Annotated in this window: 46 protein-coding genes and 1 pseudogene (1 of these 47 running past the window's edge); 23 read left to right on the top strand and 24 right to left on the bottom strand. The window is 47.2% G+C overall.

All coding sequences use genetic code 11. The annotated features are described in order from the left end of the window. Positions 1–311: 311 nt before the first annotated feature. Both V6668_RS05855 and V6668_RS05860 read right to left on the bottom strand, forming a co-directional pair. Positions 312–1,367: a Gfo/Idh/MocA family oxidoreductase gene (locus tag V6668_RS05855; RefSeq protein ID WP_338707931.1), complete on the bottom strand. Its 1,056-nt coding sequence runs from the start codon at positions 1,365–1,367 to the stop codon at positions 312–314. Between the two features lie 49 nt (positions 1,368–1,416). Next, on the bottom strand, positions 1,417–2,304 hold the full coding sequence (locus V6668_RS05860) for a sugar phosphate isomerase/epimerase family protein (protein ID WP_289391380.1): 888 nt from the start codon (positions 2,302–2,304) through the stop codon (positions 1,417–1,419). Between the two features lie 129 nt (positions 2,305–2,433). Here V6668_RS05860 and V6668_RS05865 point away from each other — a divergent pair, with 129 nt between their 5' ends. From V6668_RS05865 to sigJ, 3 genes are read left to right on the top strand one after another with little or no spacing between them, the layout of a single operon-like run. Further along, positions 2,434–3,330, top strand: coding sequence for a helix-turn-helix transcriptional regulator (locus V6668_RS05865; RefSeq protein ID WP_338707932.1), 897 nt, complete (start codon positions 2,434–2,436; stop codon positions 3,328–3,330). 58 nt (positions 3,331–3,388) lie between these two features. Next, entirely contained in the window at positions 3,389–4,708 is a 1,320-nt protein-coding gene (locus V6668_RS05870) for a phytoene desaturase family protein (RefSeq protein WP_338707933.1), read from the top strand. After that, positions 4,698–5,609, top strand: coding sequence for an RNA polymerase sigma factor SigJ (gene sigJ / locus V6668_RS05875; protein WP_338707934.1), 912 nt, complete (start codon positions 4,698–4,700; stop codon positions 5,607–5,609). The genes V6668_RS05870 and sigJ overlap by 11 nt, the downstream gene beginning before the upstream one ends. Before the next feature lie 20 nt (positions 5,610–5,629). Here sigJ and V6668_RS05880 read toward each other — a convergent pair whose 3' ends face one another. After that, positions 5,630–6,313, bottom strand: coding sequence for a serine/threonine protein kinase (locus V6668_RS05880; protein ID WP_338707935.1), 684 nt, complete (start codon positions 6,311–6,313; stop codon positions 5,630–5,632). Positions 6,314–6,827: 514 nt separating this feature from the next. On the opposite strand from V6668_RS05880, the gene V6668_RS05885 reads away from it, so the two are divergent. Next, complete coding sequence (locus V6668_RS05885; RefSeq protein ID WP_076329468.1) at positions 6,828–7,745, top strand: PD-(D/E)XK nuclease family protein; 918 nt, start codon at positions 6,828–6,830, stop codon at positions 7,743–7,745. A 168-nt stretch (positions 7,746–7,913) separates the two neighbouring features. Here V6668_RS05885 and ald read toward each other — a convergent pair whose 3' ends face one another. Further along, complete coding sequence (gene ald / locus V6668_RS05890) at positions 7,914–9,047, bottom strand: alanine dehydrogenase (protein WP_338707936.1); 1,134 nt, start codon at positions 9,045–9,047, stop codon at positions 7,914–7,916. Positions 9,048–9,236: 189 nt separating this feature from the next. On the opposite strand from ald, the gene V6668_RS05895 reads away from it, so the two are divergent. Continuing rightward, positions 9,237–10,907, top strand: a complete 1,671-nt coding sequence (locus V6668_RS05895) for a PucR family transcriptional regulator (RefSeq protein WP_338707937.1) — start codon at positions 9,237–9,239, stop codon at positions 10,905–10,907. 59 nt (positions 10,908–10,966) lie between these two features. Here V6668_RS05895 and V6668_RS05900 read toward each other — a convergent pair whose 3' ends face one another. Further along, positions 10,967–11,257 (bottom strand): hypothetical protein, encoded by a 291-nt coding sequence (locus tag V6668_RS05900; RefSeq protein ID WP_338707938.1) that lies wholly within the window; start codon positions 11,255–11,257, stop codon positions 10,967–10,969. Between the two features lie 440 nt (positions 11,258–11,697). Here V6668_RS05900 and V6668_RS05905 point away from each other — a divergent pair, with 440 nt between their 5' ends. Beyond that, entirely contained in the window at positions 11,698–13,767 is a 2,070-nt protein-coding gene (locus V6668_RS05905) for a hypothetical protein (protein ID WP_338707939.1), read from the top strand. A 47-nt stretch (positions 13,768–13,814) separates the two neighbouring features. Here the strand turns inward: V6668_RS05905 and V6668_RS05910 are convergent, their stop codons facing one another. Continuing rightward, the gene (locus V6668_RS05910; RefSeq protein WP_338707941.1) at positions 13,815–15,500 is read right to left on the bottom strand and encodes a sigma-54 interaction domain-containing protein; all 1,686 of its coding nucleotides are present in this window, start codon (positions 15,498–15,500) and stop codon (positions 13,815–13,817) included. 419 nt (positions 15,501–15,919) lie between these two features. On the opposite strand from V6668_RS05910, the gene V6668_RS05915 reads away from it, so the two are divergent. Further along, positions 15,920–17,257: a collagen-like protein gene (locus V6668_RS05915; RefSeq protein WP_338707942.1), complete on the top strand. Its 1,338-nt coding sequence runs from the start codon at positions 15,920–15,922 to the stop codon at positions 17,255–17,257. A gap of 368 nt (positions 17,258–17,625) precedes the next feature. On the opposite strand, the gene V6668_RS05920 is transcribed toward V6668_RS05915, so the two are convergent. From V6668_RS05920 to V6668_RS05935, 4 genes are all read right to left on the bottom strand, one after another. Continuing rightward, positions 17,626–18,501: an SDR family oxidoreductase gene (locus V6668_RS05920; RefSeq protein WP_036612068.1), complete on the bottom strand. Its 876-nt coding sequence runs from the start codon at positions 18,499–18,501 to the stop codon at positions 17,626–17,628. A 29-nt stretch (positions 18,502–18,530) separates the two neighbouring features. Next, entirely contained in the window at positions 18,531–19,010 is a 480-nt protein-coding gene (locus tag V6668_RS05925; protein ID WP_036612071.1) for a hypothetical protein, read from the bottom strand. 127 nt (positions 19,011–19,137) lie between these two features. Continuing rightward, entirely contained in the window at positions 19,138–19,695 is a 558-nt protein-coding gene (locus V6668_RS05930) for a MarR family winged helix-turn-helix transcriptional regulator (protein ID WP_047841886.1), read from the bottom strand. A 171-nt stretch (positions 19,696–19,866) separates the two neighbouring features. Continuing rightward, a complete protein-coding gene (locus tag V6668_RS05935; RefSeq protein ID WP_036672382.1) occupies positions 19,867–20,790 on the bottom strand; it encodes a proline dehydrogenase family protein in 924 nt (307 codons plus the stop codon). Between the two features lie 320 nt (positions 20,791–21,110). Here V6668_RS05935 and pruA point away from each other — a divergent pair, with 320 nt between their 5' ends. Beyond that, positions 21,111–22,658: an L-glutamate gamma-semialdehyde dehydrogenase gene (gene pruA / locus V6668_RS05940; RefSeq protein WP_036672380.1), complete on the top strand. Its 1,548-nt coding sequence runs from the start codon at positions 21,111–21,113 to the stop codon at positions 22,656–22,658. A 128-nt stretch (positions 22,659–22,786) separates the two neighbouring features. After that, the gene (rpoN, locus tag V6668_RS05945; RefSeq protein ID WP_036672376.1) at positions 22,787–24,091 is read left to right on the top strand and encodes an RNA polymerase factor sigma-54; all 1,305 of its coding nucleotides are present in this window, start codon (positions 22,787–22,789) and stop codon (positions 24,089–24,091) included. A gap of 120 nt (positions 24,092–24,211) precedes the next feature. Here rpoN and V6668_RS05950 read toward each other — a convergent pair whose 3' ends face one another. Next, positions 24,212–25,645 (bottom strand): aspartate ammonia-lyase, encoded by a 1,434-nt coding sequence (locus V6668_RS05950; RefSeq protein ID WP_036672373.1) that lies wholly within the window; start codon positions 25,643–25,645, stop codon positions 24,212–24,214. A gap of 336 nt (positions 25,646–25,981) precedes the next feature. On the opposite strand from V6668_RS05950, the gene V6668_RS05955 reads away from it, so the two are divergent. The 3 genes from V6668_RS05955 to V6668_RS05965 all read left to right on the top strand — a co-directional run bounded on the left by V6668_RS05955 (position 25,982) and on the right by V6668_RS05965 (position 29,279). Further along, complete coding sequence (locus tag V6668_RS05955) at positions 25,982–27,259, top strand: methyl-accepting chemotaxis protein (RefSeq protein WP_036672371.1); 1,278 nt, start codon at positions 25,982–25,984, stop codon at positions 27,257–27,259. A gap of 198 nt (positions 27,260–27,457) precedes the next feature. Next, positions 27,458–28,303: a hypothetical protein gene (locus V6668_RS05960; RefSeq protein ID WP_051449833.1), complete on the top strand. Its 846-nt coding sequence runs from the start codon at positions 27,458–27,460 to the stop codon at positions 28,301–28,303. A gap of 268 nt (positions 28,304–28,571) precedes the next feature. Beyond that, on the top strand, positions 28,572–29,279 hold the full coding sequence (locus V6668_RS05965; RefSeq protein WP_036672368.1) for a stalk domain-containing protein: 708 nt from the start codon (positions 28,572–28,574) through the stop codon (positions 29,277–29,279). A gap of 150 nt (positions 29,280–29,429) precedes the next feature. Here the strand turns inward: V6668_RS05965 and V6668_RS05970 are convergent, their stop codons facing one another. Further along, positions 29,430–30,404, bottom strand: coding sequence for a ring-cleaving dioxygenase (locus tag V6668_RS05970; RefSeq protein WP_338707943.1), 975 nt, complete (start codon positions 30,402–30,404; stop codon positions 29,430–29,432). 262 nt (positions 30,405–30,666) lie between these two features. Here V6668_RS05970 and V6668_RS05975 point away from each other — a divergent pair, with 262 nt between their 5' ends. Next, positions 30,667–31,428: a TIGR02206 family membrane protein gene (locus V6668_RS05975; RefSeq protein WP_036672363.1), complete on the top strand. Its 762-nt coding sequence runs from the start codon at positions 30,667–30,669 to the stop codon at positions 31,426–31,428. A 139-nt stretch (positions 31,429–31,567) separates the two neighbouring features. On the opposite strand, the gene V6668_RS05980 is transcribed toward V6668_RS05975, so the two are convergent. From V6668_RS05980 to V6668_RS05990, 3 genes are all read right to left on the bottom strand, one after another. Beyond that, positions 31,568–32,362: an SDR family oxidoreductase gene (locus tag V6668_RS05980; protein WP_036612094.1), complete on the bottom strand. Its 795-nt coding sequence runs from the start codon at positions 32,360–32,362 to the stop codon at positions 31,568–31,570. Between the two features lie 206 nt (positions 32,363–32,568). Next, positions 32,569–32,832, bottom strand: coding sequence for a YqkE family protein (locus tag V6668_RS05985; protein WP_036612099.1), 264 nt, complete (start codon positions 32,830–32,832; stop codon positions 32,569–32,571). A gap of 493 nt (positions 32,833–33,325) precedes the next feature. Then, on the bottom strand, positions 33,326–33,976 hold the full coding sequence (locus tag V6668_RS05990; RefSeq protein ID WP_036672360.1) for a peptidylprolyl isomerase: 651 nt from the start codon (positions 33,974–33,976) through the stop codon (positions 33,326–33,328). 256 nt (positions 33,977–34,232) lie between these two features. Between V6668_RS05990 and V6668_RS32205 the strand changes: the two are divergent. Further along, positions 34,233–35,449: pseudogene (locus V6668_RS32205) on the top strand (MFS transporter). Positions 35,450–35,551: 102 nt separating this feature from the next. Here V6668_RS32205 and V6668_RS06005 read toward each other — a convergent pair. From V6668_RS06005 to V6668_RS06015, 3 genes are all read right to left on the bottom strand, one after another. Beyond that, positions 35,552–35,743: a hypothetical protein gene (locus V6668_RS06005; RefSeq protein ID WP_036611535.1), complete on the bottom strand. Its 192-nt coding sequence runs from the start codon at positions 35,741–35,743 to the stop codon at positions 35,552–35,554. 39 nt (positions 35,744–35,782) lie between these two features. Next, entirely contained in the window at positions 35,783–36,154 is a 372-nt protein-coding gene (locus tag V6668_RS06010) for a hypothetical protein (protein ID WP_036611534.1), read from the bottom strand. Positions 36,155–36,275: 121 nt separating this feature from the next. After that, positions 36,276–36,437, bottom strand: coding sequence for a hypothetical protein (locus tag V6668_RS06015; protein ID WP_017690239.1), 162 nt, complete (start codon positions 36,435–36,437; stop codon positions 36,276–36,278). 144 nt (positions 36,438–36,581) lie between these two features. On the opposite strand from V6668_RS06015, the gene V6668_RS06020 reads away from it, so the two are divergent. Continuing rightward, positions 36,582–36,863 (top strand): hypothetical protein, encoded by a 282-nt coding sequence (locus V6668_RS06020; protein ID WP_036611533.1) that lies wholly within the window; start codon positions 36,582–36,584, stop codon positions 36,861–36,863. Positions 36,864–37,016: 153 nt separating this feature from the next. Then, positions 37,017–38,915 (top strand): HAMP domain-containing sensor histidine kinase, encoded by a 1,899-nt coding sequence (locus V6668_RS06025; RefSeq protein WP_338707944.1) that lies wholly within the window; start codon positions 37,017–37,019, stop codon positions 38,913–38,915. Positions 38,916–38,992: 77 nt separating this feature from the next. Here the strand turns inward: V6668_RS06025 and V6668_RS06030 are convergent, their stop codons facing one another. Then, a complete protein-coding gene (locus tag V6668_RS06030; protein ID WP_253506127.1) occupies positions 38,993–39,253 on the bottom strand; it encodes an NHLP leader peptide family RiPP precursor in 261 nt (86 codons plus the stop codon). 36 nt (positions 39,254–39,289) lie between these two features. Continuing rightward, positions 39,290–40,237, bottom strand: coding sequence for a hypothetical protein (locus tag V6668_RS06035; protein ID WP_253506129.1), 948 nt, complete (start codon positions 40,235–40,237; stop codon positions 39,290–39,292). Between the two features lie 445 nt (positions 40,238–40,682). Between V6668_RS06035 and V6668_RS06040 the strand changes: the two genes are divergently transcribed. Next, a complete protein-coding gene (locus V6668_RS06040) occupies positions 40,683–41,420 on the top strand; it encodes a hypothetical protein (RefSeq protein ID WP_338707945.1) in 738 nt (245 codons plus the stop codon). A 37-nt stretch (positions 41,421–41,457) separates the two neighbouring features. Here the strand turns inward: V6668_RS06040 and V6668_RS06045 are convergent, their stop codons facing one another. Both V6668_RS06045 and V6668_RS06050 read right to left on the bottom strand, forming a co-directional pair. Then, positions 41,458–42,711 carry an acyltransferase gene (locus tag V6668_RS06045; protein ID WP_338707946.1) on the bottom strand — a complete coding sequence of 418 codons (1,254 nt, stop codon included), beginning with the start codon at positions 42,709–42,711 and terminating at the stop codon, positions 41,458–41,460. A gap of 139 nt (positions 42,712–42,850) precedes the next feature. Further along, positions 42,851–43,846 (bottom strand): LCP family protein, encoded by a 996-nt coding sequence (locus V6668_RS06050; RefSeq protein ID WP_253506135.1) that lies wholly within the window; start codon positions 43,844–43,846, stop codon positions 42,851–42,853. 184 nt (positions 43,847–44,030) lie between these two features. Here V6668_RS06050 and V6668_RS06055 point away from each other — a divergent pair, with 184 nt between their 5' ends. From V6668_RS06055 to V6668_RS06075, 5 genes are all read left to right on the top strand, one after another. Beyond that, complete coding sequence (locus tag V6668_RS06055) at positions 44,031–44,582, top strand: undecaprenyl-diphosphatase (RefSeq protein ID WP_338707947.1); 552 nt, start codon at positions 44,031–44,033, stop codon at positions 44,580–44,582. A gap of 207 nt (positions 44,583–44,789) precedes the next feature. After that, on the top strand, positions 44,790–46,526 hold the full coding sequence (locus V6668_RS06060; protein ID WP_338707948.1) for a methyl-accepting chemotaxis protein: 1,737 nt from the start codon (positions 44,790–44,792) through the stop codon (positions 46,524–46,526). A 341-nt stretch (positions 46,527–46,867) separates the two neighbouring features. Continuing rightward, a complete protein-coding gene (locus V6668_RS06065; protein WP_338708901.1) occupies positions 46,868–49,861 on the top strand; it encodes a glycoside hydrolase family 9 protein in 2,994 nt (997 codons plus the stop codon). Between the two features lie 88 nt (positions 49,862–49,949). Next, positions 49,950–53,225, top strand: coding sequence for a glycoside hydrolase family 48 protein (locus V6668_RS06070; RefSeq protein ID WP_338707949.1), 3,276 nt, complete (start codon positions 49,950–49,952; stop codon positions 53,223–53,225). 527 nt (positions 53,226–53,752) lie between these two features. Next, complete coding sequence (locus V6668_RS06075; RefSeq protein WP_338707950.1) at positions 53,753–54,547, top strand: SH3 domain-containing C40 family peptidase; 795 nt, start codon at positions 53,753–53,755, stop codon at positions 54,545–54,547. A gap of 120 nt (positions 54,548–54,667) precedes the next feature. On the opposite strand, the gene V6668_RS06080 is transcribed toward V6668_RS06075, so the two are convergent. Beyond that, positions 54,668–55,573: an ArsR/SmtB family transcription factor gene (locus V6668_RS06080; RefSeq protein WP_047844139.1), complete on the bottom strand. Its 906-nt coding sequence runs from the start codon at positions 55,571–55,573 to the stop codon at positions 54,668–54,670. Positions 55,574–55,755: 182 nt separating this feature from the next. On the opposite strand from V6668_RS06080, the gene V6668_RS06085 reads away from it, so the two are divergent. Then, the gene (locus V6668_RS06085; protein WP_100526926.1) at positions 55,756–57,261 is read left to right on the top strand and encodes an alpha-N-arabinofuranosidase; all 1,506 of its coding nucleotides are present in this window, start codon (positions 55,756–55,758) and stop codon (positions 57,259–57,261) included. Between the two features lie 150 nt (positions 57,262–57,411). On the opposite strand, the gene V6668_RS06090 is transcribed toward V6668_RS06085, so the two are convergent. Beyond that, positions 57,412–57,671, bottom strand: the end of a protein-coding gene (locus tag V6668_RS06090; protein WP_338707951.1) for an MBL fold metallo-hydrolase. It continues 493 nt past the right edge of the window; only the last 260 of its 753 coding nucleotides appear in the window; the start codon falls outside the window, past its right edge — the gene reads right to left on this strand; it ends in the stop codon at positions 57,412–57,414.

Consider the following 57,671-nt stretch of genomic DNA (forward strand, 5'->3'; position numbering starts at 1 on the left):
CGAAGCAGCCGTTCCGGTTACGAATCGTTCTTTTGATCGCTGTTATCCCCGGATTTCCTGATCGACTTTTTTAAGTCGAAATCCGGTGATAAGCGTATGCTTCCGATGCAGCTTTCTTTCAGAAAGCTTTTGGGCGAACGCTTTGCTTCTTCAGAATCGATTTCGTCCCCTGCACTACTTTCACTATCGAGCGCGACTGTTTTTGAACGATATCATTTTTAGAATAGGTGAGTAGGTAAAAAAACAAGAAAGCCCAAACTGCTAAACTTTGCAGTTGGGCTTTGTTTGTGATGAGATACATAGGCGCTTTGCTATGTGTTTTTCAGCAGATCGGCGATGAACACTTTCTGGCCTGTGCGGGCACTTTCCAGAGAAGCGAGAACCATGGCCATGCTGAACTGGTTATCACTGCAATCGGTCTCAGGTAATCGTCCGGATTCCAGTGCAGCGAACATGTCTTCGAGACAGCCGTGATGACCTGTTTTGTCCATGACAGGCAGTTCCGCTTCAATCCGCTCACTTGGCTGGAAAAAGGATGGTTTGCCGTCAGCATCCAGGCTTTGCGCAGCAACTACTTCAGCATAGATGTCATCATGACCATCCCAGATGGCGGTTCCTTTTTCACCGATTACGCGCCAGCTTGCTTCCCATGATGTGGGTACACCTTCTGCGCACCAAGATCCGCGATAGTTGAATACGGACCCGTCAGACATCTCAAATATACATAACGCCATCGCATTGCCCTGATACCAGGAACCTGGAGGATTGAACTCATGGCAGTATGCCGATACCGGGTTGGCTCCGAGAATATACCGTGCCTGATCAAACGTATGTATTGCCATATCGAGCAGCAGCGGGCTATCCATCAGATCCCGGAATCCGCCGAAGTGTGGCCCGATGAAGAAGTCAGCCCCGGCATAACCTACCTGTCCTATAGCTCCGCCGGAAATGAGGTGCTGGTATGCGCGGATACGCGGATCAAAACGGCGATTCTGCATGACGGCTTGAATATGTCCTGTGCTGCGAGCGGTTTGCACAATATCTGTGCAGTCGGAGAAGGACTCTGCCAGTGGTTTCTCGCCAAATACGTGACATCCTTCCTTCAGCGCCGTCATGGCAATGCCGTAATGACTCGCCGGAATCGTGACATCAAATACGATATTTGCACCAGTCGTTTGAATGGCTTCACGGATATCGGTGAACGTGGGGCAGGTGAGGCCATGTCTTGTAGCAAAAGCAAGGGCTGTCTGTTCATACAGATCGACCAGTCCGACGATTACTGTATCTGGCCTTTGCAAGGCATAGTCCGCCCACGTGTTTGCCATGGCACCACAGCCGGCGATAATTACCCGATAAGGATGAGTCATGTTCTCATCTCCTTTGCATGGATTGTGTTATACAGCCTCGCATGGTTTCCTATACCGGATTGGGCACAAAATCGCCGCCGCGGCATTGTTTCAAATATCGCAATGCATGCACCTGTCCGGTCATTTCGAGTTCGTCTTTGTAGACGGGATCATGCCAGCCTTCAATATCAATCGTGCCCTGATAACCGTTTTGACGCAGAATGGTGATAATGTCTGCCCAGTTGTTATCACCGAAGCCGGGTGTGCGGTGCCAGACAAATTCACGTGGGCCATGCACACCGTATTCCTTGACAATATCCCAGGCAATCGTGGCATCTTTACCATGTACGTGAAAGACTTTATGAGCCCATTTGCGTAGCTGTGGAATTGGATCAATCAGGCTGGACATTTGATGGCAAGGCTCCCACTCCAAGCCGACATTTTCATCCGGAACAGCATCAAACATCATCTCCCAGGCCGTTGGGTTATGTGCGATGTTCCAGTCGCCTGTCTGCCAGGTGCCACCCATATCACAGTTTTCAAAAGCAATCCGTACACCTCGGTCTGCTGCCCGACGTGCCAGTTCACCAAATACTTCCTTGAACCGGGGGATGGACTCGTTAATGGGTTGATCGGTCAGACGTCCGGTGAACCCGGAGACGATATCTGCACCGAAGAGCTGTGCATTATCGATAACCCGCTCCCAGCTTGCCAGTGTATCGGCGTTGTCTCCGGCTCCAGTTAGCGGATTACCAAATACACTCACCGCGGAGATGACAATACCTTGTTCGTCCACGATTTCACGGACACGTTTGGCTGTCTCAGCCAAGTCCAGGTCGCCAGTCGTTTGCCAGAAGGTCAGGTTAAATGATTCAAAGCCGTGTTGCATGATCTGCGGGATAACGCGGACGGCGTCCTGCCCGCCTACAAGGGTACCGATGCGTAATGATTTATTCATGGTTGTATTTCACTCCAATATTGGCTTATAGTACTTCGTGACACACTCATTATAGCCGTGGATTAACGGGATGGCTCTAAACAATCTTGTGTAATAATAGTCGGATCTTGTGAAGAGGGGGAAGAAGTCGTGCTGGATCTGAAAGCGCTTCACGAAAATACCCGAATTGACCATAAATCACATCCATTTCAGCTGTTCCAAAATCGGTGTTCAGATATGAAAGTTGAAGAATGCATTCTGTATTTGCATTGGCATGAACATTTTGAACTGATTATTATGCGTAAGGGCAGTGCGCTGTTTCATATTGATAGCAAACCTTATGTGGTTCGAGCAGGTGAGGTCATCATCATTCCTGGAGGTACATTGCATGTCGGATATGCTCTGGATGAGGGGGATGTGCATTATGATTCCGTTGTGGTCAACCGTGCACTGTTCCATGATTTCACTCATGATCCTGTGCATGAGCAATATGTCGCGCCGTATCTGGAAGGAAGAGTGAGATTTCCGGTCAAACCGGCAGAGGAAAACACAACCTGCACAGGCTATTATTCTTTGCTGAATGAAGCTGTGGAGGAAATGGCGTTACAGCCCCCGGCTTATCAGCTTGTGGTGAAGTCCAAACTGCATGCTTTGTTCACCCTGCTTGCGCGAACCTTTATGCCGCAGCAGCTACCGGATAGATCGGTCGGATCGTATTTTCCAAACCGCGAACGTTTCAAACAGTTGATTGCACAGATTGAAGCGGACCCCACAGGTAAGATGTCTGTTACGGAAGCGGCAAGTCATGTGGGATTAAATGCGTATCACTTCTGCAAAATGTTCAAAAAGCTGACCGGACGTACCTTTGTGGAATACGTGAACGGTTGCAGGATGAGTGAGGCAGAGCAACTATTGCAAGGCAGTAGTCTGACCATTACGGAGATCGCCGCCAGAGTTGGCTGCGACAATGCGAACTATTTTACGAAGTTATACAAACAGTACAAGGGAGTAACTCCTTCTGGGGGGCGAATGAAGAAGCAAGTCTGAGTCACAAAAGTCCGCTGCTCATCGTCATGTATGCATTAAGCGGAGGGGATTGATGTACATGACAGAGCATCATAATGAGCCAGTATGGGATGTTATCATCATTGGAGCAGGCATTGCCGGTTTAACCGCCTCGATTTATCTGGCCCGTGCAGGAAAGACTGTACTGTTGCTCGACAAAGGGGTAAAGCTCGGAGGACGCGCTATCTCAAATGAGATTGCGGGAGCACGCGTGAACTTGGGGGCTCATGCTCTCAGTAAAGCAGCGTTGCCCATTCTCCATGAGGTAGGCGTCACACCTATCGGATCAGTACCGAAACCGCCAGATACATTGGTGTTTGAAGGAACAAACGGCGGGAATAAGACAATTTCCCTAGCACAGCTCTTGCTCGGATCGTTTTTGAAATGGAGAGAGAAGTGCCAGCTTCTTCGGTTCTACAGTTCTCTCCGAAAGGTAGATACATCCGTTTTGCATAACGTTAGTTTGCGTGATTACCTGGAACCCCTGGTATCCAGTCTACGTGTACGTAGTGTCGTATTTGCGCTCGTTCGTTTGAGCACCTATTGCGATGCTCCTGATCAGGTAAGTGCTGGCGCCGTCATTGAACAACTCAAACAGGACCAGGTATTGTATATAGATGGAGGTTGGCAATTCCTCGTTGGTCGGCTCACAGAACAAGCTCAGCAGGCGGGTGTATCCATCCGCACAAGCTCGGTCGTACGAGAAATTGCCGGAAGTTATCCTCAGATGATGGTTTCCTTAAAAGATGGTTCACAGTTGACGACTCGCCACGTCTTATCAACGGCTGGCCCATTGGATACTTTAGCTCTGCTTAATCCTGCTCTTTCACCCATTGAAGCCAAACTGTATCACAAGTTAACTCCTGTTCGAGCCGCATGTCTGGATCTCGTCGTGTCCGGGATGCCTCAACCGAAAACAAAATTTGTTTTAGGCGTAAATCATCCTTGGTACTACTCCAACCATTCCGCCGCGGCCTCCTTATCAGAGAACCCTGTATATGAAGTTGTGCATGTGATGAAGTATTTGTCGGAATCATCAAAATCGGATCCAAGGCAGGATGAAGACGAACTAAAGGGCTTTCTCGATTTGATTCAGCCGGGGTGGCGCGAGCATATCATTAAGCAGCGGTTTCTTCCACGAATGCTTGTCTCACATGGCAGTGTCACAGCTGAGAACGGAGGTCTCTCGGGTAGACCTGGATCTGAGATCACAGGAAGACCGGGGCTCTATGTTGCTGGCGATTGGGTAGGGGATGAAGGGATGCTGATTAATGCCTCTCTGGCGAGCGCAAAACGGGCTGCTCAAATGATAATAGAAGGTAGAGGAAAAGATAAGGAAGGAATACATTATGGAGATTGAATTGGTATACAGGACATATAGACCCCTTCTTCTTTCTATCGCATATCGTATGCTGGGATCTGTCATTCATGCTGAGGATGTGGTTCAGGACGCATTTGTAACAGTACAGCAGCAGGGTATTCATAAAGAGGGTAGCTCTGTTCGGAACCTGAAAGCATACTTATGCAAAATGGTAACTAACCGTTGTCTCGATTACTTGAAATCAACACGTAAAAAAAGGGAACTATACGTCGGGACATGGCTGCCGGAACCTCTGGTGCAAAATTATAAGGCTGCTCGAGAATCAGTATCAGCCGTGGAACATGATCCACTTCAAACGATTGAACTGGAAGATACGATTTCGTACGCCTTCCTGGTCATGCTTGATCGGCTAACCCCAATTGAGCGCGCGGTATTTATTCTGCGAGAAGCTTTTGAATTTGATTATGGCGATATAGCAGACTTCTTGAACAAGACGGAGGTCGGCTGCCGGAAAATATACAGTCGTCTTAAACGTAAAATCCAGGACGAGCCGGAAGTCGAGTTGACTCCCAGCGTTCAGTCCGAGCAGCTTGCGCTTCGTTTCCTCCAAGCCACATCGAGTGGAGACATGGGAGGACTATTAAAAATGCTTTCCCACGATGTCGCCTTGTACAGTGATGGTGGTGGTAAAGTTGTGGCAGCAATTAAACCCGTTACATCAAGCCAGCGGGTGCTAGCGTTCATTCAAGGGCTCTTATCCAAAGGGGACAGCGCTGGTATTGTACGTCTCGTCAAAGTCAATGGACAACTAGGATTTGTATTAAGCAGCCCCTCTGAGGCATTCCCGACTGTGGTCAGCCTAGCTTTTAGAAACGATTGTGTTGAGCGGATCTATATCTTGCGTAATCCGGATAAGCTGCAACATCTGAATTTAGGTTAAAGTGAAGTGAATTTGGATACTCATTTCATAAATCTGGAGAACAGACGATTGGCTTTCTTGGCGAGGTCGTCCATTTTGACGTTGGCATGATCGAACTGATTGTATCCCCATTTGATCGTTTGCAGCATGCGTGGAGATATGGGCGTTCCTTTGATCCGTGGATAGATGTTGTGATAAGCCCAGACAAGATGCTCCCAGCGATTGTCATTGCCGTCCTGGATATACTCGGATACGTCAATCACTTTCCCGCGTCCATCCTGAAGAATTACATTTTTCAGATGAATGTCGCGAGGGTTCAGCCCGCGGCTGCGAACGGCTTCTCGCGCTGCTTCCACATCGAGCATCACCTGCTCGGGGACGGGGATTCCTTTTTCCAAACATTCAAGGAGTGTATCCCCGGGTTCAAAACTGATCACGAGTACATTCCGGCCGCTGCCGTAATAGGTAGGGAAGTATGGCAGGCCTTTGAGCTGCTCGTATACCTGTTTTTCATTTTCGAGTTTGTCCAAGGCATGATCCGAGTACATCTTGAAGGCATACTGCGGCAAGCCGTCATACGTAAATACAGCCGCATCCGTACCTGTGCCAATGCAATTTAATCCTTCTACATCGCCGATGATGTTCACGAGCTCATTCCGGTCGCTTCCGATGACTTGGATCTGTTGTAATGCTTCTTCCGCCTGGAACCAATCCGGTCGATTCATGGGTGGTGCCTCCTTTTAGGATATGCCTGTACAATTTTTTTTCATATAATCATTTTCTAACAAACCGAGTAAGTCTTATTTCACGTAAATCGGCAGATCTGAAAATGTAACGAATCAGAGACACGCTATTGGCTCATTTGCTCGCAGTAAACACGTTCTACAACCGAAATAAGACTAATTAGCTTGTCTGGGGTTCGTTAGATTCCGTAAAACCTCGTGATCCACGTGATAAGGTGTGTGTGATTCGTTAGCGCCGGGCCCGCACTGGACCCACGCTAGATCCGAACTAGCCTCCCGGTTCCAGATTCGCTGCCCTCTATAGAGTATATTATGCGTTCTGCTCCGCAATTTCATCTTTTGGTGATGTTACTATATAAACGATACGGATCGAATCGGAAACGGTTGCGTCAGAAGAAAATAACGGAAGCACGCTTGCGGCAAGGTTGCCCGGGCTTTATACTGTGAGCATTAAGGGATCTCATGCAGATCCGGCATACAGAAAGGCAGATTACTTATGGCACAATACCCGCAGTGGTCTTATTCGCAGTCGCGGGCGAGTATGTTCGATGAGTGCCTGCGCAAATATTATTATCATTATTACGGTGCCCATAACGGTTGGAAGACAGACTCTGCTGATGAGATGCAGGTTCGTCTGTACCGTCTGAAGCAGCTCAGCAATCTGTATCTTGTCTTTGGGGATCTCGCGCATCGGATGTGTGAGTCGGCGGTACGCAGCAGGGAAGAGGGCAAAGATAAACCGCGTGAACACTTCCTGGAACAGACGATACGCAAGCTGCTGAATCAGGCGTATGTGGAATCCATGGACGCGGATCAGTGGCGGCTGAACCCCAAGAATCGCACGATGCTGTCCGAGATCTATTACGGGGATGACACGTTGAATGACCGGATCGCCACGATTAAGGAACGGGCTTCGGCCTGTGTCGGTAACCTGTACCAGACGCTTACGTGGGAGGACTTGTCCCGAGCAAGTACGGACATTCTGGAGATCGAGAAATGGGATACCATGATGCTGCACGATACACGTGTGTATGTGAAGATGGATTTATTGTATCGACGCAGTAACGGCAATATTGTTATTGTGGACTGGAAGACGGGCAAAGAAGATGACTTCTCGGATCAGCTAATGCTGTACGCGTCCTATGTAAGGGAGCACTACCGAATTCCTTTGGAGCAGATTGAGCTTCGTGTGGAGTACTTGTTAACCGGAAAACACCGAGAGTTTACAGCCACAGAAGAGGATATCCGGAAGGTGGAGGAGAACGTGGGTCGTTACATTGAGGAGATGCGATCCTGCGTGGAGGATGAGTATTATAACCGTCCCAAGGACGTCACCTACTTCACAGCGATGCCATCGCACCGGTCCTGCCGGGATTGCAACTTCCGCGAAGTATGCAGTGAGCGAGCAGTCTGAAGCCCCAAAACCGGAGGAGCCAAAAGGCCTTATACCAACCAGTGAGCTATTTCATATGTGAAAAAAAACAAGAAGCTCAAGCCGGGAACATCATCTGCCCGACTTGCGCTTCTATTTGCGTCCCACAGGCCTGGCGACAAGGCGCCGGGTGGAACGATCATATCAAGATTACTGGACAGCGGCGGTATTCTCCAGCGCCTGACCCGCAGGAACATAGGCATGCCCGAGATCCCGGGCAACCGCCTCATACGTGATGTGTCCATTCAGCACGTTGACCGCGCTGCGAATGGACGAACTGCCGCGAATCGCGGCGGCTGCACCGTGGTTGGCCAGCTGCAGCGCATAAGGCATGGTGGCGTTGGTCAGCGCCACCGTGGAAGTACGCGGCACGGCGCCCGGCATGTTCGCCACCGCGTAGTGCACGACGCCATGTTTCACATAGGTCGGTTCATCGTGGGTTGTGATATGATCAATGGTCTCAACGATCCCGCCCTGATCAATCGCCACATCCACAATGACCGAGCCCGGTGCCATCGTCTTAACCACTTGCTCGCTGACAAGTGTTGGCGCCTTGGCGCCCGGAATCAGCACCGCACAGATCAACAGATCTGCCGCCGCAACAGCTGTTGCGATGTTGGACGGGCTGGATACTAGCGTGTGGATCTGATTGCCAAAGATATCATCCAACTGCCGCAGACGATTCAGATTCAGGTCAAGGATGGTCACATCGGCGCCAAGACCAATAGCAATTTTGGCTGCATTTGTTCCCACCGTTCCGCCACCAATAATGACCACTTTCCCCCGACTGACACCGGGTACACCTGACAACAGAATGCCCTTGCCACCTTCTGTTTTCTCCAGTAGCTGTGCTCCGATCTGGGAGGCCATGCGGCCTGCAACTTCACTCATAGGGGTGAGCAGGGGTAGGGCACTGTTGACCTCCAACGTCTCATACGCAATAGCCGTTACCCGACTTTTAATAAGGGCTTTGGCAAGCTCCGGTTCCGCTGCGAGGTGCAGGTATGTGAACAGAATCAGTCCCGGACGAAAATATCCATATTCACTGGCAAGCGGTTCTTTCACCTTGATGATCATATCGGCTTCGGTCCACACGGACTTGGCATCCATCCGAATCTCGGCGCCCGCAGCTTGATATTCATGATCCGTGAATCCACTGCCGTTCCCCGCGCCTTGTTCAATCAGTACCTGGTGACCGGCTCTGATGAAATCAGCAGCCCCGGCCGGAGTCATTGCTACACGATTCTCATTGTTCTTGATTTCTTTGGGAATTCCGATTCTCATCACCATGCACCTCGTCCATTTATTGGTTGTTAGCTTATACTACAAGTTTATGACTTGAATAATCGTTTTGCACCTTACTTGATGTCTAATTTTTAGGGATCGAACTCAACATATTGTCGAAAAAGACTGTTCAGGACATTTGTCCATGGATTATAATGTAAGAAAAAATAACACGAAGAGGGATCGCCATTGCGAAATGACCGTGTGTTTACGATCAAAGATATCCTTGCACGTCCGGTATTTGGCCGAGCACGACTAGCGGCAGGGAAGGATGGAGTGAACCGTCAGGTTGGCTGGGTTCATGTATTGGAGATTACCAATGTATCTCCATTCGTAAGCCCCCATGATCTTATTTTATCCACTGGACTGTGGCTTCAATCGGAAGAAGGGCGCGAAGAGTATCTGCTTCAGCTCATTGGCAGTGAGGCAGCCGGGCTGTGTGTGGAGTTTGGTACCAGCATATACGGGATCCCGGAAGAACTGATTGAACTGGCGGACAGACACCAGTTTCCGCTGATCGTATTTGAACAACCGGTTCGTTTTGTCGAGATTACGCAGGATATTCACTCTCTGCTCATTAATCATCAGCACCAACTACTGAAAAGTCTGGAAGCCTACTCCCGCCAGCTTCAGCAGCGTACATTACAGAGTACGGACATGTCTGCTGTGCTGAACCTGTTGCATGAATACGCTGCAAAACCGGTGGTGTACATCTCGTCTATGGAGCCGGGTAGTTTTGTGCCCGAACTTGCTCCGGAGATGGAGCAAGCAATCTATACCTGGTATGAACAGGAGGTAGAACATCTGGATCTGAACGATTCGGATACTGAATTATGGTTCCATATGGATGAAGAGAAAGTTCTGCTTTGCCATCCGGTCGTCTGTTTCGGACAGGTGTTCTCTGCTGTAGGCATGATTGTGCATCCGTCCGCTCCGGTGGAGTATCTCAAGCTGTTACTCGACTATACGGCGAAGGCGGCGGCAGCTCTCACGCTTCGTTCCCAGTTTCTTGAAGAGAAGATGGTCCGCAATCAGAATGAACTGATCCAGGATCTGATGAATGGCAACATCCATCAGGAGGAACAGGCTCAGACTAGAATGGGGCTTCGTTTGCTGGTGAAGGGACAGTACTGGTTTGCAGGAGGGGTCATCGAGATTGAGCATCGATTGAAGGGTACAGGCCGGGAGAGGATGGAAGCCAATCATCAGGATGTTATTGTCCTGCTGCGTTCCCTGCTCAAGAAGAACAATCTGCCTAGCCTGATTATGCTGAAGAACAACCAGGTATATCTGTGCTGTGCGAAGGAAGCGGTAACGGCCGCTGCACGTCATCAACTGCTGCGATTGCTGGAAGGAATCGCCCAGGACGTGAAACGGTTTGCCAATCGTAATTTGAAACAGGTTATGATTCATGTGGGATTTGGCAAGTTACGCAGCCGTTTGACCAGCCTGCCGGAGAGCCTTCAGGAGGCCTATCAGGTGATCGAAGTTTCGAGATCGGTAGATTCGATGGAACATGTTCACTTTTACGAACGTATGGGTATATATCAAATGTTAAAAGCATTACCCCAATCCTTCCTGCAACCCTTTGTCCAGGATCACCTGGGTATGTTGATTGAACATGACCAAACGCATCACCTGCGATTGGTAGAGACGTTGGATGCTTACCTGCAGAACTTTGGTTCCAAACGGGATGCGGCCGCCCAGTTATTTATTCATCGGCAAACGTTGTACAACAGACTGGAGAAGCTGGAAGAACTGATGGGTCCAGGTTACATGGATCAAGGGAGAAGAATCTGTCTGGAGATGGCGCTGCTCGCGCACGCGATGATTGAGAATGGGCAGTGGCACTCCTCTTGATGAGGTGAAAGGGATGCAAGACAGACTGTGCACCCATCTTACACTACCTTGAGCACAGTCTAGCAGTTTCTACTAATCCGCCGGGTATGTTGTAATGAAGCAGGCAGGCGTTGCAGAGTGGAAGTGGAGCGTCGGCCCCGATAAAGCTTCATTTGACCGGAGGATGGTGCCAGTGATAAGGAAGAAGGCGCAGCCAGCCGATACGGGGGGGATGACCGGTCAGGGAGTCCTTCCGGTTCTGCGACGTTGTCCTCCATTGAAATGCCACTTTGGTGCAGCCATTCATTAAGTCGTTTAGGATTGATTCCAAGTTGTCCGCTCAGATTACAGATATCGAGGTTTATTCTCACACAAATCCGCCTTTCCTGGAATATCGGGCTGGTAGTAGGGTATGAAAGGGAAGCATGAATTCGAGATCGGTAAATGCTCATGTACATGTTGGCTGTGCTTGATTGGCGGAATGATCCATTATGTTAAGAAGTAGCGCGGAGGGGTCTATGTATACCTTGTAAAAACGTTTCCATGTCCGCTGTTTTGAATATTTACTATAAATTGGCTTTTAACAAGATTCTATCACTTCACATGCAATTGCGCGTCTCAATATAGTCTCAATTTTGTGAGAGAATAGAATCAATTTCATAATACCTTCAGCTGCTTCAATCAAAGGTAGATATAGATCAAAACGATTCAATTTGTCTATATCTAGTTACAAAATTGATAGTTTACTGAGTTATGAAATGGATTCAATAAAGTATATTAAAAGTACCAGTATCTAGTACGGAGGACATATATGGGAAACAGTAGTGAGGCTCAATACGACAAATATGTTGAGGATGGTAAACGGTTCATTGGTCGAACCAAGGAACTGACGACACTGGAGTGGTGGTTCAATCATCCGGAAGCCCCATTAACCATATTTTCAATTACGGGCATGGGAGGAATTGGTAAATCTTCCTTACTTTCAGAGATGTTATCTGTCTCTCGGGATCGAGGAGCGAGGGCAATCTGGATGGATGGTCGATCATGTGGGGCGACTCCTTCCGTTTTTATGGATTATTTGTCCTCTACATTAGGCTTGGAAACAATGGATAGTGAAGGATACCCGCGACCATTGAGTCTGCTGAGAGACACATCGATCGAGAAGAGAATGGTCCTGGCCGTGGATAATTATGAAGAGCTTGCTCTGTTAGAAAGCTGGTTCATGGAAGTCTTTGTATCCAAACTTCCGTTAAGAGGGATACTTGTCATTCTTGCATCACGCCCGGAACTGGCGTCCACCTGGCGGACACATCCCCGATTACATCAGAGATTTATACAGATGCGGCTTCAACATTTCACAGTTGATGAGATTACGGAATACATCACGGTGGCAGGCTTTCTGAATCAGGGGATGGCAGGTACCATTACGCGAATGACCGATGGACATCCGCTGGGGCTGGCGCTTGCTGTAGAAGCTGCAGATCAGAGGAGGAATCTCCCACAGTCCGAATGGGCTGAACTGTCCCATATGATCAGTGCTCGATTATTATTGGAACTTACGACACCCCGTCTGCATCCTGTAGTGGAGGTACTAACACTGCTTGAGACAGCCAATCAGGAACTATTATCATCAGTACTGGATATGACCGTGACAAAAGAAGAGTACCACATGCTGAGACAGATGTCGTTTATCCGTTCCGGCCCGGATGGTCTTGCCCTGCATGATATGGCCAGAGTACATCTACTACGAGATTTTCGCCAGCGTGAGCCTCAGCGGTTGCAGACCATGCGTATCAAGATCGTGAAGCTGCTGAAACCACTGCATGAGCAGGCGGGTCCACATGAGCGTCGCCAGATCGCCCGGAAGATGCTGTTGCTGTGTCAGGAATCCATGCTTCAATACCGCAAGTACGCGGATGTGTCCCGTGATTCCTTGTTCTCACCTCTCGAAACGATGAGAAGCGAGGATCTGCCCGTTCTGCACAGCCTGTTACAGCAATGGTGCGAGTACAGCGTGGAACCATGGCAGACGGTATCCTATGGTCCCTTCCTGGATGAACTGGCGCACCGTTATCCCGAAGGAATCGTATTAATGCGTGACAAGCTTGGGGAGACAATCGCCATGTTCATTACCATTCTTGTACATAGGGAGAGTAGTGAGTTGTTATTAAAATATTTTCCAAATGAGATGTATGAATGTTTCACACCACAGGAACTTGAAAACGACCCGGATCAGAGTGATACGCACTTTGCCTTGCTGGCTGCGGCAAGAGATGATGTGCCTGGTTATACACGAGAAGAACTGGTGGGATACATGGCACTGGATCGACTATCTCTACTGGGTGATGGTGCACGAGCGATACTCGTTGCAACGAATCCTCACCTGAAACTATTTTTGCAGAGCATTGGATTCCAGATGCGAAGAACCCGCACCCGTGTCTGTGACAGATTCGAGGACCAGGCGGACATACTTGATTTGGATTTGCGTAGCGGGCAATTCGGAGAGTGGGTCATGTCTCTGCTTGATCCGGAATCAACAGAGGATCGTATACAGCCGGAAACAACGGAAGTGGATGGTGTAATCTGGACTGAACAGGATGTTCGCAAGATGTTGGGGGATCTTCGTTCCCCGGGAGAATTACATGAATATGCTGGCAGGGTTAGAGGAGTAAAGGATGGAATCCAGTTACAGCTGTATGTCATGGATCTGTTAGAAGACAGAGTACATGGCCTATCTCCACAGGATCAGATGCTGTTATACGCGGCCTACTGGACGCATGCTGGCAATCCAACTGCCGCAGCCCAGACGTGTTCCATGAGTCGGGCGACATTCTATCGCCATCTCAGAACAGCGCTGACTCGCTTGGCGCGGATTTTGTAGGGTTCTATTCGTTCATCATACCGATAATGACGATAAGAAGAGGCTGGTCATAGACCAAGCCTCTTCATGCGGTTATAGAGCGTTGCCCTGGAGATGCCAAGTTGCTTGGCGAGGGTTCGTTTGTTACCACTTGCTGCTTTCAGATATTGAATTAGAAGTTGCGCCTCATAGGTGTCCAATTTTTGCTGGTAGGTAACACCGGAGACAAGTTCGGAATCATCCGAGGGATCTGATTCGTCCACATTTGCAACTGTTTGAGGTTGTTGTTCTGCTCCTGCCGAATCCTGACGTTGCTGATATTCGTTGTTGGCATGTGAATGAATTCCGGACGTCAGTTGAACTTCGGATTGTTCTTGCATGGTGAGAGAAGTGAGGGTATCAGGCAGGTATTCCTGCTTCACCTCACCATCTGTCGTCAGAATGGTCAGGCGTTCGATCACATTTCGTAATTCACGTACATTGCCTGGCCAATCATATTGGAACAGCAATTTGAATACTTCAGGTGGAACCAACTCTATATGACGGTTATAGAGCAATGAGAATTCTTGAAGGAACGTTTGGGTTAACTCATAGAGATCTTCCTTGCGCACACGCAGAGGAGGGATGACAAGGTTAATGACATTCAGCCGATAGTAGAGATCTTCTCGGAATTGATTGCGTGCAATCATACTCCGTAGATTCTGATTGGTCGCAGCGATAATCCGGCAGTCGGCCTGTTTCATTCGCGTTCCCCCCACAGGAAAGTAACTCTTCTCCTGCAACACCCGAAGCAGTTTCACTTGCAATTCCAATGGCATCTCACCGATCTCATCCAGAAAAAGAGTACCCCCTTCGGCAAGTTCAATCTTGCCCTTTTTGCCTTTGGGATCCGCTCCGGAGAAGGCGCCTTTTTCATAGCCGAATAATTCACTTTCGAACAAGGAAGCGGGAATTGCCCCGCAGTTAATCGCTATGAACGGTGCCGTCTGCAATTCACGAAGATCATGAATGGCTTTGGCGAATAACTCCTTGCCTGTGCCACTCTCTCCGAGGATAAGTACGGTTGCTGAGGTGGTGCTGATCTTGCGAATGGTATCCATGCACTGCTTGATGACCAAGCTGCTGCCCTTGATTCTGGCAAATGGATCTAATTCGGGACGTAGCCGAGCAACGGCTTTTTCCAGATGTTGAACTTTGGATGTCATATGTAATAGTTCCTGATGTAATCGGATTTCGGTTGTTATATCCACTTCGGCAGCAACTGCACCCACAATATGTCCATCCAGTTGGACAGGACGAGCATTAATCAGCGCGAAGAGGTCGGGCCGTGGCTGATGCTGTTTGCGATAGACCGTTTCACCGGTATACAACGTTTTGAGAGACTGTAGCCGATCTGGAGGAAAAAAGTCCGCCGCGGGTTGTCCGATAATATCATTTTTGCTGATCGAAAAAACATGCTCCGCGCCAGTTGTCCAGTAGGCCACTTTGGCATCTTCATTAATTAATGTCAGAGCTGAACCCGCTGTCTCCAGTGTGGTCTCAAAATAAGCTTCTATTAGGCGATGCGCATGCATCATGGCATGCAAAACATCGGATACGACGATATATCCCAATAGAGGGCCATCATCCTGAATGAATAAATAAGAAGATGTGTCGAATAAGCAGAAGGCATCTACCAACGATGTTGAGGACGGAATGGTAAGTGTGGGGAGGTCTGTATCCAGAACATCCATATCCGTACGCAATAAAGACATTAATTCTGGAAGTAAATGTTTCATCGATATCACCTCAGTTAGGGCATAACTTTCAGAACTGTACCTGTTACAAGGAACTTTTATGATCGGAGTAAATGGAAATATTTGAGTGAGATAGTTATCCATATTATAGCTTTCAAAGTGAAGTGTGTATAGATTTTTTGACATGAATCATACATAAGACAATCGGAAATAGTGGTTAATTTTGTTTTGTACAACTAGAATACGCTCTCAATCTGAAGCGAAAGTGAAGCATTCATGAACATGACAGTATCAGTTCGTTAATCTCAACACATTCACTGGGCAGGTTAAGTGATTCTATATGTTGACTCTCAATTTGTCCACACCATTAAGTATCGTCTGAATAATACTATACCAAGGACTGAAATGAATGAATTCAATCGAAGGAGGGTGATGATATGGCGATTCTATCAACTGGGCCCATTGAGAATAATATTTCAGGAATAACGGGGATCCGACCAACTCAATCCGTTACGGTCAAAATCGATAACCGGAATGCGACAGATGTGTTCACAGTGCTTCTTCGGGGCTATTACCTTAATGGAGTCAGAACATTATATGTAGAAGAACTGCTCAATGTATCACCTAATCAGGTCATAACCAAAGTTTATAATGGGAATTTTGATGCTTTTGAGTTTGTATTTTCAACCTCAGACACGGCTGCTCCAGAAGCACAAATATCCGTATGGGGTAAAAATGCCGCAGGCGAATTAGTCGCGGCTCACCGATTGGTATCCCAGGAGTTATTGGGAGAAACGCTGAGCACAACGGGTGTAACTGGAGCCACTGGAGCCACGGGTATTACGGGAGTAACAGGAGGCACCGGAGCCACTGGAGCCACGGGTATTACGGGAGTAACAGGAAGTACCGGGGCTACCGGAGTGACAGGAGCCACTGGTGTTACGGGAGCAACGGGAAGCACAGGGGCTACTGGAGTGACAGGAGCCACTGGTGTTACGGGAGCAACGGGAAGCACCGGGGCTACTGGAGTGACAGGAGCAACGGGCGTTACAGGGGCCACCGGAATAACAGGAGCCACGGGTATTACGGGAGTAACGGGAAGCACTGGAGCTACTGGAGCTACTGGAGTGACAGGAGCGACTGGTGTTACAGGAGCAACGGGAAGTATCGGGGCTACCGGAGTGACAGGAGCCACGGGCATTTCTGGAGTAACGGGAAGCACTGGAGCTACTGGAGTGACAGGAGCAACGGGAAGTACCGGGGCTACCGGAGTAACAGGAGCCACGGGTATTACGGGAGTAACAGGAAGCACTGGGGTTATCGGAACAACAGGTGTCACTGGAGCAACCGGTACAGCAGGGCAAGGGTTGTCCTCTTATGCCTATATTTTTAATACTTCAGCTCAAACTGTAGCTATTGAAGCGGATGTAATCTTCGACAGCAACCAAAATCTTACGAATATTACGCATACACCCAATACCGATGCGATTATTATTGGTAATGCCGGGGACTATGCGGTGTTTTTCAACGTTGCAGGTGTACAGGCGAACCAATTCACCCTTTATCAAAACGGAGCCCCTGTAGGTGGCAGTGTCTATGGTTCAGGAGCTGGGACTCAACCGAATCCAGGCATGGTCATTATTACGGCTGCTCCCGGTGATGTGCTGACATTACGGAATCATTCCAGCGGATCAGCTGTTGGTCTGCAAACACTAGCAGGTGGAACACAGACCAATGCTAATGCTTCTATTCTTATTCAACAGTTAAGTGGTTAACTTTTAAATAATAAATGGGTGTGTCCAGAAAAATAGACATTTAAAATTGTGGTCCTATCTCATAATTAGTGGTTGACAGTCTTCGGTCGCAAATCATGGGAAGTTCTCACTTTAATAATTTTCGCATTAAAAGAGTCATAATATAAAGTCTAGCCGCTCTTTTTGAGTGGCTAGACTTTAGCTTAATTAATAGTTAAGTTCTCTCATTAAAAACATTATTACCGGCTAGGATTCCTGTAGAGCTCATAACCATCCTCTAGAACGCTGAAGTTCGTTAAACTTAGCATTTTTGTTTATCGCTTTAATATGCGGTGGGGTCGTTAGCGCTTGGAGCGAGAGAGCCCCTTTTCGTTATTGTATAACTTGGTTTACAGCCTTGGTTTAAATGCATCTCGATGTTCTCTCAGGAATGCATCAAGTGAACGCGGCGCTCTGCCAAGCAAGCGTTGGACCGTATCCGTCGGCTTCTCTGGCACAACGGAAGACATCGTCTGAATTTCCACAACGTGGTCTGCAAGCCAAGGAGGCATCTGTCCATGTTCGATCAGATCCGTTCGAAGCTCCTCGGGTTTGAGGTTGAAGAATCCGATCGGACGATTGAACAGGGTGGACATTTTATCTGCAATCTGTGCATAAGTGAATGCTTCGGAACCGGTAAGCGTATAGATGCGGTTCACTGGTTTGTCTCTAGTCAGCACTTCTGTGGCAATATCTGCGATGTCTCGGCAATCGATGAAGTTGCACGGGGAATCTCCAATGCAGCCGAAGAATACATCTTGAGTTGTAATGGTTGGTGCGAGTCGGAGCAGATTTTGCATAAAAGCATAGGGCCGCAGCATTGTATATGTCATCCCGGATTTCACTAGAGCTTGCTCGATTTGTTCATGCCAGCCTGCTACAGTTACTGGTGAACGTTCGTCATATGCTGGGCTGGATATTTTGACGACATGCTTGACTCCCTCTTGCGCAGCCATCTGAATAATGGATGTCTCTAGTTCCACTTGTTTAGGGTTGTTGGATAACGCTAGAAATAGTTGACTGGTACCCGCCAAAGCTCTGCGCATGGATTCGGAATCATTTGCATCGGCAGCACAGATTTCAATCCCGGACAACGCCAAGTCCGCCATTTGTTGACGAAGCTTATCCGGCTTTCTACTTACTGCCCGAACGGGAATACCTCTTTCCATCAAACGTCTCAAAAGTACATTTCCAATCATGCCTGTTGCTCCAATAATAGTAATCATGTTTCAATCTCTCCTTATAATGAACTTGTTTATTTGATAATGTAAGCTCGCCAGCGCCATGTCATGATCGTACAAGCTATTGCACCGGACAATGGAAAATCGAACCCAATATGATCCAACCAAGCCCATGAAGAACTCGGGTTTACGATCTGCAATACATTAGAAATCCCCCACGCCGCCACCAAGCCAAACCCTGCGCCTGCAAGTGCCAAGCAGCCCACGACAATGATTCGGGGGGCTTTTGCCACCCACCGTGTGCGGTTCTTACGGTTACGAAGCCAGAGTCCGGCCCATAGAGCCATAAGCAGAGACGCCCCTCCAATCGTTGTTAAAGCTCGTAACTGAAGGACTTCATCAGCGGTAACGATTCCCCCGATGCTTGCCATGATGGCAGGAGACAAGTAGGCCGGGATTAATTCACGCCACAGCACAAAAGGTTTTGGGGGAGGATTAGCAGCTCGGTTTGGATAAGCTTCCTCGGAATGAATGGGGTCATTAAGGTTAACCATATCACTACTCCTTTTTTGTTTAGAAATCACTGATTTGCTTTCATCTATAAGTAATTAGGAGCCTAACTATATGGTGATGAAAATGGGCTAGTTGAACTAGCCCAGTTCACCTTTCTTCGTTATGCTCCTAGGATTTTGGTTCGGAGAAGTCGTGTGACTCATCTGTAAGTGCAGCAATACCTTGTGTTACACGCCCCAGCAGGTTGAGAAACACACTCCTTTCCTCGATCGTAAGTAATCCAACCATCGCTTCCAGTCTGGCAAAATGTTCCGCAGCCATATCCGTTAGTTTCTTCGCACCTTTGGCGGTCAAAATGACTGACTTCTGACGACCATCAACGGAACTCGTCCGACGAGCAACCAGTCCGTCGCGTTCTAAAATCTCGATTAGACCAGTTACGGTAGCACGGGTTACACCCAGATTTTCCGCCAGTTGGGAGGGCAGTTCTTCTCCTTCGTGATCTTCAAGATCTGCCAACAGACGATATCGTCCTGTCGATAAACCAAATCTGGAGAAATGGATTTCTGCAGCATGCCCAAGTTTGGCTCCTGCTACCATCAGTCTGGATGCGACAAGCACGGCTTGTGCATCCACGTCTAATTGATAGCGATCAACCTGACGCTTCGTTTGTACTAACGAAGGGATGAGGTACATATCAGTTGTTGATTTGTTTTGATTGTCCATACATATAGTATGGTGCCTAACTATATAGTTGTCAACTTTTGTTTAGACCATTCGTCAAGTTGGATGCTCTGCTAAAGTGTTCGTACAGAAAAAACCATGTGCCCAGAAAAAAAGAGGCAACATGGTTTTCTTTTGTCTTTTTTCATATATATTGATCCAGTTGGAGAATAACTATCGGAACATATTCTTAACGACCATCCAGAGATTAGCCGGTTTTTCGGCCAAACGGCGGGTATAGTACGGATACCACATGGTGCCATAAGGTACGTAACAGCGAATGCGATAGCCTTCTTTGGCGAGACGTTCCTGTTCGCTCATCCGCAGACCATATAACATCTGGAATTCAAAGGCATCCGGCGAGATTCCCCGATCCTTGGCGTATTGTTTCGTCCAGTTAATGATGTGATCATCATGCGAGGCAACCGCAGTGTACACACCCTGATCGAGGTGATTACGAATCATCGTTTTGAATTGATGAATGACTTCAGAAGTATTCTGATAGGCGACTGATCCGGGTTCTTTGTAAGCACCTTTAACCAGCCGAAGCCGAATACCTTCCCGAATCATATCACGTGTATCTTCTTCGGTGCGATGCAGGTAGGCTTGCAATACTGTGCCTGTATTATGCAGTCCTTCCGAGTGCAGTCTTCGGACAATATCCAGCGTCGCTTGAGTAAATGGACTATCCTCCATATCAATTCGAACAAATAGATCATGTGATTTGGCTTGTGCGGCAACGGTACGGATATTTTGGTAACCCTCTTCCGGGTCAAGTGCGAGGCCCATCTGGGTTGGTTTTAGCGAGACGTTGGAGTCTACGCCTTCACGTGCAATGCCTTCTACCAGGCGTACATACTCATCCCTGTACAATGCCGCTTCGCTCAGGCGGGTGATGCCTTCACCCAGATGATCGAGCGTAGCCATAATGCCTTTGTTATTGAGTATGCGGATCTCTTCGAGAGCTTCTTCCAAGGTGTTTCCTGCAATAAATTTGCCTGCCAGCTTCTTACCATATCTAATGGACAGGTTCTCTACAGCTTTGTTGCCTGCCACGGTTAATAAGGTTTTGCGATATATTTCCGTTCCCACACTCATTTTCGTTTCCTCCTTCAGCATTGTGCATCCTTAATTCAAGCAAGAAACGTGCCAGATTTGGCGATGGTCTACTATTTTTCATGGAAATTTTAACTTTATAAAAAGGAATCAAAAAAATCTGGGGATAACAGCGATCGGAAGGTTATTCTGTCATCGGAGTGGCCCGTGTGAATTTTCTTTAGTTAAATTTAACGAGAAAAATATTTCAATCTCAACCGGAGTTGGCACGGATTTTGCTACATATATTTGGTGATGAGTAACATGCAAAATAATTCAGGCGAGCAGCCAGCGAATCTTACATCCTGAAGGAGGAATCATTGATGAATATCCCTTTTGTTAACGAACCATTCACACCCTTTGCAGTCCAGGCGAACCAGGAAGCATTTGAAGACGCACTTCGTCAGGTAGAAGCTGAACTTGGGCAGGAATACCCGATTATTATTGGTGGGAAAAAAATAACAAGCAGCCGCACGTTAACTTCCGTGAACCCCGCAGCCAAGAATCAAGTTGTCGGAACGATCCATCAGGCAGATCGAGAATTGGCCGAAAAGGCCATTCAGAAAGCGGCGGAGACATTCCACACATGGAAACATACTGACCCGAATGAACGGGCCCGTTATCTATACAAAGCAGCTGCCATTATGCGCCGTCGCAAGCATGAATTCTCCGCATGGATGGTCTATGAAGCCGGCAAGACTTGGCCTGAAGCGGATGCGGACACAGCGGAAGCCATTGATTTTATGGAATTCTATGCACGGGATATGCAGCGACTGAGTGAACCGCAGCCCCTCGTGCGGATTGCAGGGGAAGATAATGAACTGAGTTATATACCGCTGGGCGTTGGTGTTGTTATTCCACCTTGGAACTTCCCACTGGCGATTATGGCAGGTATGACCTCTGCTGCACTGGTATCCGGCAACACGGTAGTATTAAAGCCCGCCAGCACAACTCCGGTGATTGCCGCGAAGTTTATGGAGCTGCTCGCAGAAGTTGGTCTGCCGGATGGTGTCGTGAACTTTTTACCTGGACCAGGCAGTGAAGTGGGTGATTATCTTGTGGATCATGCGCTCACCCGGTTTATCAGTTTCACCGGTTCCCGAGATGTAGGACTGCGAATTAATGAACGTGCAGCACGTACTGCTCCAGGTCAGAAGTGGATTAAACGGGTTATTGCAGAAATGGGCGGCAAGGATTCTATCGTTGTAGACAGTGACAGTGATCTGGAACTCGCGGCAGAGTCCATTACCGCTTCGGCATTTGGTTTCTCAGGACAGAAATGTTCGGCGTGTTCCCGTGCCATTATTCATAAGGATGTATATGATGAAGTGTTGCAAAAAGTGATTGAACGGACACAGAAACTGACGATGGGCAGTCCACTTGAAGTTGGCAGTCAGGTTGGACCAGTTATCGATGACAAGGCATATGCAAAGATCACGGAATATATTGAAATTGGCAAGGGCGAGGGACGTCTTGTGCACGGTGGCGGTACCGGGAACGTTGAAGGTTATTTCATTGAACCAACCATAATTGCCGATGTGGATCCCAAAGCCCGGATTGCTCAGGATGAGATTTTTGGTCCTGTGCTTGCGTTCATCAAAGCAGAATCATTCCAGGATGCATTGGATATCGCCAATAATACAGACTATGGTCTGACCGGCGCGGTGATCTCACGTAATCGTGAACATCTGGAGCAGGCAAGACGTGAGTACTTTGCGGGTAATCTGTATTTCAACCGGAAATGTACCGGAGCACTGGTAGGCACACATCCATTTGGCGGATTTAACATGTCAGGCACGGATTCCAAGGCAGGTGGAAGAGACTATCTGCTGTTGTTTACCCAGGCGAAGCTGGTATCGGAGAAATACTAGACAGAAACCCATGATCCGACTAAAAACTTCTTACATTTGCTTGAATAGTATGCTATTATCCCTGCAAATCCTTTTGTTCGTATAAGAAACACAGATGCTTATTGCCGAAGGTATAAGGAGGGTAACGGATGTTGGGTGTTCAGTTGGTACAGGAACAACGTATTCGGCTGTCCATCACGCCGGAGATGAAACAATCCTTTCATTTGCTAACCATGTCTGGCCAGGATCTGACCCGTTACTTGCTGGATGCGGCGGAGGAAAATCCAGTACTCGAACTGGAAGAACAAGCCGCGCCCCTCGCCCGGATTCCGCGGCGAATGGATCAGCGCAGGTATGGTTCCTATGATCCGCTGCTTCAGGCCAAAGGTGCCGAACCTACTCTGGAACAATTGCTGATTGCGCAAATTCGAGTGATGAAAATTCCAGACGAATTGGAAAATATGGCCGTATATTTGGCAGGGTGCGTTAATGATGATGGTTATCTGACGGTTGAACTGGCAGAGGTGCAAGCAACACTTGAGCTTCCGATGAGCAAGATTGCAGCGGGACTGGATCTTCTCCAATCGCTGGACCCTGCTGGTGTAGGGGCGCGGAATCTGCAAGAATGTCTATTGCTCCAGATTAGACGTGATCCATCAGCAGCGCTGAATGCGGAGTGGATGGTGGAAGCGGGATTGGAAGCACTGGTTCCTTTTCACCCAGGTAGAACAGGGAGTCGATTAGGTATGACTTCACGGGAAGCTCAGACTGCCTATGACTATATTACACGTCTGGACCCCAAGCCCTGTCGATCGATCGGATGTACGGAACGGCCACATTACATTATTCCGGATGCCATTGTTGGGTTGCGTAACGGTGAGGTCCATTATAGTTTGCATGCAGCAGGTAACCCTCGGGTATCGATGAATGAAGCGTGCTTCCGCTGGATCAGGGAAGAGGCTCCCGACGCAACCTGGTCTACCCGCGTGGCAGAAGCGAGGGCTATCATTCGGAGTGTACACTTGCGGCGAAGGACTTTAGTACGTGTGTTGACGGCAGTGATGGAAGAGCAGAAGCACTTTTTGGTCAAAGGCCCATCCGCGCTAAAACCACTTAAACTGGCTGTTATTGCAGAGAAGATTGGCATACATGAATCAACGGTAAGTCGTGCGGTGAACGGTAAATACATTGAGACCCCACATGGTGTATATGAACTCAGGGCTTTTTTTGCCTCGGGAATCAGTACAACGTCAGGGGATAAAACATCAGCATCAGCGGTGAAACGTAGATTAAAAGAAATCATTCGCACGGAACAGGCTCAGCGTCCATACTCGGATAGTCATTTGGCCACATTGCTCGCCGAGGAGGGGATTGTCATCTCCCGCAGAACGGTTGCCAAGTACAGGGAGGAACTTCAGATTCTGCCTTCCCTTGAGCGTAAAAGGTGGGCTTAATCGAATAGCTGGCGTCTTATCATCTCTGAATACAAGAACCCCCGCAAACCGGATGAACGGTCTGCGAGGGTTCTTGTTAATTATTTGTGTTTGGGTTGCTGCATCAGTTTTCCTGATTACCTACAAACGTTCCATATTACGCAGGAAGTGTTCTCCGGCAATCCCTGGTGTAGTCATCTGTTCCGGATGAAGAATCTCTTCCAGTTCTTCCGGTGTTAACAATCCGCGTTCGAGAATAATCTCTTGCAAGGAAAGTCCAGTCTTGAGTGCTTCCTTCACAATGGAAGCTGCCACATTATAACCTAAGTGTGGGTTCAACGCCGTAACCACACTGAAACTTTGCTTCATGATTAATTCGCAGCGCTCACGGTTAGCTTCCATCTCTTCAACTGCATAACGCGTGAAAACATCGATGCCGTTATTCATAATTTTCAGCGATTGCAGCAAGTTGAACGCAATAACTGGGCCCATGACATTCAGCTCGAATTGACCGGCTTCACACGCCATACAGATCGTATGGTCGTTCCCCATCACCTGGAAAGATACCTGGTTAATGACTTCTGCCATAACGGGGTTGACTTTGCCCGGCATAATGGACGAACCTGGCTGACGCGGTGGCAGGCGCAATTCATTGAATCCTGCACGCGGACCTGAAGCCATCAGGCGAATATCATTACAGATTTTGGAAAGGCTAACCGCACATACCTTCAGCGCCGCTGAAAGTTCCAGATAGGCATCTGTGTTCTGCGTTGCATCCACGAGATCCTCAGCTGTTTGTAGTGGAAGTCCGGTAACATCAGACAGGTGCTCTGTAACCTTGACGATATATTCGGGTTTGGCATTGAGTCCTGTACCTACCGCAGTTGCACCCATGTTAATGGTAAGCAAGCGGCGATTGGCGAATTCAAGACGCTCAATATCCCGTCCGATTACACGGGCATAAGCTCCGAATTCTTGTCCAAGGCGAATAGGTACGGCATCCTGAAGATGGGTACGGCCAACCTTGACCACATCGTTAAATTCCACTTCTTTTTTACGGAACGCATCCTGTAGTCTTTTCATGGTAGCGAGTAACGTCTCCGACAGTCGGTACGCCGCAATGCGCAGTGCTGTAGGAACCACGTCATTAGTAGATTGGGACATGTTCACATGATTATTGGGATTGCAATGGAAGTAGTCTCCCTTGCTTTTGGTTAACAGTTCCAGCCCGCGGTTGGCCAAAATTTCATTCATATTCATATTCATGGAGGTGCCTGCACCGCCCTGAATGGAGTCTACAATAAAATGATCCAGATGATGGCCTTTCATCATTTCTTCAGCTGCCATGACGATCACATCGCCAATCTTGCTCGGCAGCATCTTCAACTCCATGTTGGTAATGGCTGCTGCCTTCTTCACCGCAGCCAGAGCCGTGATCAGCTCCCGGTGTACCGGAACGCCGGTAATCGGGAAGTTTTCCACGGCCCGTACCGTTTGAATTCCGTAATAAGCATAAGCCGGGATTTCTTTTTCACCGATAAAATCTTTCTCCGTCCGTGTGGACATAGTAGACATCTCGTTCGCCTCCAGTGGCATCAATAAAAATAGTTCGGCTCCAGCGTTGCTGAAGCGCACTCAGTATATCATTTAAGCAAAATGGATGCCAATCTAAATCATTTGGCCTCTTGTGCCGATAATAAATAAAATTAGGGATATTTAAATGGGATATTATTCAATTTTTAAGAAAGTGAGGGATATCCAAGCTTGTCTTATACATTATGCGCTATATGGTAGAGAAGTCATGCATGAACGGCAAATATGAGGGGGAATAGAACGTTTTCAGTGATGTATATCACATGAAATTTGGTACTTGATTGGTAAAATAGGAAAAAAGGACTACGGGGTGTGCACATGAAATGGACTTTAGGAGCAAAGACTGTCGCAGGTCTGGTACTGATTTCGATTATTACCTACGGAACTAGCGGCTTTTTTATATTTTTTGTCAAAGACTGGGTTACGTTAGATATTCCGAATTGGGTATACATATCGATTATCCTGATCATGGGAGTATGCTGGAACGGGATTCTGGGATGGTTTGCCTCACGCTGGCTGACTCGTCCAATCGTTCACCTGTCCCGGGCTGCACAGCAGGTATCAGCGGGAGATCTGACAACCGAGATTCCGCAGCGACGCACGCAGGATGAACTTACTGTATTATATGATGCTTTTCGCGCAATGGTTTCTAACCTTCGAAGCATTGTAAATGATATTGCAGACAGTACAAGAACGACTTCACAGAACGCACAGTCTCTGAGTGAAGCGATTACCCAGGCCGCTGAACAGATCGAGATGATGTCGGATGCAGTGGATCATATTGCGGTAGGCGTAGAAGAGCAGAAGGTCACTTCCCATCAATCTCTGATCACTGCGGATGAGATGCTGAACGATTTCCAGCGTATGCATAGCCAGTCCATGGATATGACAGAGATGTCCGGTCAGATGGAACGATCGGTGGATCATACCAAACAGACTTTCTCATCGTTGATGAAAGGGATGGACGAGCTGGCCGAGTCGCACAATCGTTCCCGCGATATTATGTTGTTGCTGGAGAAGGAAGCCTCCGATATCGAGGTAATTACCCAGTCTGTCAAAAACATCGCAGAGGAAACAGGGTTACTTGCCCTGAATGCTTCCATTGAGGCTGCACGAGCTGGCGAAGAGGGTTCTGGTTTTGCAGTCGTGGCGCAACAGATCCGCAAGCTGGCAGACGAAAGTAAGGAATCGGTACACCGTATTAATGAGCTGATTAGTCGTGTGCAAGAGCGGATCAGGGAGACAGCCCAACTGTCTCATGAGCAGCATGGTCTCGTGGTTAATGAATCGGAGCGGACCGTCTCTGTGGATCAGACGTTGCATGAACTGACAGGAACAGTGGAAGTATTTATGAAGGGTGCGCATGATATCGGCTCCAAGATTGCAGAACAGACCGGTCGCGTGGAGCAAACGCACGGTCATGTGAAGAAGATCCAAGGGAAAGCTGGATCGTTCTCGGATGAGGCGAGACGAATTATGGATGCCGCACACGAAGAGACAGCCATCATGGAGGAGATTTCATCCTCGGCTGAAGAACTGAGACAATTAACCGATCGGTTATTGGACAAAACCAAAGCATTCCGGATGCAGCCTTAAGCTGTGTTCGGGATTTTTTTTGTTTTTGGAGCACAGTTTTGGCATGATAATTTGCTTATTCTGGTTAAAGCCGAACGTTCTTTCGTGAAAACGAAAATTTGTAAAGATTATTTTATGAAAGATTAACAAATTCGCAACTTGCAGGCGATAAATGAAGATATAATAGGATTATCACAACAGATAAAGGAGCCCAGTATATTGAAAACTTGGACAGGTATCCTGCTGATGATTATTTTGGCGGTAGCTACGATTAGTACAACTTCGGCTGCCAGAACCATGAATGAATCGCAAAAACAGCTTAACATAGATGATCAATCCAGCCAGACCGAAGTGGTCGAGGCTTCCAATATAGATAAACTGCATGACACAACGAAGACAACACAGGAATCCATTCCTGTGAAAGAGGAATACGTTTCGGTAGCTCCAGAGAATGAGAACGTCAGATTATACCCTATGAAAGTTGAGGGTTCAGGATATATATATAACGGAATGATTTTGGAAGTGGACGGCAAAACGCGAGAATTTAGTGATTGGCAGGGAGAAGGCGGGTCTTACAAACCCGAAGTGCACGAGTTGGATCTGAATGGAGACGGCCAGAAAGAAATTATCGTTTTGTACACGGAAGGTCATGGAACAGGTATTTATTTGGGACAAGCACGTATCATTAATCCGGTAACGCTGGAAGAGATGAAGATGCAATCTCTGGATGAGATTGCGAAACAACATGTGAAGTCAAAAGTTACGGTTAGATCAGACCGTGTGGATGTTGATGTCGCCGTTGATGGCGTTCAAGCAGAACCTTTACGGATCGAGGAAGATACGAGTGGCGGCGTATATAACGAAGAGTTGGGATTCGGTGGAGTTACCTATTACAGTGTAGAGGATGGCCAGCTTGTTGTATCAGCAGCAGGATCTTACGGTGCGGCTTTGTATGCGGGTGATCTGACATTTGCTTATGAGTATCAAGATGGCGAGTGGAAGGCCGTAGATTTGAAGTACAGCATGGAAGTGTATGAAGAAGAATATTATGAATCTTTTGATTGATATCATCCTGTTGATATCATAGTGCAGTGGGAATTAAAAGTTCTCGATTGTGGAGTTAAGTGAACAACTGACAAGAATATCTTCCTTTCTCCGTATACGGACAATGGGAAACAGGGCGAGGCTGAAAAAAATGGGGACATACAGCCTCGTTTTGTGCTGCCCGGAAATAGGCAATGTGTACTAAAAATGCAGTAAACAATTGACATTATCACTTTAGTCGTTTAAATGTATAAAGGACAAATCATTTTAACATTCAGGAGGGATTTTGATGAAGAAAAAAGTTGTACTGGGTTTGATGGTAGGCACACTAACGCTTGGGATCGGAACAGGTGCACTCGCAGCAACAGGGTTGGAGCAGATTAAAGCCTATCTAAACAGCAAGATTACGCTAAAAATGGATGGTGCCACGGTGACAGCCAAAGATGCCAATGGTAAAACAGTGTTGCCTATCACTTACAACGGAACGACTTATTTGCCTGTGCGTGCTGTGGGATCTTTGCTTGGGACAGAGATCACTTATGACAGTGCAACTTCATCCGTCCTGATTGGCGGAAAGAATGGATCTGCGCCCGTAACCAACGGAAAAGTAACGCTGAGTGCACTTGGAACATCCGTACTGGGATCTACCGCTTGGCACACCAAAGATCCTAAGGATACCACATATAAAGGCAAGGATTACAAGGATGTTTATCTGCATAATGATCCTACGAAACAGGGGGATGATATCCAGATTAATACGGGTAAAAAGTATTCTTCTCTGCACTTGGAACTTGCCGCGCTGAAAGGAAATCAGGAGATTCATATCTATGATCAGGATCTCGCGACACTCAAAAAGTTCAATATCACTCCAGAAAGCGGTATGATGAGTCTAGATGTGGATGTTAAAGGTACAGACGCTGTCTATGTAGAGATTGTATCTGAAGATCCGGGTTCGGCTCTGTTTGTACCGCTCACAACATCGTATCTGACGAAGTAAAACACAATCTGCAAGTTTGCGACCTTACAGAAGGGGCAAGACAAGCATAAACATAAAAAAACGATGATTCACTAGGCGATTCCTGAACCGTATCCGGTATTCAGAGTTGCCTGGTGAACATCGTTTTTTATTTTCTTTTTGTTACGAATATTAACGAATGACGGTATCCAGCGGTTTAAGATTGGCTTCAATCTCGGCGCGGCGACCTTCAAGGAATGGAGGCAAAGCAAGCGATTCACCCAGATGCTCCAATTCTTCGTCTGTATCAAATCCCGGACCATCGGTTGCAAGTTCGAACAGAATACCGTTTGCTTCACGGAAATATAGGGAGCGGAAGTAGAAGCGATCTACAAAACCGGAGTTAGGGAATTGGAAGTTACGAACCCGTTCCACCCATTGTTTCAGTTCTTCTTCGTTATCTACACGGAACGCAACGTGGTGTACGCTGCCACGTCCAGGACGCTCTTGGGCAAGGTCATTCCGTTCCTCAACATGCACCTCGGAGCCACTGCCACCTTCACCGGATTCAAAAACGAGTACATCAGGTTGACCTGGAGTAAAGGCAGGATAACTTCCTTTAGCTCTGAAACCGAGCAGTTCGGTAAGAACCGGAGCGGTAAGGGAAGCATCTTTTACCGTAAGATGGATAGGGCCAAGGCCTACAATGCCATACTCGGCAGGCACAGGGCTCTGATCCCATGGTTTACCACCAGCGACACCTTTATTATTTTCATCTGAGACCAGAATCAGACGTTGTCCTTCAAAGTCTGTGAACGAGAGCGTGGCACGGCCACCCCGTTCAACAATCTCTCCGTGTGGGACTTCGAATTCGTCAAAACGTTGCTGCCAGTACGTAAGTGCCGCATCACTTGGAACGCGCAGTGACGTTCCGGATATGCTGTTCACCCCTTCACGAGTCTGTCCGGCCATCGGAATCTCAAAGAAGGTAAGTTCGGTACCCGGATTGCCTTTTTCATCGCCATAGAAGAGATGGTAGACGGACACGTCGTCCTGATTGACTGTTTTTTTAATGAGGCGCATACCCATGATGTTGGTGTAGAAACGATAGTTCTGATCGGCATGTGCTGTTAGAGCTGATACGTGGTGAAGTCCTTTGATTTGCATAATATTTCCTCCTAGATGAATTGGGATAGTGTAAATGTTTAGTTGAACGATTGTTAAGTACGGTATATTTTATTTCGATTAAGAAAGTTACTAACTTTTCGTTTGTTTTGGTTCTGAATTTATCTTAACATAAAGATATTTAAATTACAATGCTTATTTAGAATTCCAACTGGACAGCTCTTTCATTCAATGGCAAAATGAAAAAGTTAACATTAAAGAGAGATAATGTTGGTGAGATCCTTGTAAAGGAGAGAAGAGATGCATGGCGTATCCACCATGGCTGGACCCGTATGATGCAGAGCCGTTTATCCTGTTCTCCACTTCACATATCGTTTCAATTAGCGTAATTACAGCAATGATTGTACTGATGTTTTTGCTTCGACACCATCTTCGATCATGGTCAGAGAGGGCACGCCGCATACTGCGAATTGTTCTGGCTTGTATCATGTTTGCCTGTGAAATTGTGCTGCAACTCTGGTATGTGTATGGAGGGATATGGAGCCTGCAGACGTCACTGCCACTCGAACTATGCAGTCTGTCTCTGCTATTATCGGCGTTGTTACTACTGACACGCAGTCGACTGTTACATTCTGCATTGCTGTTTGCAGGCATTGCTGGAGCCCTTATGGCGATCCTGACTCCTAATCTAGGTTATGGTTATGCACATTTTCGATTTATTCAATTTTTCGTTGCTCATGCCTGTATCATTCTGGCTTTACTCTACATGACTTGGGTGGAACAGCTGCGACCTAGCTGGAGATCTGTAGCAGGTTCCATGATATTTGTGAATGTGGCTGCACTAATCGTATACGTTGTAGATGTCATGCTTGACGCGAATTACATGTTTTTGAGACACAAGCCGAGTACACCCTCGGTGCTTGATATGTTAGGTCCTTATCCAATGTACATCCTTGGGGAAGAGATACTTGCGCTAGTCTTGTTCTCGCTGATGTACATTTTGCTCTTTGCCATTCCAGATCGGTTGAAGCATCGTGTGAAAAAAGGTAAAAGCTCCGCGGTATAGGGATAATCCTTGTAGTTGCGCCTGCGCCGTACTATAAACTCTTTATATATAAAACATCCCGCAGTAATCTGAACGGATCAGATTACTTACGGGATGTTTGGGCGTTGTCCCTGAAAGGGGCCAACTTATATTGATATTTTTATCCACGGAGCAGAGATTCCGCACCATCCACGTAGATTCGTGTACCTGTAACATGAGAGGCTTCATCGGAAGCGAGGAACAGAACGAGGTTCGCCACTTGCTTCGACGTTCCAGGTTCGCCCTTGAGCGGATGTTCGTGACCCTCAGGGAATTCAACAGGAATCTGTACTTCTTTCAGATCATCCGACGGGTAGGTGTTATCATCAATGTTGGTATCGATGGCTCCTGGGCAGACGGCGTTAACACGGATCTTATAACGAGCCAGCTCCAGTGCAGCCATCTTGGTAAACGCAGTTTGTCCCGCTTTGCTGGAAGCGTATGCAGAGAAACCGATCCCTGAGAAGACCCGGTTACCGTTGATGGAACTGGTGATAATGATGCTGCCGCCATGTTCTTTCAGATGGGGAATAGCATATTTGACGGTTGCGAAGGTTCCGCGCATATTAATCTCCATCGTTTGGTCCCAGTCCTCAATTTCCATCGTTTCAATCGGGGCCATCGTTCCGTTAATGCCGGCATTCGCAAATATGATATCCAGTTTACCCGCTTCAGCCGCAGCCTGATTGATTGCCTTCTGCACATTATCCGGTTTGGAGATATCACATTCGATCACATACGCTTCTCCGCCAGCCTTTTCAATCGTCTGTTTTGTTTCCTCCGCATTTTCGGGTGTTCGATCCAGCATGTACACTTTGGCTCCATGCTCGGCGAAACGAATAGCGGTAGCTTGACCAATACCGGATCCACCTCCGGTTACAATCGCGACTTTGCCTTCCAAACGTTGTTCTGTCATCTCTGATCCCTCCATGAGTTAGATTATCGTTGTACGCTCTACTTCTAACATACCCGGCTCAAGATGCGTGAATCATATGTGTATATATCAAAAAGAACAGGACCGCAATGCGGCCCTGTTCTTTGAACAGATCATCTTCATGATCTGTCTGCTGTAATATTATTTTGGCATGTGTGATAGGAGACACCCCTAGGTCATGCCCTGGCTTACTTATGTTTCTTCCAGTCCATTGCACTGTTATTGAGCAAATATTCGAAATCGTTATCCCGGCGCTTCTGCTCCGCTTGGCGAGCTTCTTCTGCCTGCTGACGTTCCTGCTCTTTAAGAGCCGCTTCTGCAGCCTTGGCTTCATCCGCCTGAGCTTTCAGCTTCTCCAGCACATCACTGCTAAGCAGATCCTTCAGTGTTGTGGGTTTATCCTGTGCTACTGCTGCTTTGGGAGCAGGAGTGCGTTTTTTGGATTTTGCCATAGGAAAATCTCCTTTCCAAACATGAATCAGGTTCCATTTATCGTACAGTAGTCATAGTATATCAGGTTCCCGTAAAGCATTCCATGAATCTGCGGAACAAAAGCAGGAAAACGAGGGTTGCGTGACGAATGAAAACGGGTATAAAATCATATACTATTACCGATACTGCGACTATTCCCTGGAGAAAGGAGTCGTTGTTCGTGGAAGTAAACCGTGGTTTACTGAAAGGGCTTGCATGGGGCGTTGCCTTTAGCTGCCCGTTATGGATTGCGATTATCGGCTGGTTACGTTTAATGGGATGGATGTATTGAGGATGATGCCGGAAGAGGTCATTTTTTATAAATTCATATATGTAACCGTTATCATTAAAATCAATAAATAAAGCTCTGCCTTGCGAGATACGCACAGGACAGAGCTTTTGTTTGTTTTGCAGTTCATTAACTCATTAACGAGATATAAAAATGAGGTTTCATCTGTTTGGCTAAGCTGCTGATTAAGGCACTTTTACCGGCTCTGGATACTCCAGACCATGGGTGTCTACCGTAACTTTTTTCATGACCTGATCGGTATCGGGTTTGTCCTTGATTTTGCTTATTTTCTGAGCTGCAATACCATCAACGACTTCTAAACCTTCGGTTACTTTACCAAAGGAAGCATAGGCATTATCAAGATGATCCGCGTCAGCTAACATGATGAAGAACTGAGAACCAGCCGAATCCAAATTATCTCCGCGTGCCATGGAAATGACTCCGCGGGTATGATTCAGGTGATTTTTGTGACCGTTGGATGTAAATTCACCCTTAATGGCATACCCTGGGCCACCTCGACCATTACCGTCTGGATCTCCGCCCTGAATCATGAAACCTGGAATAACACGGTGAAAGATTGTGCCATCATAGAAACCCTGATTCGCTAGTGAAATAAAGTTGTTCACCGTATTGGGCGCAATTTCCGGATATAGCTCAATGACGATCTTCTGTCCATCTGCCATTTCAATAGTAGCTACCGGATTGGGACCCGTTGGTTCAACTGGAGCTGGTGTTTCTGTAGCGCCACTCGAAGGGCGTCCACAACCACTAATGCCGATAAGCAGCATCGCGAGAACCAGCGAAACCACTGTGTTTTTTTTCCATCGTAAAGACATGAAAACGTTCCTCCTTGCATCTCTGCATTATATATTTTCTCCAAATCATATTTGGATATTTACCCAACTATCATACCGTTTTTGTGGACAGGATGGCAATGTAATACATGTGTTTGTGGTGAACAAGGGATGGCCTTCATGGAATGATGGGTGTAAAATAAGGAAAATGCTTCCGCATCGGGGACGTACGGGTCTGTTCCGTCCGCTCCAATACACGGCAGTCCCGGCGTCAGTAACGGAAAGGGCGTGCGGGTATATGAACTTCTCGTGGAAGCGCAATCTGGTCATATTGTGGATTGGTGTATTTTTTTGCAGCACCGCCTATTCGATCTCGATTCCATTTCTGCCCCTGTTTCTAAGTGCTGACTTGGGGGTTCGTGATCACCTGGAGTTATGGTCAGGACTGGCATTTGGCATTACGTTTCTCGCGAGTGCACTCGTGTCTCCGTTCTGGGGATCACTGGCTGACAAATACGGACGCAAGCCCATGCTGATTCGGTCGGGATACAGCCTTGCCGTCTTGTATTTAATCAATTATTTCGTGCAGGACCCGTATTCTCTGATTGTTGTTCGATTGTTTCAGGGTCTGCTTGCAGGGTTTGTTCCAGCAGCGATAGCGCCCTGGTAGGCACGAATACACCTGAAGAGAAGACGGGTTATGCACTTGGTATTATGTCCACTGCAGGAGCCACTGGTGGTATTATTGGACCGTTAATTGGTGGCGTGGTGAGTCATTATTATGGGAACCGGAATGCATTTTTGTTTTCGGCTATTGTTGTGTTAGTCTCCGCGATCATCGCAACCTTCTGGGTAAAAGAAGAGAACTTCAACCGGAACAAAGCGCGTTCCCACGTCATGGATGACATTCGTGAAGCAAGAGCGAATCGTTTGTTTATGACGGTGCTTGGCATGATGGGCATATGTACATTCTCCGTCATGATTCTGGAGCCACTATTGACGGTCTATGTGATGGAAATGGGCGTTCAGCCGGATCGTGCCTCACTCAGCTCGGGTATTATTTTCTCAGCGGTCGGGGTAGCAACAGTTATTATGGCGCCGCGTTGGGGCAAGATTGGTTCAAGGATTGGATACGGTAAAGTGTTGATCATTGGACTGGTTGGTGGGGCTGTAGGGAATCTTCTGCAGTTCTTTACAACAGGTTATATCGCATTCGGCATTTTACGATTTGTGTATGGTTTATTCTTTGCCGCTGTATTTCCGGCAATTAACGCCATGATTGTGCAGGCTACCGCATCGAGTTTCCGGGGCAGGGCTTTTAGTCTGAATCAATCCGCTGCCCAGATCGGGACGATGGCTGGACCGATTATTGGTGGTGTACTTGGGGGCTGGCTGCCGATACGCTGGATATTTATTATTAATGGAGTGGCATTGATCATCACTGCGATTGTAGCGAAGTGGTCAGGATTGGATCACAAACTGCCAGTGGCAAGTAAGGTTTCCGCTAAGCGATGATGCTAAATCACCAAGAGAAAGTGAACTTACAGGAAACAAAAAAGATGACGCTGTGAAATTACAGACGTCATCTTTTTTAAGTCTACTACGGATCTATATAAGTTAGTCATCCGAAGAGGGCTTACGAGAAGCCTTCTCTTTGGGAATGGCATGTTCGACCGCATCACGTTGATCCTCATCCTCAAGTGCTTCGGGGAAGGAGTCCTCAGTGAACAGTCCGAAGTCCGGGTCAATATCCCGTTCGGTCACGAGATTATCCGGTTCATGCACATGCTTTTGGCGATCTTCCTTCATCGTGTATGCACCTCCTCATTCAGGATGTCATAACAGCTGTTAATGTCGCGGTGGAATGTCGTTCTCTGGTTTGGCATCCGCACCAGCACCATTAAGCAAGTCGGTACCATGCAACGCATCCGGATCGGGTGCAGCAGGATCAACCGGACTGTTCGGTTGCAGAAGATCTGCATCCGGTACAGATTCCAGCGGTGTCTCAGCCAAACGTGAATCCAATTCCGGCTCGTCCACAGCAGTTGCGGCTACGGGTGCCAGATCCGAATCTTCCGTTACAATCCGTCTGCCGGAAACTTCATCAAAGGTATCCATATCGCCTTCGGGGACTTCCGTCTCTGGCGGAATATCGCGGGACCTCTGATAACGGTCATAATAGCGGTCGCTCTCTTCGTTACTAATCGGTTTGTCAGACATGAGTAACACTTCCTTTCATTATCGGTTGTCCAAATGCTTCTTACCCGTAGTTACCCAAAGCGCTAGTGTTGTAATCTTGCACAGGTTATTATCTCCGGGTGTTCACTACGATATGAATGCCTTAGAATTTGGGGAATACATATTTAACCAAGAAGTATAAGAATCCGAAAAAGATAATGATATATGCGGCATATTTAATAAATGTGGAAGCGACCATACTTGAATCCGATTTATGCTGAACATCCTTATGTTCTACCTCAACCGTACGATGGGGCTCATTCATTGTAATCATCTCCTTAGCGTGTTTGTTTGCTTTGAGAAACCATTACACCCGGAGCAAAGGATTGAATCGCAGCCACCGTTTTTACAGCTTTTCCTGTTTTGCCTATGTTATGATGAAGCTTGAATATGTAAGGGAGGGATTCATGTGGACTGGTATACACTGGGTAATATGATCACACGCATCCGTATCGGGCAAAAGGCGTCCACACCCGGGTTCTCCCGTACCGTCATCCGTCGTCCGGATGGTTTGTTTTGGGTAGGCGGTATATGGTCCGGGCAAGTTGTCCAGTTACGGGATTTCCTTTTTTCCGACATATGGACCATCTATGATGATGAGGAGACAGAGCAGTGGCTTGAATTTCGCAGTCAAGTTGAACAGAAAGAACGGGAAATGATAGTGAACCAGTTCGAAGACCTGCGTGATTAATTGAATAACTTTAACAATAAAATGGAAATAAGACTATAAATCGACTTAAATGTGAAATTTCATTTTATCTCAAGAAGGTGACGTGACAAACGGTGGCGAATGATAAATGAGAGAATCTAAGATAGGGAAAATTAGAACTTTGAGGTGCTGTGAATGAAAAATGTGCCCAAAGCTATCGTCATCTTATGGATGAGTGTATTGATTATTCTAGGCATGCCACATGGGATAGTCTTTGCAACTACAGGAGCGGTTCAGCAACCTGTATCCATTACAGGATGGGAAGTAAAATGGGGGAACGTTGACGATCAAGGGTTCATCAGTGAGGTTAAGGGAGCAGACGAGATATGGGAAAAGCAGGGCAGCGATAAATTAGAGTATAGCAATACGGATCGATCGAATTCTTTATGGACTCGCCTGACCATTCCTGAGTTGAGTGAGGAAAGTTCAGCCATTCGATTTGAGAACGTTAAAGGCAATCATATTGTTGTTTATCTGGAAGACCGCAAGGTCTACGAGAATTATCATTACAATTATGATAATAATGCTGTGTTGCTGCCCTTATCCAGCGAAAATTCAGGTGACACGCTCTATGTATGGTCGCAAAATGAAAAAGGCCGTCTGGGGATACAAGGTACTGTTCAGGTTGGACCTTATGCCGCGTTACAGGAGAAATATATTCATAACGGACTTATTGATGTAATTTTGGGCGCGACCTTTGTGTTCACAGCGATTACGATGCTGAGTTGTACGTTCTTCCTTGGCAAATTCCATAAGGGATTATGGATCTCGCTATGCATTGTGATGGGTTCCATCGGCACGATGATCATCACGTACTCGCAATTTTTGTATACGTTCTATCAGGTATATGGTGACCTGTATTCCGTAGTCTTTGATCTGGCGATGCTGCTGGGTATGCCAGCGCTATGTTATTTTTTTGAACAGATAATCGGGCCAGGACTGCATGGAATCTTCACCAAACTGCGAAAAATACTATTCATATATTCAGTTATCGCTGTGTTCTCTCTATTTATCTATGTGACTTCAGGTGGGCAATGGGAGATCCTCTACAATCTGCTCGTACAGCGTGTGGTTGGCATTGTGCTGGTCATTCTGCTGACAATCCTGTTGGTTGGTACCATCGCCAAAGCGCTGCAACGAAATCGGGAAGCTATGCTGCTTGCAACGGGATTCGGTACATTTGCCTTGATCAGTGTGGCTGAACTGTTGTGGTATTATCAGCGGAGTGGGACGTATCATCTGTTATGGTGGAAATGGTCCATGGTTGCATTTGTGATCTCGTTGATTGCCATTCTCGGAAGTCGCTTTGCCGAAAAACATACTAAAGTTCTAGAGTATTCCAAGGAACTGGAGCTGTTCAACAATGAGTTGCAGCGATCAGAAAAGATGGAGATTATTAGTGAATTGGCCGCTTCCGTTGCCCATGAAGTACGTAATCCACTTCAGGTGACAAGAGGGTTCTTGCAACTTATGACGGAACAGGAAGACAACAAAAACAAGGGGTACGTGCGAATTGCACTGGAAGAACTTGATCGGGCTTCGGGCATCATAACGGATTTTCTTACCTTTGCCAAACCTGAGTTTGACCATATTATCTCGCTCAATATCTCGGATGAGTTCAATCATATTGAAGGCATTCTTGTACCGATGGCTAACCTGGAAGGTGGAAAAATTACCACCGACATTCCGCCGGATCTATATATTCGAGGCAATTCCTCGAAGTTTAAGCAGGCTTTTATCAATATTATTAAGAACAGTATTGAAGCTCTGCAGGGACAAGGTCAGATTGATATCTGGGCGTATAAGCAGGATGGAATGATTAAGGTGCATGTCAGGGATAACGGAGAAGGAATGGACGAGGAAGCACTCTCCCGGTTAGGTGAGCCTTATTTCTCCAATAAAATCAAAGGCACAGGCCTCGGCATGATGGTGACATTCCGAATTGTTGAAGCGATGCAAGGACAGATCAGCTTTACAAGCACCAAAGGGGTAGGAACAGAAGCGGTTGTATCTTTTGTCGAGTTCGTCGATTGACGAACTCACAGAAGGATACAGCGGCTTTTTTTGTTCCTACCCCTAATTTCTTACACTACAAGATTAGCTCACCCGAATTAACTTCTCCAAGGTCCGCAATTCACATCATAATTTACTTTGGAAGGATTGGGAGGTATGACAAGTACATAGTTATTCTGCTGCTCCTCAACAGTACGTACCTGAATGTGCTCCGGAATTACGATGCCAAACGCTTCACGAAGCGCCTGCTTCGGATTGGAGTGCAATTGTTGTCTGAAGTGCTCGTCAGTCCAAGCCTTTTCAATAATATCCTCATGCAACGTTTTCTCTGATACCATCATCGTCAACATTCCCTTCATATTTAAAATTAAACTGAATCAGCTTAGTCCTTATGCTCAGAATCCCAACTGTTGCTCGCTAATCCAGTGATGAAACCCGCCTTGGAGAAGCTGTTTCTTCCGTTGTGTAATGTCCTGAACAGCTTGTACTAAAGTGCTGCATAAATAAGAATCAAACGCCTCAAGATGCGATATTCCTAAGTTAGACGATGTTAGTGTACGATTATAGTGATAAGCAATGTCTACGTAAGAGTTCATGAGTTGTGTATTGTATACATTGTCATGTATACGTTCGCTTAGAGGTTGAACTGGATAGTTGTGATTCAGTGCTGCGGATATGTGGGAGAGGTAGCTGTTGTAGTTTCCATGCACAGCATCTTGTTGCGTGTCTGTGAAGTCATCGGTCATCTGAAGTGTCATGAGTGTGATGTTGATGGCAGAACACACCGGGATGATCCGGTCGGACTGATTCAGCAGAAGCAGTGCACCAGTAGCTCCAATGAGGAGAGGGGCAGCCTTTTGCGCAATCAACAAGGGATTCTGTTGGAAATAATCAATGGAATGCTCACCCGTAACACTCACGGCCCAATCCACTACATATTGTCTGAAATAGACCCAGAACGTGGAGGAAGGATTGAATAATACCGAGTAAGATTGAAGTGCATCCATGTAATATAGATTACCCAGGGATAACTTCAATGTGGCATTCTCCGGTTGTTCATCCATCACGTCGTCCTGATTCAGAAAATATAACATATGGATGAGACAGGCTGTACTTAATTGGTGTGCTTTCTCTGGGGGTAGTTTATCTGAGTGTTGCATCCAAAGTGGAGTGATGTACCCGATGTAGCTGTGTCCCGAATCTCGTAACAGCGGATTAACCGAACGAAGCTGCTCTAATGCATGTCCTGACAAGGGTTCGGGATATTCCCGTACGAGTTGCTCCGCTGAAGCAAACACAACCTCCAGATCGGATCTAAACGGATCTAACCAATCTTTCCGCATTATTACATATCGTCCTTCCTGCGATAAGGTGACTAAGGACTGTTCAACTATATTAGTTGAAATAATCATTTACACGATAACGGAGAGGACAGAGAAAACCTGAAAAAGCGAAGCGTTCGCCTAAAGCTTTCTGAAAGAAAGCTACATCGGAAGCATATGCTATCACCGGATTTTCCCTTTAGGGAAATAATCAAAAAAATCTGGGGATAACAGCGATTGGAAGGTTGTTCTGTCATCGTAGTGTCAGTGTAAATAATATGTAGTTCAACTGATATAGATCATGAAGTTACACTTAGTATAGCGGAAATAAACTGAAAAAAATAGGATTTTTTGTGATCAATTGTGAGAAAAATGATGACTTTTTGTATTTTATGGCATAAAAAAGTGGATTTTAGGCTCAAACTAGGAAGGCACAGGATTTCGACATCGGAAAGGCGGCAGAAAAATGAATTTGAAATGGAAAACATGGATGGCAGCCGGATTGGCAGCCGTAGTTATAACAGCAGCAACAGGACATGTGGCATTTGCTGATCCAACCGTTCGTGCTGAGCAACATGACGATGCGTCAAAAACTTCTTCCTCGGGCAAACCAGCGAAGCCATGCATGCAGGCAGGACACGGTCTGTTCATGATTGGTGAAACGGCAGACTTGCTTGGGATTGGCCTTCGGGATCTGAAAGAACAGATGGAACTTGGCAAGACGTTGTCCCAGATTGCGAAAGAGCGTAAGGGACTTAGTGAGGAGCAGTTATTGCAGAAGTTGAAGCCTACACTTGCACAGCGTCTGGATCAAGCTGTAGAAGAAGGTTGTCTCACCAAGGAACAAGCTGCAGCCACGAAGGCGGACATGGATACCAAGTTGAAAAAGGTCATTAATACCCCGCTGCGTGACTTGCGGCGTGAATTTGCCCACCATGGCAAACGTTCCATGGTAGATAAAGGCGAAATTGCCCGGTTTATTGGAGTCACCCCTGCTCAACTTCACGAGCAGCTTCAGGGAGGGAAGTCCCTGGCTGAGATTGCTCAGGCAAAAGGCATTAGCGAAACGCAGCTGGTGGACAAGCTGAAGGAACAATTAACGGGTGATCTGAAGAGATTTGTGAATCAGAAGGGCAACGTACATCCAGCCCCGGGTACCCAGGAACCTGTTCCTGGACGATCAACTTCGAGCGAAGTGAAATAAAGAAGAGCGTCTCCGTGAGGGGACGCTCTTCTTTATTCTAAAACGGCTCACTCGTTCCCGGACTGCGAGTTGGGCCAGGTGACGGAGTTCGCTCAGATGAATTTCTTTTGTCCACAGCAGCTGATGAATTAGGTATAGAACGTGGTTTACGCATTAACCCTACGGTGAAACGTGAGCCAGGAAGCTTGGATAGCGCCCAACTGATTGCAAGAGCAACACCAACCGTTACAAGGAACGATAGCAACGTTACAGGCAGATGCCATCCACTGAGTTGAAGCGGTCTGGTTACATAAGCGATCGCGTAGATCACCAGGGCATGAACGAGATATCCACCGAATGAATAGCGGCCAATCCAGGATAACAGACGCTGAAACCGTGTATCTTTGCCCTGCATCAGTACGAGGAAACCATACATCATAAACATCTGAGCCATAATGATCAGGAATGTAGTTGGTTTCAAATAAGTAGAGATATTCAAATTCACAACATCCCCGGACCCACGCAGCACATCGTATCCAAGCCAAATGTACATCCCTATAAACAGACAGATCGTCCATGGCAGTACCTTCGTTGTCCAACTCCTCCAGCTATCCACTGACCAGGCACATACGGCACCCAGTAAAAAGTAGAACCAGTACATCACCCATGAATAGGAGCGATATTGCAGCAATGTTGACCAAGGCTCAGACATGGATTCTGTCCAGCCCCCCATATTATAGTAGGACCATTGCATAAGCAGGGCATATAGTGCTGCTGCAAAGAGAATTAGTCCGATAATGACTTGCATGGGTGTGAAACGTGAGGTGTTCTGGATACGTCTCTGAATGGTTTTTGCTCCTGTCCAGAACAGGGGGAACAGAATATAGAACTGAAACACCATAATGACAAACCAGAGATGATATCCCGTCTGTGGGACAAACAGTTCACGAATCAGACTGCAAAAATCAGGTATGCCTGCAAGCCAGAACGCGGGGATGAAGATACGGACAGAAAGCCAGTAGATCAGTGTCCATACGACAAACGGCATATAGATATCGCCAAATCGCTTTCGAATGAAGCGAGGATAGTCCGGTTTGGTGTTACGATGATGGTAAAACAACATTACACCCGATAAAAATACAAACGTTGGCGTACCAAATCGGGTCAGATGATAAATCATGGTCAACATAATGGAATCCGGTTGTTCAATATCAGCGCGATAGATATACTCAGCGATACTATGCTGCATGACGATTGCCAGAAAGGCAATGCCCCGCAGTTCGGTCCATTCCGTTATTCGCGGTTTTTTCACATTGTAATCCTCCCTCCAGGAACCGGAGTTCATCATATAAGGGTACCTGTTAAACATTAAGGCTGCATTAAATGGTGAAAATAGGTACTAAAAAAGACGGCTTTGGCCGTCTTTTCTGTTGATATATCTCATGCTTGTTTTAGTTCTGTTCCTCTGATGATGGAGTCTCTGAGGACGCGGCATCTTCTTCAAACAGTTTCTGAATGTAGGACTGGAGTTTGGTTACATCAACACCCAGCACCTGAGCTGAGCCGACCAGTTCATTGGTGAGCAGTTTGTTGGGTGGAATCTGCTGCTGATCGATATCGTTCACATGGATATCGAAGCCAAGTGATGCGAGTTTTAACATCTGGGTTGGACTGAGGTCCGTCTCAATGTAGGGAGCGATGGCTTCCAGGATATCCGGGATTTTGAAAAGTGACGTAGTACTCTGCATTTTCTTGGCCAGCTCGGTCATGAAGATCCGCTGCCGTTCGGTACGGGTAAAATCCGATGTGGCATCATGCCGGAACCGAACATATTGAAGGGCGGTCTTGCCGTCCATATGTTGCAATCCTTTTTTCAAGTCAATGTCGTACATATGTTTATCTGCTTTACTGGTGTAATACATGTCTTTCTCCACATCGATCTCAATACCGCCTACCGCATCAACGAGTGCCATGAAACCTGTAAAGTCTGTGTAGACATAATGCTGAATGGGAATACCGAGCAGATCACTTACGGTTTGTTTGGTCAGCTCCGCACCCCCGTAGGAAAAGGCTGCATTAAGTCTGCTTTTGCCATGCCCGGGAATGGCTACATAGGTATCACGCAGTACGGAGAATAGATGGGCTTTCTTGGTGACCGGATCAATGGAAGCGACCATGACCGAGTCCGAGCGTCCTGCATCGTCGCCTCTTGAGTCTCCACCAAGGAGCAGAATGTTCACCCGTTCCTGGCCCTCCCATCGGGGAATCGTTGTCGTTGGTGTGTCTGAATCGCTGTCTGTGCCGGAAGAGGACGAGTTGGATGAAGTCCCGGAAGCCGTGGAGATGCTATTGGCAAAATGAACAATCGAATATCCGTAATATACAACGACACCTGTAATCGCAAGTGCCAGGGTCAGGGCTGTACCCCATAACCATTTTTTAAGCATAATCTTCACCTTTCTATGATTGAACTGATATGTAACCCAAACTAGTTTAACAAAAAGAAAGCAAAATGTCCTCTTTGATTTCGTAACTTCGGTCAATGTGAGGATTGTTTGACAAATAGTTAGTGTATATTTATTATGTAAAAAATAATCTTGTTTTGTGTAATGGGGGTATTAAAAGCCAGTTATGAATCAATCACTATTTAATTGGATTAATCAGTTTGCAGACCAAATACCGTTTCTGGACTGGTTTATGATCACATCATCCGAGTATGCGGTTTGGATCATGATCGCACTGCTCGTTATTGTATGGTTTCTCGGCGATCCATCGAAACAACGAATTGTTTTCTATGCCTGTGTGGCTTCCATTGTAGCGCTGGTTCTGGCCAAATGGGGGATTTCACCAGCAGTCGGTCACCCAAGACCTTTTGTAGAAGGGACTGTGCATCAGCTGGTTGCCCATGTACCTGATCCTTCTTTTCCAAGTAAACATGCTTCCTTTGTATTTGCTCTAGCGGCTGCTTCATTCTTTATTGGACGTCGCTTCGGGTTATGGATGTTGTTACTCGCTGTGTTGACAGGGGTGTCGCGTGTATATGTTGGTGTGCATTATCCAGGAGATATTCTGGGAGGATTCATTCTCGGAAGTCTGCTTAGTGTGGTTCTGATTACAACCCGCAATTATACCAAGTCGATTCCCGACTTCTTCATTAACATACACCGACGTGTTTTTCGTTAGCTTTTGAAAGCAATGTCTAGTGAAGTTTTGGTAGTTTAGTTTATTGAAAGAAGTCTCTTATCTCTGGTTCTGCCAAAGATGGGAGACTTTTTTTGTGTTATGTTCGAAGTTACCTGAAATTTATAGAAATTGAATTCTAACATCTACAATTCATGACGATAGGTGACGATATATTATAAATATGTATTATTTTGAGGAGTGGGACACATGGAAGACACGCGGGGGAATAAGTTGGGGATATTGAAGTTAACGATTCGAGGCAAGTTACTGACAGGTTTTCTTATCGTCGTGGCTCTGCTGGTTGTTGTAAGCGTTTATGCGTTAATACAGATCCATAATATGTCTGGTAAAGCCAATGATGTGGATCAGACCTGGATGCCGAGTGTAAGCCTCCTTGGCTTGATGAATGGGGATGTTTCGGATGTAGAGCGGTTGGCGCTGGCAATTATCGTTGAACAAGACGAAGAAGAAAATGTCAAGGTGAATGAAGCGTTAAAGTTGCTCCTCACCAAGATTGAGGATGAGCGTAAACAGTTGCTTACATACATTGAGAGCAATGATGAATCGATGAAGCTCTACAATGATTTCAGTACGAATTATGATGCGTATCTGGAGAAAATGCCTGCATTCATAGAATTCGGTATTGCAAATAACTATGAAGAAGCAAGTAGACTGCACACTGAAGCCTATCCAATGTGGTACACAGCAAACGACTCTATCACCAAGTTAATCACTTTAGGCAATGAAGGATCGCAAGCCGCAACGGGTGATTCTGTCGAGTTGGCTGAGAATACATTTAATGTGATTTTGGCAGTGACAATTTTTGCATTCCTGGTCGCGATATTCATTGCATTCTTCATTGCAAGCATTATTTCACGTCCAATCAAAAAGATGAATGAAGCGGCCTTGGCTATTGCCAATGGTGATCTGACGGGTGAGACGATTGTGCTCAAGAACAAAGACGAATTGGGAACGCTCGCGGCTTCCTTCAATACCATGAGTGGTAATCTGCGCTCCATGATTGAATCGGTGTCGATGACTTCCGAACAGGTAGCTGCTTCATCGGAGGAGCTTCTTGCAAGTGCGGAGCAGAATACTCAAGCCTCGGAACAGATTTCCGAAACGGTTGAGGAACTGGCCGTAGGCACGTCGGATCAAGTTGATATTGTAAAACGCTCTTCACAGGCGATGAATGAGATGGCTCTCGGATCGGAGCAGATTGCCGAGCTTGCTCAGAGTGTATCCGTATCTGCTGTGGATGCGGCGAATCAATCTTCCGAAGGAAATATGATTATTCAGCAAGCGGTTGAACAGATGGGTTCTGTTCGAAATTCCATTGCTTCGCTTACTGAATTGGTTACAGGGCTGGGGGAACGTTCAGCAGAGATTGGAACCATTACGGAGGTAATCAACAACATTGCCCGGCAGACCAATCTGCTTGCACTGAATGCAGCCATTGAAGCCGCACGAGCAGGAGAGCACGGACGTGGTTTCGCCGTAGTTGCGGGAGAAGTGCGTAAGTTGGCTGAGGAATCTTCTACATCTGCGCAACGAATTACGGATCTCGTTCAATTGATTCAGAAAGATACGGATCATGCTGTTCAGGCAGTCAAAGTGAACAGCAGTGAGACAGAAGCAGGAATCGAGATGGTTACTGCGGCAGGACAAGCGTTCGAGCAGATCTCGGATGCGGTCAACAAAGTAGCGGGTGAAATTCAGGAAGTATCTGCAGGTTCAGAGGAAATGTCGGCGAGTACAACTGAGGTTGTAGGATATGTAAGTCAAATTTCCAACATTGCTGGAGAGGCAGCTGGCGGGGTTCATAATGTATCAGCCGCAACTCAGCAGCAGTTGGCTTCGATGGAAGAGATTGCTTCATCCGCAGGTTCATTATCCAAAATGGCCGAAGAACTGCAGGAGCAGATTAACAAGTTCAAAGTGTAACCAATGAGATGTTCTCATACCTAAGGTGTACAAAAACATACTGACAGGATGGTCAGAATGCCATTCGATTTGTACTGTTGATGATAACAAGGGCGAGAAGCTGTTTCTCTAACGCGCATATGCGTTAGAGAAACAGCTTTTTTTGTCACATGACGCAGAGCAGGTCACAACAATGTTATTTCAGAAGTCACCAACGCTTATATAGCTGGTGAAACAAACGGTTATAATGGTAATTAATGGTGGAACTTACACTGAAATACACCATGGAGAGGAGCGATATAAACTTGCAGTCCAGAGTAATGCATACGGAATATTGATGAAGAGGAGATGAATAGTTGAACATGAAGGGGAGCTGGTGGAGACGAGTCGCTATGATCGCGTTATCGGCAGGATTACTGGCAGGGAGTTTATCGATGGGCACAGGAATTCGTAAGGCGGATGCGGCCGCCGGAAATCAGAACTATGCTGAAGCACTGCAAAAGGCCATTTACTTCTATGAGGCACAGCGCTCGGGTCCGTTGCCAGCGAGTAATCGGGTCGAATGGCGTGGTAATTCGGGCATGCAGGATGGAGCTGATGTAGGCGTTGATCTGACCGGAGGATGGTATGATGCCGGAGATCACGTGAAGTTTGGTTTTCCGATGGCTGCTTCCGCAACGATGCTCGCCTGGTCTGTCGTGGAATACAGTGACGGATATGAACAGGCCGGACAACTGGAGGAGATCAAGGATAATATCCGATGGGCGACCGACTATTTTATGAAAGCGCATACGAAACCAAATGAATTATGGGGACAAGTGGGGGCAGGTAATACCGACCATGCCTGGTGGGGACCTGCAGAAGTCATGCAGATGAACCGTCCTTCGTTCAAGATTGATGCTTCATGCCCGGGCAGTGATCTGGCGGCAGAAACGGCTGCAGCGCTGGCAGCGTCATCGATTGTATTTGCAGATGATGATCCGGCATATTCGGCCAGACTGCTCCAACATGCGAAAGAGCTGTACAACTTCGCAGATACATATCGGGGGGAATACACCGATTGTATCACTGATGCTGCAGCGTTTTATAATTCGTGGACAGGATACGAAGACGAGTTGGCATGGGGTGGCGCATGGCTTTATTTAGCTACTAATGATAGCGCTTACTTGTCCAAAGCCATTGCAGCTACGGACCGGTGGTCTTCTAGCGGAGGCTCAGCCAATTGGCCCTATACCTGGACACAAGGTTGGGACAGTAAACATTATGGTGCCCAGATTCTGCTTGCCCGTATTACGTCCAGTTTGAACATGCCGGAGGCGACAAGATTTATTCAGTCGACTGAGCGCAATCTGGATTATTGGACGGTTGGAGTCAATGGGACACGAGTCAAGTATACGCCAGGAGGTCTGGCGTGGCTGGATCAGTGGGGATCGCTCCGATATGCAGCGAATGCATCCTTTATTTCTTTTGTATACTCCGACTGGGTCAGTGATCCTGTGAAAAAGTCAAGATATCAGGATTTTGCTGTCTCACAGATGAATTATATTCTGGGCGATAATCCGCGTCAGAGCAGTTATGTGGTCGGATATGGGCAAAATGCACCTCAACATCCGCATCATCGGACCGCTCACAGTTCATGGCTGAATAACGAAGATATCCCGGCTAACCATCGCCACATTCTGTATGGTGCCATGGTCGGTGGCCCGGATGCATCGGATGGATATACCGATGATATCGGGGATTACGTGAGTAATGAGGTCGCAACCGATTACAATGCTGGTTTTACCGGCGCACTGGCAAAGATGAATTTGCTGTTTGGTCAGAATCATCAGCCCCTGGCGAACTTCCCTGCACCTGAGGTGAAGGGAGATGAGTTCTTTGTGGAGGCTGCGATCAAATCATCAGGTGCCAATTATACGGAAATCAGAGCACAGCTTAATAATCGTTCCGCTTGGCCTGCCCGAATGGGAGATCAACTTTCTTTTAAGTATTTCCTGGATTTGAGTGAAGTGTATGCTGCCGGACGTACGGTATCGGACGTGCAAGTGACAACCTCCTATACGGAGGGGGCGACGGTATCCCAACCAGTTGTGGTGAATACAGCCCAGCATATCTATGCCATTACGGCGAACTTCGGTAATACCAAGATCTATCCAGGTGGGGAAGGAAATTATCGTAAAGAAGTACAGTTCCGCATTACAGGCCCACAGGGTGCATGGAATGCCAGCAATGACCATTCGTTCCAGACACTGACCACAGGAACTCCTGTGAAGAGTATATATCTTCCAGTCTATGATGCAGGGGTGAAGGTGTATGGACAGGAGCCTGGTGTTACACCAGTCACGGTTCCAGGCGCACCTGCTGGCGTGCAGGCTGTAGCAGGAAGCAGTCAGGTTAACCTGACTTGGGCCGCTGTATCCGGGGCCGAATCGTATACGGTGAAGCGTTCCGAGGTGAGTGGAGGACCATATACAACTGTTGCGACGGGTGTTAATGGATTGACCTACACAAACACGGGACTGACCAACGGGGCGGCTTATTATTATGTAGTGACTGCTGTGAATTCAGCAGGGGAATCATCGGGTTCTGTGCAGGTGTCGGCTACCCCGCAAGCAGCTTCGACGGTGCCGGGAGCACTGACTTTAAGTGGGACAGCTGGTGATGCGCAGTCGGTCCTGACCTGGACAGCAGCCTCGGGCGCTACTAGCTATAAGGTACAACGTTCGGTGGCAGGCGGGACATATGCAGATGTGGCAACCGGATTGTCCGTGTTGACTTACACCGATACAACAGCGCTGAATGGCACCACGTACAATTACCGGGTTGCAGCTGTGAATGCGAACGGACAGACACTGTCCAATGTCCTGGCACTGACGCCTTCTGCACCTCCGGTGACGACCGGTACACTCGAAGTGCAGTACCGCAGCGGAGGGTCAGGGAATTCAAGTAATGCGGTGACTCCGCAGTTCAACGTGAAGAATACCGGAACACAGGCGATTGATCTCAGTACCGTGAAGATCCGATATTATTTCACCAAGGATGGTGCGGATCAAATGACCTTCTGGTGTGATTATGCCGAGATGGGCACGGCCAATGTTGAAGGGACATTTGTCACAGTGAATCCGGCGAAGGGTACCGCAGATACGTATCTGGAGATTAGCTTCAAGTCGGGAGCAGGCAGTTTGGCCGCTGGTGCGGAGACCGGCGTGATTCAGGCACGCTTTTCCAAAAATAACTGGAGCAATTTCGATCTGAGTAATGATTATTCCCATGATGTTTCCAAGACGGCTTTTGCCGCATGGAACAAGGTAACCGGGTATCAGGGAAACACCAAAGTATGGGGCTTGGAACCGTAACTAGCTCAAGATCATTGGCCGAATAGCAGCATGGGCAGACCAACAGCACTTATATTCAATTTCCATTATTCCAGGGAGGTATATATTAATGTTGAAATCAGCTGCGAAAAAAAGTTTAACAGCCATGCTGGCGGGAACCGTCATGTTGACCGGATACACCGGACTCTGGGCAGGGCCGCAAACAGCACATGCCGCAGATCAGGCCATCGAGATTCAGGCAGACAGCATTAATGAAGTTCGGTTTTTGCAATTATATGATCAGTTGAAAGATCCGGCGAACGGATATTTTTCGCCAGAGGGTCTACCGTATCATTCCATTGAGACCCTGTTGAGTGAGGCCCCGGATTATGGTCATATGACGACGTCCGAGGCATACAGTTACTGGCTGTGGTTGGAAACCATGTACGGTCACTACACGGGAGATTGGTCCCAATTGGAAGCAGCTTGGGACAGTATGGAGAAATACATTATCCCGGTCAACGAAGGTGACGGCAAGGAAGAGCAGCCTACGATGAGCTCGTACAATCCGAACAGCCCTGCTACGTATGCAGCGGAAAAACCTTTTCCTGATCAATATCCATCGCCACTTAATGGTCAATATGCAGCGGGTAAAGACCCGATTGATGCTGAACTTAAGGCGACCTATGGTAACAATCAGACTTATCTCATGCACTGGCTGGTCGATGTGGATGACTGGTATGGATATGGAAACCTGTTGAATCCATCACATACGGCTACCTATGTGAACACGTTCCAGCGTGGGGAGCAGGAGTCTGTGTGGGAAGCCATACCGCATCCATCTCAGGATGATAAATCTTTTGGTAAGGCAAACGAAGGCTTCATGAGCTTGTTCACAAAGGAAACTCAGGTACCGTCAGCGCAATGGCGTTACACTAACGCCACGGATGCCGATGCGCGTGCTGTGCAGGTGCTGTATTGGGCGAAGGAGATGGGATACAACAATCCGGAATATCTGGATAAAGCGAAGAAGATGGGGGACTATCTGCGCTACGGCATGTATGATAAATACTTCCAGAAAATTGGAAGTGCAAAGAGCGGTACACCAACTCCGGGTACAGGCAAGGATTCCAACATGTATCTCATGGCTTGGTATACGTCTTGGGGAGGTGGCTTGGGTCAAGGTGGGGATTGGGCTTGGCGCATTGGAGCGAGCCATACCCATCAGGCTTATCAAAACCCGGTTGCAGCGTATGCCTTGTCTGACCCGGCTGGCGGCTTGATTCCGGAATCAGCTACAGCGAAGGCAGATTGGAATGCGACGTTGAAACGTCAGTTGGAATTCTACACTTGGCTACAATCCCATGAAGGAGCCATCGGCGGGGGAGCAACGAACAGTCTGGATGGTTCATATAAAGCCTATCCGGCAGGCGTAAGTACATTCTATGACATGGCTTATCAGGAGGCACCTGTATATCGTGATCCGGATTCCAACACCTGGTTTGGATTCCAGGCATGGCCGCTGGAGCGTGTAGCCGAGATGTACTATATTCTTGCGGAGAGCGGGGATTTGACCTCTGAGAACTTCCAGATGGCCAAGAAGGTAATCACGAAGTGGATCGACTGGAGTAAGGATTATGTATTTGTAGGTGAGCGTCCGGTGACGGATGCGCAAGGGTATTATCTGAATTCGGCTGGACAGCGCATTTTGGGAGGAACTAATGTTCAGGTAGCAACAACGCCGGCGCCGGGAGAGTTCTGGATTCCGGGTGGTCAGGAATGGCAGGGTCAACCGGACAAATGGAATGGATTCAGTTCGTTTACGGAAAATCCGAACTTCCGTGTAACGACCAAAGATCCAGTGCAGGATACAGGGGTTCTGGGAAGTTACGTTAAAGCTCTGACCTTCTTCGCAGCGGGAACTCAGGCAGAGAACGGCACACTTAGTGCGGAAGGCCAAGAAGCCAAGGATCTGGCTGAGGCTCTGTTGGATACAGCTTGGGATTACAATGATGGTGTGGGGATTGTTACGGAAGAAGAACGTAAAGACTACTTCCGCTTCTTTGCCAAAGAGATCTATATCCCGGCAAACTGGTCTGGAACCTTTGGTCAAGGCAATACGATTCCAGGTACAGCAGGTGTACCTTCCGATCCGGCGAAAGGTGGCAATGGCGTATACATTGGATACTCCGATCTGCGTCCAGCCATCAAGCAAGATCCCGCATGGGCTTACCTGGATAATCTGTACAAAACGTCATATAACACAACCACGAAACAGTGGGAAAATGGTGCACCTACCTTTACGTATCACCGGTTCTGGTCACAGGTGGATATGGCTACAGCGTACGGCGAGTATGATCGTCTCCTCGGAGATTCCGATAGTCCGGAAGTGGAAGTACCCGCTGCTCCTGCTGGCGTAACAGCAACTGGAGGAAGTGAGCAAGTGGTTCTGAATTGGAACGCAGCCGCTGGTGCAGCCTCGTATACTGTGAAACGTGCAGCGGTGAATGGTGGTCCTTATACGTCTGTAGCGACAGGGATCACAGGATCGACATTCACGGATACAGGCTTGACCAACGGCACAACGTATTATTATGTCATCACTGCGGTGAATGCCGTAGGTGAGTCTGCACCGTCGACACAGGCATCTGCAACGCCACTCGCAGGTACCGTTGTGCCAGGCGTATTCAACCTTACTGGAACGGCTGGCAATGCCCAGGCGGTACTGACATGGACCGCATCAACTGGAGCAGCGAGTTATAAGGTACAACGTTCGGTAGGCACCGGGGCATATGCTGATCTGGCAACAGGTTTGACCGCACTGACGTATACCGACGCTACAGCGGTGAATGGTACGGCTTATAATTATAGAGTCGTAGCCATTAATACGAGTGGTCAGACGAATTCGAATGTATTGGTGTTGACCCCATTGGCACCTCCAGTTACAACGGGAACGCTTGAAGTACAATACCGGAATGGTAGTTTAGGGGCTTCGGTCAATGCGATTACTCCACAATTTAATGTGAAGAATACTGGTACAACTGCTGTGGACTTGAGCAAAGTGAAGGTCCGGTATTATTTCACGAAGGATAGTGCCGCTGATCTGAGTTTCTGGTGTGATTATGCGCAGATTGGCAGTGGTAACGTGGAAGGGCATTTTGTTTCAATAGATCCGGCCAAGGGCACAGCAGATACGTATCTGGAGATTGAATTCAAAGCGGGTGCCGGCAGTTTGGCCGCGGGTGCCGAAACCGGAATCATCCAGGGACGTTTCTCGAAAAACAACTGGACGAATTTTGATCAAACGAATGATTATTCCTTTGATTCCACCCAATCAGCCTTCAGTGCCTGGACAAAAGTGACGGCTTATCAGGATGGCGCCAAGGTATGGGGAATTGAACCTTAAATGAGTTGATCAACCAATTGTAGAGTGATGTTACTCATCATTCAGGTTAAGCCGGGGAGAAATCCCTGGCTTTTCTTTTCTTATGGAAAAGCAAAAATGAAATACAAAATAATCAAACGGACACTGCTGATAAATCGATCCGTATTGGGGCTGGAGGCGAAAATGTGAATTCGGGGAACGGTAATCGGCAAATGAATCATAGTAATGTTTACCATATTTGCGATTTTAAACATTAAAATCTAGGTCATATGGCATATGCCCTGAATGAGAAACGACCTAACTCTTTTATCGCGGTAAAATGAAGTATATCAAATAGTTACAATAATTTAACCTTTCAAAAAGAAGGGATCAGCAGTGAATTTTTCCAGTAGATTATGGACGCACCCTGATACTTAGTGCTCAAGTTCGCCTATATCAATACAGGACTTTTGACTGATGAACGTTATGGAGAGCCCGTTTACAATGGGGCAAGCCCGGGAGAACCAAGCCAGGTTAAAATTCTGTAACATCAGGGGGAACTCGACATCATGAACTGGAAAAAAACGATTATTACGGCAAGTGTCACAGCAACGATGCTGATGGGAAGTCTGACGACAGGAGCACTAACGGCACAGGTATCGGCAGCTGCTGTTAACAATTCACAAGTAAAAGTAATTTGGGGCGTAAACCTACGCACAACACCTTCTTCTTCTGCGAAGATTGTTCGCTTGGTCGCTAAAGGGGAAACGGTAACGGTGCTTCAGCAATCCGGTTCGGATTGGTATAAGATTAAGGATTCTGCTAACCGGACAGGTTACATATCTTCTTCATCCAAATACACACAAGCGATTAGTGGCGGCACAAGCGGATCGGGTTCGAATAGTGGTACATCGGTGACCGGCAATGCATCTGTAGAAAAAGTGATTGCAGCCGGAATGAAATATTTGGGAACACCTTATGAGTTCGGAGCCAGTCGTACCAGCACAGCTACTTTTGACTGTTCCAGCTTTGTACGCCAGGCCTTCATTGATGCACTGGGCATCAAGCTTCCAGCGGATTCCCGCAAACAGGGAGACTATGTAAAAGCCAAGGGTACAGTTCAGACGAACTGGAAAAACCTGAAACGCGGCGATCTGATGTATTTCATGTCGTATAAAGGCAGCTCTGCATCATCGTATTCGGGCGTGAATAAATCTAGCGCAACCATTACGCACACAGGAATTTACCTGGGCAACGGCAAGGTATTACATACGTATTCCAACGCTGGCGGTGGTGTAACAACTAGTGATATCTCCGGCAAACACTGGGAGTATCGCTTCCTGTTTGGTGGCAGTGCGCTGTAAGTTAGAACAAGAACTTTCTTAAATAATCTACGCATGTTCATATGCATACAAAACACCTCCCATTCTGCCTTTGACAGGCGACTGGGAGGTGTTTTGGTGTTATTTATTATTTTGAAGAACTCAATCGTGATAGTACAGCCGGAACAGGATATCCTGATTGTAGTTGCCGAATCCCTCGCCATATAAGGTAAGCCCGCCCACATGCTGAGCATCTTCCTCCACCGAAAGACGAAGAGTCCATTGGTTGCGTTCGACCGGGATATCTGCGAGTGTAATGTCGGATAGATGTTGTCCATCAATAAACGTACCTTCATTGGTAATTCGCAGTACCTTGAGCATGCCGTACTGATTGACACTGTCACTCCACCATTCAGGGGTGAACATGCCACGTCCGTTGCCTGAATCTCCAGGACTGGTCCATTCCCCCAATCGGATGCCATTCAGCATGAATGTAATATCCGAGGGCCAATTCGGATTCACCGAAGGTGCTTCTGATCCGATCTCAAGGGACAATTCAATCGCATTGATCTGTTGTCCGGATAAAATATAGTTTGGAATTTTGTACTCCACAAATCCACGGCCAAACCACAGAATATGCGCATGCATCCGCTCGGGGTCGAGAAAATAACGAGGGTCATCATACTGTCCGATAACATGATTGGATGTAGCCAGACCACATGTCGGATAGACGTCAAAGTGGGTGTAGTGTCCCACAGGGACGGAAACCTCGTGAAGCTTGCGGGCTGTCCCGCTTTCCTGCGGCATGGAGATGCCAATCCAGTCTACAGCAAGGCTGTTCATTTTATGTGTGCCGCCGTCTTTGCGTATCATTTTGGACTGAATAATGCCAACATCCTGAAGTTTGCGGACATGCATGGTCACGATGGCACTACTCAGACCCAGTGAAGCAGCAAGGTCTTTCACATTCATCGGAGTCTCTGCAACAAGGCGGATGATCTGTAGACGGACTTCACTGGCAAGTGCTTCATATAGGGGTAGCCATTCGGCATCGGTATTTGCTCTGATCACAGTTGTTCCTCCATTTTATCTGTATAGAATTAAGTTAAACATAAATTCAGTAAAAAGAATAACATTTTGCAAAATTCAGGTTGAAATTAAGGCTATAATCGATTTTAATATAAATATGAACGTTGATCCATAGAATATCAATTAATTTTTATATTAATCTTAGGGAGTTGAAATTCATTATGGAAAAAGCAAAAATGACGGTAGATAAAGATTTTACTATTGGTGTAGTGGATAAGCGATTGTACGGATCATTTATTGAGCATTTGGGACGTGCTGTATACGGCGGGATTTACGAGCCAGGGCATCCATCAGCGAACGAACAGGGTTTCCGCACGGATGTGCTGGAGATGGTCAAGGAGTTGAATGTACCGATTGTACGTTATCCTGGAGGTAATTTTGTATCCGGTTACAATTGGGAAGATTCGGTTGGACCTGTGTCAGAACGCAAACGCAGACTGGAACTGGCCTGGAGAACGATTGAGACCAATGAATTTGGTTTCAACGAATTCGTGGACTGGGCAAAACAGGCTAATTCTGAAGTCATGATGGCCGTTAATCTGGGAACACGGGGTACGGATGCAGCTCGCAACATTGTAGAGTACAGCAACCATCCGGAAGGTTCGTACTATAGTGATCTTCGCATCAAGCATGGATACAAGCAGCCGCATGCGATCAAAACATGGTGTCTGGGCAACGAGATGGATGGTCCTTGGCAGATTGGTCACAAAACGGCAGATGAGTATGGACGGTTAGCTGTTGAAGCGGCAAAAGTCATGAAGTGGACGGACCCGACAATTGAGCTGGTAGCCTGCGGAAGTTCGAATCTGAATATGCCATCGTTCCCGGAATGGGAAGCAACGGTGCTGGATCATACGTATGATCACGTCGAGTATCTGTCCTTGCATCAATACTACGGCAATCAAGAGCAGGATACACCAACGTTCCTAGCACGCTCGCTTGAAATGGATCGTTTTATCGATACCGTGAAGGCGACCTGTGATTATATCAAAGCGAAGAAACGCAGCAAAAAGACGATGTATCTCTCCTTTGATGAGTGGAATGTATGGTATCACTCCAATGAAAATGATTCGAAGATGGACCCTTGGCAGATTGCTCCGCCACAGCTTGAGGATATCTACAATCATGAGGATGCACTGCTTGTTGGTTGTATGTTGATCAGTATGCTCAAACATGCGGATCGGGTTAAAATGGCCTGTCTGGCACAACTCGTTAACGTGATTGCGCCGATCATGACAGATACGGGTGGTGGTTCATGGAGACAGACAATCTTCTATCCATTCATGCATACATCTCTCTTCGGACGTGGAACAGCATTGGTACCATTGATCCAGTCTCCAAAATACGATACAAAACAAATCACGGATGTTCCTTATCTGGAAGCTATTGCGGTTCATAACGAAGAGCAGGGTGAAGTGACTGTATTCGCAGTCAACCGTCATCTGGAAGAATCCCTTCCGCTCGAAGTGGACCTGCGCAGCTTCGGGAAGTGTACCGTGATCGAGCATATCGTGCTGGAAAGTGATGATCTCAAAGCATCTAATACGGCAGCACAACCAAACCGCGTTGCTCCTCATAATCGCGGGGGTGCAGTTGTATCTGATACTCTGATTACGGCGAGCTTGGCGAAAGCATCATGGAACGTGATTCGTTTGAAAGTGCAGTAATGGATTAGCATAAAGGGATGGGACACGTTGGAGCGCAAAGGCAGGCTTGATGCCTGAGAAGGAAGCCAGCGAACAGCGGATTAGCGTGTTTCTTCAATCAAAAAAGCTGGGTGCGAGTTCATCGCATCCAGCTTTTTTTCGTTGTATTTTTTAAAATTCAAAACTTTCGCCGTCACGTGGGATGAGCACCTGACCATCCATCTGCTCGGATGCCAGATAAGTCGCAAGATCCGTACGAGACATCACACAATGGTTAATCGCATCCATGTGCACAGCGATGACATGAGCAGATGGTGCATGGAGCTTCACGGCGACAACGTCAGGCCCGTCCATCGTAATGGGATCACCCTCTACGAAGCGTGCACCTCCGGCATTCACGACAATGACTTCAGGCGTATATTGGCGGATGG

The sequence above is a fragment of the Paenibacillus amylolyticus genome (assembly GCF_036894225.1).
GTDB lineage: Bacteria > Bacillota > Bacilli > Paenibacillales > Paenibacillaceae > Paenibacillus > Paenibacillus amylolyticus.

Bases quoted from the DNA above. Each gene is read 5' to 3' on its own strand.
- V6668_RS05920 (WP_036612068.1), bottom strand. From the start codon at position 18,501: ATGATTACTATTATTGGAGCAACAGGCATGATTGGAAATGTACTTTTG.
- V6668_RS05965 (WP_036672368.1), top strand. From the start codon at position 28,572: ATGAAGAAAAAAGTTGTACTGGGTTTGATGGTAGGCACACTAACGCTT.
- V6668_RS05935 (WP_036672382.1), bottom strand. From the start codon at position 20,790: ATGAGTGTGGGAACGGAAATATATCGCAAAACCTTATTAACCGTGGCA.
- V6668_RS05860 (WP_289391380.1), bottom strand. From the start codon at position 2,304: ATGAATAAATCATTACGCATCGGTACCCTTGTAGGCGGGCAGGACGCC.
- sigJ (WP_338707934.1), top strand. From the start codon at position 4,698: ATGGAGATTGAATTGGTATACAGGACATATAGACCCCTTCTTCTTTCT.
- V6668_RS05870 (WP_338707933.1), top strand. From the start codon at position 3,389: ATGACAGAGCATCATAATGAGCCAGTATGGGATGTTATCATCATTGGA.
- rpoN (WP_036672376.1), top strand. From the start codon at position 22,787: ATGTTGGGTGTTCAGTTGGTACAGGAACAACGTATTCGGCTGTCCATC.
- V6668_RS06010 (WP_036611534.1), bottom strand. From the start codon at position 36,154: ATGTCTGACAAACCGATTAGTAACGAAGAGAGCGACCGCTATTATGAC.
- V6668_RS06070 (WP_338707949.1), top strand. From the start codon at position 49,950: ATGTTGAAATCAGCTGCGAAAAAAAGTTTAACAGCCATGCTGGCGGGA.
- V6668_RS06005 (WP_036611535.1), bottom strand. From the start codon at position 35,743: ATGAAGGAAGATCGCCAAAAGCATGTGCATGAACCGGATAATCTCGTG.
- V6668_RS06050 (WP_253506135.1), bottom strand. From the start codon at position 43,846: ATGCTTAAAAAATGGTTATGGGGTACAGCCCTGACCCTGGCACTTGCG.
- V6668_RS05855 (WP_338707931.1), bottom strand. From the start codon at position 1,367: ATGACTCATCCTTATCGGGTAATTATCGCCGGCTGTGGTGCCATGGCA.
- V6668_RS05930 (WP_047841886.1), bottom strand. From the start codon at position 19,695: ATGGACAATCAAAACAAATCAACAACTGATATGTACCTCATCCCTTCG.
- V6668_RS06035 (WP_253506129.1), bottom strand. From the start codon at position 40,237: ATGCGGAAAGATTGGTTAGATCCGTTTAGATCCGATCTGGAGGTTGTG.
- V6668_RS06075 (WP_338707950.1), top strand. From the start codon at position 53,753: ATGAACTGGAAAAAAACGATTATTACGGCAAGTGTCACAGCAACGATG.
- V6668_RS06040 (WP_338707945.1), top strand. From the start codon at position 40,683: ATGAATTTGAAATGGAAAACATGGATGGCAGCCGGATTGGCAGCCGTA.
- V6668_RS06085 (WP_100526926.1), top strand. From the start codon at position 55,756: ATGGAAAAAGCAAAAATGACGGTAGATAAAGATTTTACTATTGGTGTA.
- V6668_RS05905 (WP_338707939.1), top strand. From the start codon at position 11,698: ATGGGAAACAGTAGTGAGGCTCAATACGACAAATATGTTGAGGATGGT.
- ald (WP_338707936.1), bottom strand. From the start codon at position 9,047: ATGAGAATCGGAATTCCCAAAGAAATCAAGAACAATGAGAATCGTGTA.
- V6668_RS05915 (WP_338707942.1), top strand. From the start codon at position 15,920: ATGGCGATTCTATCAACTGGGCCCATTGAGAATAATATTTCAGGAATA.
- V6668_RS05975 (WP_036672363.1), top strand. From the start codon at position 30,667: ATGGCGTATCCACCATGGCTGGACCCGTATGATGCAGAGCCGTTTATC.
- V6668_RS06015 (WP_017690239.1), bottom strand. From the start codon at position 36,437: ATGAATGAGCCCCATCGTACGGTTGAGGTAGAACATAAGGATGTTCAG.
- V6668_RS06025 (WP_338707944.1), top strand. From the start codon at position 37,017: ATGAAAAATGTGCCCAAAGCTATCGTCATCTTATGGATGAGTGTATTG.
- V6668_RS05950 (WP_036672373.1), bottom strand. From the start codon at position 25,645: ATGTCTACTATGTCCACACGGACGGAGAAAGATTTTATCGGTGAAAAA.
- V6668_RS05985 (WP_036612099.1), bottom strand. From the start codon at position 32,832: ATGGCAAAATCCAAAAAACGCACTCCTGCTCCCAAAGCAGCAGTAGCA.
- V6668_RS05910 (WP_338707941.1), bottom strand. From the start codon at position 15,500: ATGTCTTTATTGCGTACGGATATGGATGTTCTGGATACAGACCTCCCC.
- V6668_RS05955 (WP_036672371.1), top strand. From the start codon at position 25,982: ATGAAATGGACTTTAGGAGCAAAGACTGTCGCAGGTCTGGTACTGATT.
- V6668_RS05990 (WP_036672360.1), bottom strand. From the start codon at position 33,976: ATGTCTTTACGATGGAAAAAAAACACAGTGGTTTCGCTGGTTCTCGCG.
- V6668_RS05880 (WP_338707935.1), bottom strand. From the start codon at position 6,313: ATGAATCGACCGGATTGGTTCCAGGCGGAAGAAGCATTACAACAGATC.
- V6668_RS05970 (WP_338707943.1), bottom strand. From the start codon at position 30,404: ATGCAAATCAAAGGACTTCACCACGTATCAGCTCTAACAGCACATGCC.
- V6668_RS05885 (WP_076329468.1), top strand. From the start codon at position 6,828: ATGGCACAATACCCGCAGTGGTCTTATTCGCAGTCGCGGGCGAGTATG.
- V6668_RS05925 (WP_036612071.1), bottom strand. From the start codon at position 19,010: ATGGTTAACCTTAATGACCCCATTCATTCCGAGGAAGCTTATCCAAAC.
- V6668_RS06065 (WP_338708901.1), top strand. From the start codon at position 46,868: ATGAAGGGGAGCTGGTGGAGACGAGTCGCTATGATCGCGTTATCGGCA.
- V6668_RS05980 (WP_036612094.1), bottom strand. From the start codon at position 32,362: ATGACAGAACAACGTTTGGAAGGCAAAGTCGCGATTGTAACCGGAGGT.
- V6668_RS06030 (WP_253506127.1), bottom strand. From the start codon at position 39,253: ATGAAGGGAATGTTGACGATGATGGTATCAGAGAAAACGTTGCATGAG.
- V6668_RS06060 (WP_338707948.1), top strand. From the start codon at position 44,790: ATGGAAGACACGCGGGGGAATAAGTTGGGGATATTGAAGTTAACGATT.
- V6668_RS06055 (WP_338707947.1), top strand. From the start codon at position 44,031: ATGAATCAATCACTATTTAATTGGATTAATCAGTTTGCAGACCAAATA.
- pruA (WP_036672380.1), top strand. From the start codon at position 21,111: ATGAATATCCCTTTTGTTAACGAACCATTCACACCCTTTGCAGTCCAG.